72 protein-coding genes and 1 pseudogene (2 of these 73 running past the window's edge) are annotated in these 55,545 nt (G+C 40.0%); 19 read left to right on the forward strand and 54 right to left on the reverse strand.

Features of this window, described 5'->3' with window-relative positions; genetic code table 11:
• Window positions 1-114, reverse strand: the 5' end (the start) of a protein-coding gene (locus AB685_RS03165) for a YnfA family protein (protein WP_047969074.1). 213 nt of this gene lie to the left of the window's left edge; only the first 114 of its 327 coding nucleotides appear in the window; its start codon is at window positions 112-114; its stop codon lies beyond the left edge, outside the window.
• A gap of 163 nt (window positions 115-277) precedes the next feature.
• Here AB685_RS03165 and AB685_RS03170 point away from each other — a divergent pair, with 163 nt between their 5' ends.
• The gene (locus AB685_RS03170; protein ID WP_347230860.1) at window positions 278-475 is read left to right on the forward strand and encodes a hypothetical protein; all 198 of its coding nucleotides are present in this window, start codon (window positions 278-280) and stop codon (window positions 473-475) included.
• Between the two features lie 98 nt (window positions 476-573).
• On the opposite strand, the gene AB685_RS03175 is transcribed toward AB685_RS03170, so the two are convergent.
• The 3 genes from AB685_RS03175 to AB685_RS03185 form a co-directional block, all read right to left on the reverse strand.
• Entirely contained in the window at window positions 574-1,482 is a 909-nt protein-coding gene (locus AB685_RS03175; RefSeq protein WP_082153478.1) for a phosphotransferase, read from the reverse strand.
• 77 nt (window positions 1,483-1,559) lie between these two features.
• On the reverse strand, window positions 1,560-1,766 hold the full coding sequence (locus AB685_RS03180) for a DUF6366 family protein (protein ID WP_047969076.1): 207 nt from the start codon (window positions 1,764-1,766) through the stop codon (window positions 1,560-1,562).
• Window positions 1,767-1,964: 198 nt separating this feature from the next.
• Entirely contained in the window at window positions 1,965-2,516 is a 552-nt protein-coding gene (locus AB685_RS03185) for a hypothetical protein (protein ID WP_047969077.1), read from the reverse strand.
• 110 nt (window positions 2,517-2,626) lie between these two features.
• Here AB685_RS03185 and AB685_RS03190 point away from each other — a divergent pair, with 110 nt between their 5' ends.
• Window positions 2,627-3,004, forward strand: a complete 378-nt coding sequence (locus tag AB685_RS03190; RefSeq protein WP_198530445.1) for a hypothetical protein — start codon at window positions 2,627-2,629, stop codon at window positions 3,002-3,004.
• Between the two features lie 278 nt (window positions 3,005-3,282).
• Here AB685_RS03190 and AB685_RS03200 read toward each other — a convergent pair whose 3' ends face one another.
• Window positions 3,283-3,654: a VOC family protein gene (locus AB685_RS03200; protein ID WP_047969080.1), complete on the reverse strand. Its 372-nt coding sequence runs from the start codon at window positions 3,652-3,654 to the stop codon at window positions 3,283-3,285.
• Window positions 3,655-3,787: 133 nt separating this feature from the next.
• Here AB685_RS03200 and AB685_RS03205 point away from each other — a divergent pair, with 133 nt between their 5' ends.
• Complete coding sequence (locus AB685_RS03205) at window positions 3,788-4,327, forward strand: GNAT family N-acetyltransferase (RefSeq protein ID WP_047969081.1); 540 nt, start codon at window positions 3,788-3,790, stop codon at window positions 4,325-4,327.
• Window positions 4,328-4,439: 112 nt separating this feature from the next.
• Here AB685_RS03205 and AB685_RS03210 read toward each other — a convergent pair whose 3' ends face one another.
• Window positions 4,440-4,838: a VOC family protein gene (locus AB685_RS03210; RefSeq protein WP_047969082.1), complete on the reverse strand. Its 399-nt coding sequence runs from the start codon at window positions 4,836-4,838 to the stop codon at window positions 4,440-4,442.
• Window positions 4,839-4,897: 59 nt separating this feature from the next.
• Window positions 4,898-5,626, reverse strand: coding sequence for a nucleotidyltransferase domain-containing protein (locus tag AB685_RS03215; protein WP_047969083.1), 729 nt, complete (start codon window positions 5,624-5,626; stop codon window positions 4,898-4,900).
• 176 nt (window positions 5,627-5,802) lie between these two features.
• Between AB685_RS03215 and AB685_RS03220 the strand changes: the two genes are divergently transcribed.
• Window positions 5,803-6,699 carry an alpha/beta hydrolase gene (locus AB685_RS03220; protein ID WP_128755808.1) on the forward strand — a complete coding sequence of 299 codons (897 nt, stop codon included), beginning with the start codon at window positions 5,803-5,805 and terminating at the stop codon, window positions 6,697-6,699.
• A 107-nt stretch (window positions 6,700-6,806) separates the two neighbouring features.
• Complete coding sequence (locus AB685_RS03225; protein ID WP_053073708.1) at window positions 6,807-7,229, forward strand: ferritin-like domain-containing protein; 423 nt, start codon at window positions 6,807-6,809, stop codon at window positions 7,227-7,229.
• Between the two features lie 59 nt (window positions 7,230-7,288).
• Here AB685_RS03225 and AB685_RS03230 read toward each other — a convergent pair whose 3' ends face one another.
• Entirely contained in the window at window positions 7,289-7,822 is a 534-nt protein-coding gene (locus AB685_RS03230; RefSeq protein WP_047969086.1) for a histidine phosphatase family protein, read from the reverse strand.
• Window positions 7,823-7,955: 133 nt separating this feature from the next.
• On the opposite strand from AB685_RS03230, the gene AB685_RS03235 reads away from it, so the two are divergent.
• A complete protein-coding gene (locus AB685_RS03235) occupies window positions 7,956-8,726 on the forward strand; it encodes an alpha/beta hydrolase-fold protein (RefSeq protein WP_047969087.1) in 771 nt (256 codons plus the stop codon).
• Between the two features lie 52 nt (window positions 8,727-8,778).
• Here the strand turns inward: AB685_RS03235 and AB685_RS03240 are convergent, their stop codons facing one another.
• Window positions 8,779-9,405: a nitroreductase family protein gene (locus AB685_RS03240; RefSeq protein WP_047969088.1), complete on the reverse strand. Its 627-nt coding sequence runs from the start codon at window positions 9,403-9,405 to the stop codon at window positions 8,779-8,781.
• A gap of 199 nt (window positions 9,406-9,604) precedes the next feature.
• Between AB685_RS03240 and AB685_RS03245 the strand changes: the two genes are divergently transcribed.
• Window positions 9,605-9,943 (forward strand): hypothetical protein, encoded by a 339-nt coding sequence (locus AB685_RS03245; RefSeq protein ID WP_047969089.1) that lies wholly within the window; start codon window positions 9,605-9,607, stop codon window positions 9,941-9,943.
• 52 nt (window positions 9,944-9,995) lie between these two features.
• Here AB685_RS03245 and AB685_RS03250 read toward each other — a convergent pair whose 3' ends face one another.
• Window positions 9,996-11,066 carry a YqcI/YcgG family protein gene (locus AB685_RS03250; protein WP_082153479.1) on the reverse strand — a complete coding sequence of 357 codons (1,071 nt, stop codon included), beginning with the start codon at window positions 11,064-11,066 and terminating at the stop codon, window positions 9,996-9,998.
• Between the two features lie 128 nt (window positions 11,067-11,194).
• On the opposite strand from AB685_RS03250, the gene AB685_RS03255 reads away from it, so the two are divergent.
• Window positions 11,195-11,824 (forward strand): LysE family transporter, encoded by a 630-nt coding sequence (locus AB685_RS03255; protein WP_053073709.1) that lies wholly within the window; start codon window positions 11,195-11,197, stop codon window positions 11,822-11,824.
• A gap of 79 nt (window positions 11,825-11,903) precedes the next feature.
• Here AB685_RS03255 and AB685_RS29660 read toward each other — a convergent pair whose 3' ends face one another.
• From AB685_RS29660 to AB685_RS03280, 6 genes are all read right to left on the reverse strand, one after another.
• The gene (locus AB685_RS29660) at window positions 11,904-12,185 is read right to left on the reverse strand and encodes a hypothetical protein (protein ID WP_053073710.1); all 282 of its coding nucleotides are present in this window, start codon (window positions 12,183-12,185) and stop codon (window positions 11,904-11,906) included.
• A 108-nt stretch (window positions 12,186-12,293) separates the two neighbouring features.
• Complete coding sequence (locus AB685_RS31645) at window positions 12,294-12,446, reverse strand: hypothetical protein (RefSeq protein ID WP_198530469.1); 153 nt, start codon at window positions 12,444-12,446, stop codon at window positions 12,294-12,296.
• A 290-nt stretch (window positions 12,447-12,736) separates the two neighbouring features.
• The gene (locus AB685_RS03265; protein WP_128755793.1) at window positions 12,737-13,078 is read right to left on the reverse strand and encodes a hypothetical protein; all 342 of its coding nucleotides are present in this window, start codon (window positions 13,076-13,078) and stop codon (window positions 12,737-12,739) included.
• 263 nt (window positions 13,079-13,341) lie between these two features.
• Window positions 13,342-13,797: a GNAT family N-acetyltransferase gene (locus AB685_RS03270; RefSeq protein ID WP_047969091.1), complete on the reverse strand. Its 456-nt coding sequence runs from the start codon at window positions 13,795-13,797 to the stop codon at window positions 13,342-13,344.
• A 53-nt stretch (window positions 13,798-13,850) separates the two neighbouring features.
• Entirely contained in the window at window positions 13,851-14,033 is a 183-nt protein-coding gene (locus AB685_RS03275) for a hypothetical protein (RefSeq protein ID WP_047969092.1), read from the reverse strand.
• Window positions 14,034-14,139: 106 nt separating this feature from the next.
• Entirely contained in the window at window positions 14,140-14,475 is a 336-nt protein-coding gene (locus AB685_RS03280; protein ID WP_047969093.1) for a zinc ribbon domain-containing protein YjdM, read from the reverse strand.
• Between the two features lie 324 nt (window positions 14,476-14,799).
• Between AB685_RS03280 and AB685_RS03285 the strand changes: the two genes are divergently transcribed.
• From AB685_RS03285 to AB685_RS03295, 3 genes are all read left to right on the forward strand, one after another.
• The gene (locus AB685_RS03285; RefSeq protein ID WP_053073711.1) at window positions 14,800-15,264 is read left to right on the forward strand and encodes a hypothetical protein; all 465 of its coding nucleotides are present in this window, start codon (window positions 14,800-14,802) and stop codon (window positions 15,262-15,264) included.
• Between the two features lie 124 nt (window positions 15,265-15,388).
• Complete coding sequence (locus tag AB685_RS03290; protein WP_047969094.1) at window positions 15,389-15,595, forward strand: helix-turn-helix transcriptional regulator; 207 nt, start codon at window positions 15,389-15,391, stop codon at window positions 15,593-15,595.
• A gap of 1 nt (window position 15,596) precedes the next feature.
• A complete protein-coding gene (locus AB685_RS03295; RefSeq protein ID WP_047969095.1) occupies window positions 15,597-16,349 on the forward strand; it encodes a hypothetical protein in 753 nt (250 codons plus the stop codon).
• A 31-nt stretch (window positions 16,350-16,380) separates the two neighbouring features.
• Here AB685_RS03295 and AB685_RS03300 read toward each other — a convergent pair whose 3' ends face one another.
• Window positions 16,381-17,025: a hypothetical protein gene (locus AB685_RS03300; protein ID WP_198530446.1), complete on the reverse strand. Its 645-nt coding sequence runs from the start codon at window positions 17,023-17,025 to the stop codon at window positions 16,381-16,383.
• A gap of 88 nt (window positions 17,026-17,113) precedes the next feature.
• Window positions 17,114-17,506 carry a DUF2085 domain-containing protein gene (locus AB685_RS03305; protein ID WP_047969097.1) on the reverse strand — a complete coding sequence of 131 codons (393 nt, stop codon included), beginning with the start codon at window positions 17,504-17,506 and terminating at the stop codon, window positions 17,114-17,116.
• A gap of 561 nt (window positions 17,507-18,067) precedes the next feature.
• On the opposite strand from AB685_RS03305, the gene AB685_RS03315 reads away from it, so the two are divergent.
• Window positions 18,068-19,549, forward strand: a complete 1,482-nt coding sequence (locus AB685_RS03315; RefSeq protein WP_047969099.1) for an alpha/beta fold hydrolase — start codon at window positions 18,068-18,070, stop codon at window positions 19,547-19,549.
• A gap of 39 nt (window positions 19,550-19,588) precedes the next feature.
• Here the strand turns inward: AB685_RS03315 and AB685_RS03320 are convergent, their stop codons facing one another.
• Complete coding sequence (locus AB685_RS03320) at window positions 19,589-20,056, reverse strand: YjdJ family protein (protein ID WP_047969100.1); 468 nt, start codon at window positions 20,054-20,056, stop codon at window positions 19,589-19,591.
• 126 nt (window positions 20,057-20,182) lie between these two features.
• On the opposite strand from AB685_RS03320, the gene AB685_RS03325 reads away from it, so the two are divergent.
• On the forward strand, window positions 20,183-20,902 hold the full coding sequence (locus AB685_RS03325; RefSeq protein ID WP_047969101.1) for a GDSL-type esterase/lipase family protein: 720 nt from the start codon (window positions 20,183-20,185) through the stop codon (window positions 20,900-20,902).
• Window positions 20,903-20,931: 29 nt separating this feature from the next.
• On the opposite strand, the gene AB685_RS31990 is transcribed toward AB685_RS03325, so the two are convergent.
• The 7 genes and pseudogenes from AB685_RS31990 to AB685_RS03355 all read right to left on the reverse strand — a co-directional run bounded on the left by AB685_RS31990 (window position 20,932) and on the right by AB685_RS03355 (window position 27,785).
• The gene (locus AB685_RS31990; RefSeq protein WP_347230863.1) at window positions 20,932-21,738 is read right to left on the reverse strand and encodes a DUF5694 domain-containing protein; all 807 of its coding nucleotides are present in this window, start codon (window positions 21,736-21,738) and stop codon (window positions 20,932-20,934) included.
• A gap of 12 nt (window positions 21,739-21,750) precedes the next feature.
• Window positions 21,751-22,497, reverse strand: a pseudogene (locus AB685_RS31995) (Nif3-like dinuclear metal center hexameric protein); the annotation flags it as partial.
• Window positions 22,498-22,529: 32 nt separating this feature from the next.
• Window positions 22,530-23,099, reverse strand: coding sequence for a hypothetical protein (locus AB685_RS03335; RefSeq protein ID WP_047969102.1), 570 nt, complete (start codon window positions 23,097-23,099; stop codon window positions 22,530-22,532).
• 124 nt (window positions 23,100-23,223) lie between these two features.
• Window positions 23,224-25,209 (reverse strand): ABC transporter permease, encoded by a 1,986-nt coding sequence (locus AB685_RS03340; protein WP_047969103.1) that lies wholly within the window; start codon window positions 25,207-25,209, stop codon window positions 23,224-23,226.
• A complete protein-coding gene (locus AB685_RS03345) occupies window positions 25,199-25,969 on the reverse strand; it encodes an ABC transporter ATP-binding protein (protein ID WP_047969104.1) in 771 nt (256 codons plus the stop codon). The genes AB685_RS03340 and AB685_RS03345 overlap by 11 nt, the downstream gene beginning before the upstream one ends.
• 102 nt (window positions 25,970-26,071) lie before the next feature.
• Window positions 26,072-27,085, reverse strand: a complete 1,014-nt coding sequence (locus AB685_RS03350) for a sensor histidine kinase (protein WP_047969105.1) — start codon at window positions 27,083-27,085, stop codon at window positions 26,072-26,074.
• Window positions 27,078-27,785 carry a response regulator transcription factor gene (locus AB685_RS03355; RefSeq protein WP_047969106.1) on the reverse strand — a complete coding sequence of 236 codons (708 nt, stop codon included), beginning with the start codon at window positions 27,783-27,785 and terminating at the stop codon, window positions 27,078-27,080. Before AB685_RS03355 ends, AB685_RS03350 begins: the two co-directional genes overlap by 8 nt.
• A 239-nt stretch (window positions 27,786-28,024) precedes the next feature.
• On the opposite strand from AB685_RS03355, the gene AB685_RS03360 reads away from it, so the two are divergent.
• Window positions 28,025-29,956, forward strand: a complete 1,932-nt coding sequence (locus AB685_RS03360) for a S8 family serine peptidase (protein ID WP_053073712.1) — start codon at window positions 28,025-28,027, stop codon at window positions 29,954-29,956.
• Window positions 29,957-30,396: 440 nt separating this feature from the next.
• Here AB685_RS03360 and AB685_RS31180 read toward each other — a convergent pair whose 3' ends face one another.
• The 16 genes from AB685_RS31180 to AB685_RS03435 form a co-directional block, all read right to left on the reverse strand.
• Window positions 30,397-30,543, reverse strand: coding sequence for a hypothetical protein (locus tag AB685_RS31180; protein WP_157860692.1), 147 nt, complete (start codon window positions 30,541-30,543; stop codon window positions 30,397-30,399).
• A gap of 142 nt (window positions 30,544-30,685) precedes the next feature.
• Window positions 30,686-32,617 (reverse strand): DNA mismatch repair protein, encoded by a 1,932-nt coding sequence (locus tag AB685_RS03365; protein WP_047969107.1) that lies wholly within the window; start codon window positions 32,615-32,617, stop codon window positions 30,686-30,688.
• 412 nt (window positions 32,618-33,029) lie between these two features.
• Window positions 33,030-33,443: a DUF86 domain-containing protein gene (locus tag AB685_RS03370; RefSeq protein WP_047969108.1), complete on the reverse strand. Its 414-nt coding sequence runs from the start codon at window positions 33,441-33,443 to the stop codon at window positions 33,030-33,032.
• Window positions 33,436-33,840 carry a nucleotidyltransferase domain-containing protein gene (locus AB685_RS03375; protein WP_047969109.1) on the reverse strand — a complete coding sequence of 135 codons (405 nt, stop codon included), beginning with the start codon at window positions 33,838-33,840 and terminating at the stop codon, window positions 33,436-33,438. The genes AB685_RS03370 and AB685_RS03375 overlap by 8 nt, the downstream gene beginning before the upstream one ends.
• 177 nt (window positions 33,841-34,017) lie before the next feature.
• A complete protein-coding gene (locus AB685_RS03380) occupies window positions 34,018-34,482 on the reverse strand; it encodes an NUDIX hydrolase (RefSeq protein ID WP_047969110.1) in 465 nt (154 codons plus the stop codon).
• Window positions 34,483-34,502: 20 nt separating this feature from the next.
• Window positions 34,503-34,973: a GNAT family N-acetyltransferase gene (locus tag AB685_RS03385; protein ID WP_047969111.1), complete on the reverse strand. Its 471-nt coding sequence runs from the start codon at window positions 34,971-34,973 to the stop codon at window positions 34,503-34,505.
• Window positions 34,970-35,779, reverse strand: coding sequence for an aminoglycoside adenylyltransferase domain-containing protein (locus AB685_RS03390; protein ID WP_047969112.1), 810 nt, complete (start codon window positions 35,777-35,779; stop codon window positions 34,970-34,972). The genes AB685_RS03385 and AB685_RS03390 overlap by 4 nt, the downstream gene beginning before the upstream one ends.
• A 111-nt stretch (window positions 35,780-35,890) precedes the next feature.
• Window positions 35,891-36,511 carry a signal peptidase I gene (gene lepB, locus AB685_RS03395; protein ID WP_053073713.1) on the reverse strand — a complete coding sequence of 207 codons (621 nt, stop codon included), beginning with the start codon at window positions 36,509-36,511 and terminating at the stop codon, window positions 35,891-35,893.
• Window positions 36,512-36,658: 147 nt separating this feature from the next.
• The gene (locus AB685_RS03400; RefSeq protein ID WP_047969114.1) at window positions 36,659-37,324 is read right to left on the reverse strand and encodes an HAD hydrolase-like protein; all 666 of its coding nucleotides are present in this window, start codon (window positions 37,322-37,324) and stop codon (window positions 36,659-36,661) included.
• Between the two features lie 26 nt (window positions 37,325-37,350).
• Entirely contained in the window at window positions 37,351-37,704 is a 354-nt protein-coding gene (locus AB685_RS03405) for a cupin domain-containing protein (protein WP_047969115.1), read from the reverse strand.
• Between the two features lie 3 nt (window positions 37,705-37,707).
• Entirely contained in the window at window positions 37,708-37,950 is a 243-nt protein-coding gene (locus AB685_RS03410) for a hypothetical protein (protein ID WP_047969116.1), read from the reverse strand.
• A gap of 18 nt (window positions 37,951-37,968) precedes the next feature.
• Window positions 37,969-38,754, reverse strand: coding sequence for an ABC transporter permease (locus tag AB685_RS03415; RefSeq protein ID WP_047969117.1), 786 nt, complete (start codon window positions 38,752-38,754; stop codon window positions 37,969-37,971).
• Window positions 38,755-39,519, reverse strand: a complete 765-nt coding sequence (locus tag AB685_RS03420) for an ABC transporter permease (protein ID WP_047969118.1) — start codon at window positions 39,517-39,519, stop codon at window positions 38,755-38,757.
• A gap of 5 nt (window positions 39,520-39,524) precedes the next feature.
• Window positions 39,525-40,475 (reverse strand): ABC transporter ATP-binding protein, encoded by a 951-nt coding sequence (locus AB685_RS03425; RefSeq protein ID WP_047969119.1) that lies wholly within the window; start codon window positions 40,473-40,475, stop codon window positions 39,525-39,527.
• Between the two features lie 366 nt (window positions 40,476-40,841).
• The gene (locus AB685_RS03430; protein WP_047969120.1) at window positions 40,842-41,090 is read right to left on the reverse strand and encodes a DUF2552 family protein; all 249 of its coding nucleotides are present in this window, start codon (window positions 41,088-41,090) and stop codon (window positions 40,842-40,844) included.
• The gene (locus tag AB685_RS03435; RefSeq protein WP_047969121.1) at window positions 41,087-41,422 is read right to left on the reverse strand and encodes an iron-sulfur cluster biosynthesis family protein; all 336 of its coding nucleotides are present in this window, start codon (window positions 41,420-41,422) and stop codon (window positions 41,087-41,089) included. Before AB685_RS03435 ends, AB685_RS03430 begins: the two co-directional genes overlap by 4 nt.
• Window positions 41,423-41,588: 166 nt before the next feature.
• Here AB685_RS03435 and AB685_RS03440 point away from each other — a divergent pair, with 166 nt between their 5' ends.
• Entirely contained in the window at window positions 41,589-41,801 is a 213-nt protein-coding gene (locus AB685_RS03440; RefSeq protein ID WP_010194231.1) for a CDGSH iron-sulfur domain-containing protein, read from the forward strand.
• A gap of 51 nt (window positions 41,802-41,852) precedes the next feature.
• Here the strand turns inward: AB685_RS03440 and AB685_RS03445 are convergent, their stop codons facing one another.
• From AB685_RS03445 to AB685_RS03475, 7 genes are all read right to left on the reverse strand, one after another.
• A complete protein-coding gene (locus AB685_RS03445) occupies window positions 41,853-43,187 on the reverse strand; it encodes an MATE family efflux transporter (RefSeq protein WP_047969122.1) in 1,335 nt (444 codons plus the stop codon).
• A 25-nt stretch (window positions 43,188-43,212) separates the two neighbouring features.
• Entirely contained in the window at window positions 43,213-43,983 is a 771-nt protein-coding gene (locus AB685_RS03450; RefSeq protein ID WP_047969123.1) for a dipeptide/oligopeptide/nickel ABC transporter ATP-binding protein, read from the reverse strand.
• Window positions 43,980-44,804: an ABC transporter ATP-binding protein gene (locus AB685_RS03455; RefSeq protein ID WP_047969124.1), complete on the reverse strand. Its 825-nt coding sequence runs from the start codon at window positions 44,802-44,804 to the stop codon at window positions 43,980-43,982. The genes AB685_RS03450 and AB685_RS03455 overlap by 4 nt, the downstream gene beginning before the upstream one ends.
• Window positions 44,801-45,640 carry a nickel transporter permease gene (gene nikC / locus AB685_RS03460; protein ID WP_241773228.1) on the reverse strand — a complete coding sequence of 280 codons (840 nt, stop codon included), beginning with the start codon at window positions 45,638-45,640 and terminating at the stop codon, window positions 44,801-44,803. Before nikC ends, AB685_RS03455 begins: the two co-directional genes overlap by 4 nt.
• Before the next feature lie 14 nt (window positions 45,641-45,654).
• Window positions 45,655-46,626, reverse strand: coding sequence for a nickel ABC transporter permease (gene nikB, locus AB685_RS03465; protein WP_241773229.1), 972 nt, complete (start codon window positions 46,624-46,626; stop codon window positions 45,655-45,657).
• A gap of 43 nt (window positions 46,627-46,669) precedes the next feature.
• Window positions 46,670-48,202 (reverse strand): nickel ABC transporter substrate-binding protein, encoded by a 1,533-nt coding sequence (gene nikA, locus AB685_RS03470; protein ID WP_047969125.1) that lies wholly within the window; start codon window positions 48,200-48,202, stop codon window positions 46,670-46,672.
• 343 nt (window positions 48,203-48,545) lie between these two features.
• Window positions 48,546-49,163 (reverse strand): HAD family hydrolase, encoded by a 618-nt coding sequence (locus tag AB685_RS03475; protein WP_047969126.1) that lies wholly within the window; start codon window positions 49,161-49,163, stop codon window positions 48,546-48,548.
• Between the two features lie 290 nt (window positions 49,164-49,453).
• On the opposite strand from AB685_RS03475, the gene AB685_RS03480 reads away from it, so the two are divergent.
• Window positions 49,454-49,945, forward strand: coding sequence for a hypothetical protein (locus AB685_RS03480; protein WP_047969127.1), 492 nt, complete (start codon window positions 49,454-49,456; stop codon window positions 49,943-49,945).
• A gap of 98 nt (window positions 49,946-50,043) precedes the next feature.
• On the opposite strand, the gene AB685_RS03485 is transcribed toward AB685_RS03480, so the two are convergent.
• Window positions 50,044-50,871 carry a radical SAM protein gene (locus AB685_RS03485; RefSeq protein ID WP_047969128.1) on the reverse strand — a complete coding sequence of 276 codons (828 nt, stop codon included), beginning with the start codon at window positions 50,869-50,871 and terminating at the stop codon, window positions 50,044-50,046.
• Window positions 50,872-50,972: 101 nt separating this feature from the next.
• Between AB685_RS03485 and AB685_RS03490 the strand changes: the two genes are divergently transcribed.
• Complete coding sequence (locus AB685_RS03490) at window positions 50,973-51,212, forward strand: HPr family phosphocarrier protein (RefSeq protein WP_047969129.1); 240 nt, start codon at window positions 50,973-50,975, stop codon at window positions 51,210-51,212.
• Between the two features lie 50 nt (window positions 51,213-51,262).
• Here AB685_RS03490 and AB685_RS03495 read toward each other — a convergent pair whose 3' ends face one another.
• Window positions 51,263-51,697 carry a YolD-like family protein gene (locus tag AB685_RS03495; protein ID WP_347230861.1) on the reverse strand — a complete coding sequence of 145 codons (435 nt, stop codon included), beginning with the start codon at window positions 51,695-51,697 and terminating at the stop codon, window positions 51,263-51,265.
• Entirely contained in the window at window positions 51,645-52,901 is a 1,257-nt protein-coding gene (locus tag AB685_RS03500) for a UV damage repair protein UvrX (protein ID WP_047969725.1), read from the reverse strand. The genes AB685_RS03495 and AB685_RS03500 overlap by 53 nt, the downstream gene beginning before the upstream one ends.
• Window positions 52,902-53,301: 400 nt before the next feature.
• Here AB685_RS03500 and AB685_RS30110 point away from each other — a divergent pair, with 400 nt between their 5' ends.
• Both AB685_RS30110 and AB685_RS03505 read left to right on the forward strand, forming a co-directional pair.
• Window positions 53,302-53,472 carry a YqzH family protein gene (locus AB685_RS30110; protein ID WP_082153482.1) on the forward strand — a complete coding sequence of 57 codons (171 nt, stop codon included), beginning with the start codon at window positions 53,302-53,304 and terminating at the stop codon, window positions 53,470-53,472.
• A 148-nt stretch (window positions 53,473-53,620) separates the two neighbouring features.
• The gene (locus tag AB685_RS03505; RefSeq protein WP_053073714.1) at window positions 53,621-54,160 is read left to right on the forward strand and encodes a hypothetical protein; all 540 of its coding nucleotides are present in this window, start codon (window positions 53,621-53,623) and stop codon (window positions 54,158-54,160) included.
• Here AB685_RS03505 and AB685_RS03510 read toward each other — a convergent pair.
• On the reverse strand, window positions 54,136-54,810 hold the full coding sequence (locus AB685_RS03510; protein WP_241773230.1) for an ankyrin repeat domain-containing protein: 675 nt from the start codon (window positions 54,808-54,810) through the stop codon (window positions 54,136-54,138). The two genes, AB685_RS03505 and AB685_RS03510, sit on opposite strands and share 25 nt — an antisense overlap.
• A 519-nt stretch (window positions 54,811-55,329) precedes the next feature.
• Window positions 55,330-55,545 carry the 3' end of a DUF3221 domain-containing protein gene (locus AB685_RS03515; protein WP_047969132.1) on the reverse strand. The gene runs 390 nt beyond the window's last position, so 216 of the gene's 606 nt are visible here — the last part of the coding sequence; its start codon lies off the right edge, out of view — the gene reads right to left on this strand; it ends in the stop codon at window positions 55,330-55,332.

The raw sequence follows: 55,545 nt of genomic DNA on the forward strand, positions 1-55,545 counted from the left end.
ACCAGCCAATCCCAAGTAAGCTGATTTCCCTTCCCTTAGCCAAAGCCAAATTAAATAGCCACCCCCTATTTCAGCTATTCCAGCCATAATAAATAGAGCAAACGCATGAACCAAAATAAACACTCCCTAATAATAATTTCAATTCTACCAAACACAACTCCAAATGAGGTCTAAACCAATGTATCCAAACATATTTTGTAAAAAGCGTTATAAGAGCGAACTCCTATAACCCATTCTATATGAAACAGGTGAGATCTCTATGTATTTCGTTTATTTTATGGAAAACAAGAACGTTGTATTAAGTCAGTACCGGAAAGAGTTTCCGAATGTGGATGAGGAATTAAGGATAAAGGGAAGAAAAGGGAAAGTCTTAAGTGTGACTCATGTTGATGACCGACATATTAATGTTCATGTTGCCTTGGAGAAAGTAGTAAAAAAGGGATTTGTGGACTTATCAAAAAAGAAGAAGAACTAGTTAAGGGAAAGAGGTGCTCAATTGAAGAACCTCTTTTTTTTTCTATTTGACCGAAGCACCTCCCGAACCTAGCGTTCTGTCTAAAATAAAGTCTCTTTCTACCTCATCTCCCTATACCAACGGGGAATGACCTCCCTAAAATAATCATGATCCCTCAAAACATCCATGGCATATCGGGACAATAGTTCATACTGCTCTTCTCCCATTTTCTTTCCCCACACGAATGATGACACCACATGCATGGCACTATATAGAGCAAATAGCTCCCAAAACTCCTGACTAATTTTCTCTCCTCCATTATATCCATCAAGGGCACCAATGGAAAAAGGAACACATACCTTTATCCCAAAGAAGCCAAGTTTTTGTAAATCATGAAGGGGATCTCCCCAGTCCATCCTCTGAAAATCAATAAACCCGACGAATTCCTTCCCATCTACAATAAGATTGCATGGGTGAAAATCATCATGTTGGAATCTGTTAGGGCGGCCATCCATTAAATACTCATTTGACTTTATGTAACTTATAAGTTTACTGATTATCCCCTTATCTATATCTTCAAGCTGTTTTAATTCTTCTATGTATCTGTCACTTTTTCTTTTCTTATGTATGTTCCATGGTTCGGCTCCTTGAGGAGCAGGATAATCATGTAATTTTTTTAATTCCTTCCCCGCTTGAAACCCAACAAGATACTGCTCCCTTTCTGTCAAACTGCTTAACGCCTCTTCCCCATCTTTACCTGGAAGATATTTCAAAACCATATAAGCCAACCCTAAGGATTCCTGTACACCAAATACAATTGCTTCAGGTACAAAATCTGAGAGTGAGGATAACATAGTAATTGTTTCAAATTCTTTCCTTCTATGATTTGCATCTTCTAAAGGAAAAAGACGGATAAGGTACTTATCATCAATTACGAACTTCTGATCGTTGGAAAACCCCTTGGTAAGCTGCTGTACACTGTTTGCTTCTCTCATAAACGGAATTCCTTGCCTAATAACTTTAACCAATTAACCACATCCCCTTTACTAACGACGTATGGACATTATATTATCGCTCATAACTCTATTTCAGTCCATGAGATTTTTTAAAGTATTGCCACTACAATGAGGACAACAAACAAGATAATAATGAAAACTCCTGTAACCCTCCAACTCACAGCTCCTACAAGATCAACGAAGCTACCGACCATCCCCCGAGTCAAACCGTCGTTAAATGCTCCACCGGGATTCTTTTTCCACTCCTTTTGTCTCAATCTTTCCCTCTTCCGCTCAGCACTTTCTTTTTCTCCCACTTTGAAAACCTCCTTATAATGTCCAATAATCCTTTAATACTTATGTTATAATAAAATGAATGTTCTGAAATTAAAACCAGTTAAAAGAGGTGTTTAAACATTGGCTGCTCTACTTACTTTATTAGGTGATATTTTCGCTGCGATTGCTACTTCCTTTACACGCAACAAAGAAAAAGAAGGAGAAAAAATGATCCCCCTTTATTCCTTCTCCCATTCTAAATCCTGCTCCAACTCTTTAATCGTCTTTAGGTGATTCTTGTCGCTCACTATTTTATAATAATCATCAATATACTCTTTTCCTACTGTAATCTGGATGTTGCCTGTTTCAATCATATTATCCTTTGGCTGGGATACGAGCAAATTAAGCACATACTCCGCTCCACCCGGCTCCATGTTGAGTTCCCTTTTTAACTTAAGATCTGACAAGTCTTGCAATATCTCTCGAATCGTCTTCTCTTCTTCAATCAGAATTCTTTTCTTAAATGAATAGGTACTTCCCTCAAATTCAAGCTTCCTAATTTCCAAATGCCGTATCTCACTATCTTCATGAACTTCTTTAAGCAAGGCAGCATCTGATGTAGTGGAAATCATTTGGTTATACAGATAGTATCCTCCTACTAGGATAACCAAAGCTACAGATAATGGTCCGAATCGGCTATTGCGAAGTAACAGCTTAACAGCACCTACCAGTAATACTCCAAAGACAACTAAACTAATTAGAAACTTTATGGTTAGAACACTGTCAACCATCCAACCCCCCCTTGATATTTCATTTTCTATTAATCTATAACAATTTTAACATAAAATTACATACTTTATTTTCACTAATGCGTTTGTTCTGATATTGCCTTCTTGATTTTATGGGGGTAAAATTAGACCTAATTAACCTAACAAGGAAAGTGATTATGATGGGAAGACTTCTATACATAATAATAGCTATCTTATTTCTTTCCTTTCCTTCTTTGGGTTATGGAGAAGTTGCACACTCTTTTCCATTATCAAGGGATACCATATCAACTCATAATGACATGCAGATTGAACCGGCAGTACAGGCTTCTGGTACAAATGGCTGGCAGAAGAAGAAGGACTTTACTTTTCAATCGTCACCCTCCATTTCAATAGACATTCATCATTTTCCATACAAGCATTCTATAAGACAAGATATCATAGCAAGGGCCCACCTATTCCTTACCCCATATTTTTATCAAGGTGGCTATCTCTCCTCTACTGTGATTTAGAGACTAAGTTGACACTAAATCCCAGAAAAGAGGAAGAATGATGAACCAGAAAACCGAGCTCCAAAAATCCTTGGAAACTTACGGGTTTTTAATTGCTATGACAGGATTGTTTCTTACTTCGATTGTAATTGCATCCATAATAACCAACCAAAATATATTTTCGATGTTACCGGAATTTTCTTGGGACATGGTAAATAGATGGGACGAGATAATTAATCGGTAAAAATAAAGAAAGTCGACTCGTTTGAGGGATAAACTCCCCATACAAGTCGACTTTTTTATCTATGCTGATCAATTAAAATGGGATTGCCATCTGGGTCTTCTATTGTGAGGCTGGCCGGTCCCTTATTTGATTCATCTGCCTCTGTTATAATTTTGATTCCTTTTTCCTTAAGATTCTTTTGAAGAATCCTGACATCTGTAAATTCATCTAAGCTCTCTGCATTTTGATTCCATCCTGGATTAAATGTCAAAATATTATTCTCAAACATTCCTTGGAAAAGCCCGATAACACAACTTTCATTCTTCATAATCAACCAATTTTGGCTGATTTCTCCTCCAAATACTTCAAAACCAAGACACTCATAGAATTCTTTTGATTTATGGATGTCTTTAACCGTTAAACTGACTGAAAATGCGCCTAGTTTCATCGTTCCTCCTCCTGGATAGGATTTCCTAACCGTAGTAAAGTTTTCTCCCTCTAATTATACCAACAACTTAGAAAGAGAAAGTAGAGAATTTTCATTCTTTTTATTTTATACTATTTCATAGGGGGAGATATAAGTGAAGCTTACATATGAAATATTACCAATTGATAGGTTAGAAACTTGTAAAGAGATCTGCAATGAGTTAATGGTATATCAGAAATCAATGGCATATATTACGCCTGAACGCTTTGATAACATGACATATGAAACGCGGTTGATTCCTTCCGTAGAAAAAGCTCTACACAATTATATAGTGGTAGTTAAAGACGAGGAAAAGATTATTGGCTATGTCTATTCAAACATATCTCCAAAAGAGAGCTATTCGTCTGCATTTGCCACTTTTTTTGACATGAATACCGTTGAGAACACGCTTGTAGGATGCTTGTCTCAATTCTACATTAAAGATGATTATCGTCAATACGGAATTGGTTCAAAGTTGTTTTCGATGTCGATGGATTGGCTCCAGAGTTTCGATCAAGTGAAAGATTATTTTATATTCGTTTCAAACGGGAATGAACAGGCACTGGAGTTTTATAAACGAAAAGGCTTTTTTGTAAGTCATGATATCTTGGAAGGATTTATAACGGTTTTAAGAAACAAAAAGGTGGCAGTATGATGAATAGTAATTTCAGTGAAGAGACTGGAACAAAAGCATTAACCGCAAAAAGTACCCAAATGGTCTATGTTTGCTAAAAGAAATGAAAAAACAGGAGTAGCAACTAATCGGGCTACTCTTGTTCCTTAAAGTCCTTCTGATCTACATTAAATTCAATCAAATTATTGGAGGGATCCATACAAAAGATTTGCGCAAAACCGCTTTTGCTTTGAGGTTTTTGCACTATTTCAATACCTTTACTTTGAAGGAATTCCACTGTTTGATAATAGTCCTCTACTCTGATGGCAAAATGACCATCTCTACTGTCGATATTATTTTCACCTCTCAAGGTTTCTGCCTGTTTATTTTGAATTAAATGAAGCTGCGAATTTCCCACCTGATACCATGCTCCAGGAAAATCAAAGTCTGGTCTTTTTAACTCAGGAAACCCAAGAAGTGTTCCGTAGAAGTGTTTTGCTTCTTTCACATCATTTACTGCAAGGCTTATATGATGCAATTCCGAAATAATCATCTTGATTACACGCCCTTTCTAAAGTAATTTAGCACTAGTATATCATTAGTTTTCTGAGCTTACTTTCCCTTTCCTAAAGAGAACCCTTCAAACAGCCTACCACCATGTGGTTCCAATATATCCTCCACAAAATGTATAACTTTGCACTTATCATCGATTTTATAAAATATATCAAACGCTTCCGCAAATGCTATTGCGTAGCTTTCATCAAACTCTGCTATAGAGCGAATTAGCCATTTAGACGAGCCAATCCACCTCTTATTAGTTCTTAGGAAAAATTCCGCTGCAAGTTCACCAAGGTGCCCAGCAATAAATATTGCCTCAGATCGATTTGAAGTACCAATAAAATCGTCTAGCACATCGGTAAGAAAATATCGCTTCAACTTAATGGTAGCTGCGTCCCACTTTTCTGGACCAGCATTTAATAGGGCTACTGCTTCATGTTTTATTTCATCTAAAATACCCTTGTCCTTTAAAACGGTCCCTTCTGCAATCATTCTTGGCAAACATGGTCGTGCCCTTTCACAATCGTTTTTAAGAAAGGCTTGATAGGATTCTAGGTTATGGCAAAACAGTTCTACTGGCCAACCTAACTCGACGAAGGATTCCCTGTAAGAAACGGCTAAACTACTATCAAAGACCACAATATCCAAGTCTGACGTGGGACTCTCCTGCCCACGGACCACGCTTCCCGCAAGTATCGCCCCTTCACATTCCGGAAAATAGCGTTTAATAATTTTCTCTGCGGCCTCGATTGCAGGTAATCTCTGTAATTGATTAGCTTTCATAATATAAACACCTCTTTTCCCAAAAGCATATCATAATAAAACGTTCATATTTCAAAAAATTATGCTCATCCTCCCTTCTCCCATTTCCCTTCTGGCTTATCCAAATGATAAACTATGGTATATATATCCTTTTTGGAGGTTTTAAGGTGAGACTGCTAAAACGCATTTTAATTGTTATGGGTATTTTACTTTCCTATATTCTGTTCATTGGTATTTTTTTCACCAATAAAGTTATGTACATTCGTAAAAAAACAAACGATGAAATCCTGGAACGGGAGAAATTGCTCGGCCACTTTAAAGAAGATGTGTATTTGAAGTTGCCTAAACGAGAACTTACCATCCCTTCCCCACTTGCATACAATATTTACGGGGAAATGTTTGATGTACCGGGGTCAACTCGTTATATAATTTTCAGTCATGGTGTAACACAGAACACCTTCAATTCCATTAAATACATGAATATCTTTCTTGAAAGAGGCTGGAATGTCGTATTATATGATCATCGTAGACATGGGAAATCCGGTGGAAAGACAACAAGCTATGGCTTTTATGAAAAGCACGATTTAAAAGCGGTGGTAGATTGGGTTCGCGAACACGCCGGAAGTGAAGCAACAATCGGGATTCATGGGGAATCCATGGGTGCTGCAACATTGCTAATGTATGCTGGAGGAATAGAAGATGGTGCTGACTTCTATATCGCTGATTGTCCTTTTTCAGATCTTGAGGAGCAGCTAACATATCGTTTAAAGGCAGATTTTAAAATCCCAAAACAGCTTGTCATGCCGATTGCCAATACTTTTTTACGCATAAGAGATAAATACTCCATCCGGGATGTTTCACCAATCAATGTCATTGAAAACATTGATAATCCTGTTTTGTTTATTCACAGTGAACCCGACGACTTCATCCCCATTTTGATGACCCAGCAGCTTTTTGAAAAGAAGAAAGGTAAAAAGCAGCTCTATGTCGCTAGAAACGGAATGCATGCGATGAGCTATTCCGATAATCGAGAGGAATACGAAAAGGCGATTGATGAGTTTTTGGAGGATATTGGTTTGGGAGCAGAGAAATAACTACTGAAGGAGCAACCAAACTGTTGCTCCTATTTTTATTCCCTAGAATAATTTTCTAACTTGAATTGAATCATATAGATAGCGATATCTTGGAAGGAGTGAAAGGAATGGATGAACAGATCAAGGAATTGAACGCCTTTTTGGAAGGCGAGTTCATGGGCATTCACGCTTATGAGCATTACATAAAACACACACAGGATGAAGCAATAAAGAAGGACTTACAAACGATTCAGCAAAACCATAAATTGCATGCCATTTTTGTGGCGGAAAGAATTCAAAACCTTGGTGGCGAGGCGGTCGATGATGTTGGCCTTGTCGGAGCTTTCCAGGAGAGAGTTCAACAGGTAAAGGGCTATCCGAAAGATTCCCGTACCATTATTGAAGGGGCCATACACGGGGAGGAGTTCGGGTCTGATATGATGGCGAAGTTTGTAAAGGGTGACTTGGATACGGAGAGCAAGAATATGGTGCAGTCCATATTGAATGAGCATAAGCAGCATATTGAATTGTTGAAGAAGCATTTGCATTAGAAACACAGAGTGGACGGTTATTAGCCGTCCACTTTTTTTTAACACCTAAATTTCATTTCTTATCTTTCAAATACATAAAGCTCTCCATTGTTTGCAATTTTGAATTCTGGCCCGCGATACCCGCGCCTAATTAATTCTTTCCTTAAAAAAATCATAATGCCACCATGACTGACAATTAACACCTTTTCTTTAGATGAAAGAATGTTATCAAGTGTGTTACTTAAACTTCTTGTTAACTCTTTTCTGCTTACTGGCTGTGACTTATGATTAAACAGCCATGCCGCACGAATAAAAAGCAAGTGCATACGTAGAGGAAGTCGAGCATTGGAAGGAAGTACAGGAGCCAATTGAATTTCCCGCAATTCCTTGAGGAGATGAATATCCCCACTATAAACTGCTTTTGCAGTTGTTTGTGCTCGCGGAAGATCACTCGAATAGCATTTCGTCCATTCAACACTTCCCAAATCGACTTCATTTTTCACTACCTCTGAAACGTCATATTCCTCCATCCAGCTAAGAAGTTCCTGCGAAGAAACGATACTATTTGGATAACCTCTTGCCACTTTGAAATGCCGAATCAAGCCTACTTTCAAGTCATCACCTCTATTTATACAATCAGAAAGATATTTATCATAATACTAGCATAAATATCCTTTGTATCCTTCTACCTTAACCTCATAATTTTCACTATAATATAAGAAACATAGAAATGAAGGAGATTATGGCATGCTGGAATATTTCAACGTAAACATCACTCCCTTTCAATCGGAACGAAGAGTGAGTGTTCTCTTACCAAAAGTCTATGCAACAACAGACAAGCGTTACCCTGTGTTATATATGCATGATGGACAAAATTTGTTTATCGATAGCGAGGCTAGTTTTGGGGTGAGTTGGGGGATTAAAGATTATTTGGAAAAGCAGTCCGATCTTGAGATTATTGTGGTGGGCATTGATTGCAATCATGAAGGGTATGAGCGTTTCAATGAGTATGCCCCATGGGAGAACAGAGAGCTTGGCCAAAGGCTTTTCAACGATGAGAACCTGACAGGCGGGAAAGGCAAAGAATACATAGATTTCCTTACATTTGAGTTAAAACCATTGATTGATGATAAATACCGTACCCTACCTGAAGAGACTGCAATGGCCGGAAGTTCCATGGGTGGACTTATTTCCACGTATGCTGCTTGCAAATACCCTCATATTTACAAGCGAATTGCTTCTCTGTCCTCTGCCTATTGGATCAACCAGGCGGAAATGGAAGCATTTGTAGAAGAAAGCGACCTGAGTGCAGTCGAACGTATTTATTTGGATGTTGGGACAAAAGAGGATACTTCCTTTATCAACCATCAAATTTACATTGATTCTAGTCAGGCTGTGTACGAAATTTTGGTGGAGAAGGTGGACAGAGTGCGCTTTGATGTGGTGGAGGATGCCGTTCATAATGAAGCGGCGTGGCGTGAGAGGCTTCCGGTGATGTTTGCGTTTTTATACAAGTGATAACACTACTAAGGACTCACCCGAATGAGTGAGTCCTTTCGTTAATTACTCTTTAAAACGTCTCGTAGGTAACCACTTCATCAAGTGGGAAGCGTAACGTGCCATGTGCTTCTGTAGCTGCTTTACCAACAGAAATTAGCATTACTGGTACATAGCGCTCAGGAATGTTAAATTCTTTTTTGAATGCCGCTTTGTCAAATCCACCCATCGGGACCGTGTCATAGCCTTTTTCTTTTGCTGCAAGCATCAGTTGCATAGATGCAAGAGAGGCATTCATTACTGCTTCATCACGGGCAAACTGATCGTTTGTGTATGCTCCGTGAATCTGAGTTGTTAGAATTTCTTTTACCTCCGGAGTCATGAATCCCTTTTCCACCACTTCTCCGTACACTTTTTCCGCATGATGGTTTGCTTCAAGATCACCTAACACGGCAATTGTGACAGAGCTGTCTACTACTTGCTGTTGATTGTAGGCTATAGGTAAAAGCTTCTTTTTCTGACTTTCCGATTGAATCACAAGAAACTTCCAGTGCTGCAGGTTCCATGAAGATGGTGCAGTAATGGTTGCCTCTAAAATGTCTTGTAAATCCTTTTGAGGCATTTCATATTGAGTATATTTACGGACAGAATGCCGTTCTTTCATCGTTTGTATTGCTGATTTACTAGTTGTGTTTTTCATGAAGAAATCTCTCCTTCTTCTTATCCTTGTGAATTTAATTACTAGTTATTTTTAACACACGAATATCTCAATGTCAAAATGTATGCATTCAAGATTATTTACAGTTTTTACAAAGCTTTGAATATTTTTCATTCAGTTTATTTCTATATCTTTTGTTATAAGCACATACTAATTGAGAAAATTTAAAGGAGGTATTATAATGACAGATCATCAAGTACATGAAAACCATCCTCATAAACATAGCTTGTCCTGCGGGCACACAAAAATTAAGCATGATGAACACATAGATTATGTTCATAATGGTCATCTTCACCATGAGCATAATGGACATTGGGATGAATGTATCATTCCAATCAGTAATACAAATTCAGATACTTGTAAACCATTGAATTGTGGCTGTACGCATGATAAAGATTGCGGACATGAGATGGTTCCACACGGAGATCACCTGGACTATCTTGTTAATGGACGATTGCATCATGTCCACGGAGATCACTGTGACGACCATGGTCCTGTTGAATTGGTATTTGTAAACTAACTTCTGACATAAATTAGCCCCTCAGGAAAACAATTGGAGGGGCTACACTTAGTTAGGCTTTTAATACCGCAATCACATACATACAGCCATCCACTCCCGCCAACGAACCATGTACCGTTTCCTTCGGCAGATAGATTCTGTCACCCTCCTGGCAGGTAACGAGGTCCTCTCCCACTTCCATGGAAATGCTTCCGGCTAGAATATGTAAAATCTCATTAGTTGGGTGGGTGTGAGTGGGATGCGCTTTGAAGGGTTCATCTTTCTGAACTTCCACATAACCTGTACCCTTAACCGGCAAGAGATCCATTACCACTTCTTCCAGAGAACCTCCTACTCCTCGTTCGATTCGAAAATCGGTAAATTTAGAATTGACCTTATAAGTAACCTTCGTCACTTTTTTCTCTAAGGACGAGTGAAATGGACATTTTGCTGTTTCCACTTTGTTATCATCCATCAGGAAATATTGCCTCCATTCTCTGGTTTCCGTTTTGCCGTACCAGTTCAAAGCTGGGTGTGCAGAAACCTCATCATAGGCTTCCATCCGCTCTCTAACCGTTTGTTGAAAGAGCTTTCCGATTTGAGTGTCCCCGTTTATTCCGTCAAACACCCATCTTGGCTGAAAGGTAATCATAAATGTCGATGCTCTCCTGCTTGCTCTTTTATCATGAACAGGTGTATTGCATACAACAAAAATCGGTTCATTATGAAAGGAAAATTCCCAGAGATAGTGCTCGGGATCTGTAGGGATATTTTCCGGCCACTCCTTTTCGTCCAGCTGATGTAGCTTGGAGAGTATATTCCAAAACTGCTTTTCATACTCCACCAGTGTTTTTTCCACTTCAGGTCTGAAGAAGACGACAAAAGATGTGTTCCTCCCGAGTCCCCTCGCTTCCTCCAGGTATCCCTTCAAAGCTCCGGCGAGTTCCTCCATTGCCTTATGACGGATTGGATTTTCTATAAAAGCGAAGCGAAGGGAGCCCTGTTTGAACCCTTCCACTCCAAATACACATGGAAAAGGACGTGACTCCGATAACATATCCTTTGTGAATTTCGAGAAGACATGACGGCCCCATGGAGGAACATTTTCGAGTGTGTACAGTGCCCCAATATCTACTTTCTGCATCAATTCCCCCCCTTTAGATAAGCTAATACTAATAATAGATACGAACAAATACACGCATCTATGCATGAAATTGCTTCTCCACCTCATATAAATTTATGGACAAGTCTGTTGTGTTAGGGGTAAATCATGTGGAATTAATATGGACTATTCTTCACTTTATGGTGCTTGGTATAAGTTTGGCCGCTCCTGTGGGGCCGATTAATCTCGAGATGATCAAACGGGGAATCGCTTCCGGTTTTTATGCCTCCTGGCTGGTAGGGTTGGGAGGGATGAGTGCTGATATTCTATTTTTGCTGATCATTTTGATTGGAATGGCACCGTTACTCCAGATTGAGTGGGTACAGGTATGCATGTATGGATTGGGAAGTGTTTTGTTATTTTACCTTGGTACATTTACGATTCTTAGTACATTAAAAAAGCGTAGAATCCTGGATCTTGGACAACCCATCCAGAAAAGCTCTTTCTTTGTGGGGTTTGGCATTGCGGCTTTCAATCCCATTAATTTTGTATTCTGGTTCGGAATTTTCGGCTCCTCCATTCAATCGCTTTCTGCGAACGGTTGGTTTACTGCAGCAGTAGGTTGCTTAGCCTTGTTACTAGGAATCTTTTTATGGAATCTGAATATCGCCTTCACTGTTCACTTTGCGAGAGCGTTCATTAAAGAACGCATACTTAAAACCGTTAATCTTGCCGCAGGTATATTCTTGATTGCTTCCGCATTTCCATTCATAATTAAATTTCTAAACCTTGTTTTTTAGCATGGTTTCCTCTCTTTTGTAAAGGTGCGAAAACAATGAAAGGTGCTTCCATTTAACCGATGGATTAGCACCTTTTTCTTTACTGTTTGTTTCTGTTCATATGGCTTTGAATCAACCTGATTTGCCCTCTATGGTTCAATTCATCCTCAAATACATGGAACCAACGGAAATAGTTGTTTGCCATATGGTTAGGACTTAATGGAGTCACCTCATCCATCCAGCTGTCGTCTTTTTCCATTAGTTCTAATTTAGTATGCTCGCGAACTAAGGCCAGTTTTTCGGTGTAGAAGGAAGCAGAATTACCTCTTGTTTCATTGAATGCTTTCTCTCCAAGTGTCAACCCGGCCTCCAGCTTCTGCATCTCTCATCCTTAGGGTCTCTCTCTTCAAAGGTCATTATTTGATAGATCTCTCCCACACACGCGATATGTAGTAGCAGACTGCTTATGGAATTACCCTGCCCATCCATTCTATATTCCAGTTCGTGAACCGTTAAATGTTCCACCGCACCAATTGTTGTCTTTCTTGCGTATTCCATCATGGATAACAAACAAGCGGCCGATTTCTTGGGTAAAGCCTTCTGGAGATTTCAATATGTATGTTTTATCCTTGATTTCTATCATTTTATTGCCTCCTTTGTGCGGAAAATATATATTCTTGTAATAAATTCCATGAACTCAGTATTGTTTTGGTCATCATGGGCACTTTTTTGACCTTGAAAATGCACTTCAGTTCGTTTACTGTCCAAACCCACCTATTTACTGTCGGTCTACTACAAAATACTGTCCGAATTTTTTAAATACAATCCAAAGTGACCCATTTACTGTCCAAACTCACTGCAATACAAACGAACCGACAAAAAGCGACAAACCTTCCCTTTTTAACAAACGACATAATACACGACCTCTTTGGTCTAAATTCCTAGATATGCGTTCTCTTTGAATACGATTTCCCCTTCAAGAAGATCACACATCTTTAAAGCCCCTTTAAATCTGCGTTCTAATCCCGCTTTGAATTCCACAAACAGTTCTTCTGATATGGAAGACTGCCAGGCAAAACGGTAACTCAATACCTCATCAGATTCAAATTTTTCAAGCGGGTTCAATGCCATTGCCATCTTGGTAGAATCAGCGTTTGATTGTGCAGATAAGTTAAGCAGAAGTACTTCCAGAATCTTAGCTTCCCTGTCGCTAAAATCATGGTTGTTCATTTTTACTGTTACATCTACCATTGCAATACTAATAACGAATTCCACCTTACTTCTTATATTTTTCTTGCACTATCAAATTCACCAAAACACTACAATAACCTTCCTTAAATTCCTATTTTTTATAATTGGCTGTTTTCGTAAACTTTGTTGCTTTTTCGTATTTATAAATCAACCGTTATATACCTTGCTATCGTGCTCTTTTCCTGGCTATACGGGATAGACTGCATGTAAATTAGAGTATGTAAGCAATAAAAAGTCCAATTTCCGACTTTTTACTATGAATAGCAACAATCTTTGAGAAAAGAGCCTTATAATTTTTTCATCATAAATACACAATTTGGGTCCTCTATATAATTTGCAAATGGCTCACAATATTCAAAACCATAGCTTTCGTATAGCTTCTGTGCAGGAAGAAATGCATCCAATGAACCTGTCTCAAGATACAATCGCTGATACCCACGCTCTTTTGCTGCATTAATTATGTATTGAAGAATCTGTCTCCCTACTCCTTTTCTTAAATGTAGGGAGGACGTTCGCATGGATTTCACCTCTCCAGTCTGGGCATCCAACTCCTTCAGAGCTCCACAACCGACAATTTCTCCATCCTCCCATGCGCTCCAGAATGTGACATCCGGTTTTCTTAAGGCATCCAGGTCTAAATAATGGTTACTTTCTGGGGGAGATAAAAGGTTAAGATTTTTCATATGCTCCTCGACAAATGTAATAACGACCGGATCGGTAACATGATCAATTCTGATTTTCATTTCGTTTTCCTCCTATTTGCAATTCTTATTACATCTAGCAGTATCAAACTGTTTTATAATTCCTCAGAATTACGCCTTATTCTATTCAACTCTTCCTTCACCTTCTTCATTTGTACGACCATATAAATATTGAAAAACATGGATGCAAAAAGGAAGGTGTATAGCATTTCTTCCAAACCCGTATGTCGAAGAGTAAAAAGAACTACTAAAATAGCAAGGATTATTCCATTAAACAATACTATTCCCCTTCTATCATTGCGACCTCTTCCTTATTTTAGCATTAAATTCCAATATTGGACTATAAAAAAAGATGAACCCAAAAAGGATCCACCGTGTTCCATCTTATACCTTCTTAACAAACTCCGTCTTCAGCTGCATCGCACCGAAACCGTCGATTTTGCAATCAATGTCATGGTCTCCATCTACAAGTCGGATGTTTTTAACCTTTGTTCCTTGTTTTACGACGGACGAACTTCCCTTTACTTTCAGGTCTTTTATGACCGTCACCGTATCTCCATCGTTCAGGATGTTTCCATTTGCATCTTTGAATACTTTCTCTTCTTCGACTTTCTCAGAACCTGGATTCCATTCATAAGCGCATTCCGGGCAGACTAATAGATTTCCATCTTCATATGTATATTCCGAATTGCATTTAGGGCAGTTTGGCAATGTTGACATGTATTTGGTTCCTCCATTTACACTTCTATTATTAGACTATTATTAGGATAGCATAATTTACTGGCTTGACTCTCTATTTTTATAAAATCATTTATACATTTTTTACCTAAATTACTAAATTTCATGATATAATTCTTTAAAATTCATTTGGCGGTGAAAATATGATCGTAGATAATCAAAAGACCGAACGTAAAACATACCCTACTAATCTCATGACACAAAAAACCACAGCTACCAAGTTAGCCATTATTTTACCAGGAGCTGGCTACACCTCCCAAGGTCCTCTGTTGCACTTTTCTACGGGACATTATTTCAATCAAGGATTTGATTGCCCTTCAAGTTAATTACAAGTTTAGTGATGCCGAGCTGGACCACTTTGATGCAGACCGTTTTTCCAACAATGTACTGCATACGTTGGAAGAGATTCTGAAAGAGAAACACTATGACCAATTTATCATTGTGGCCAAATCAATCGGCACCATTGCACTATCGCATCTCACGAACCAGCCTTCCTTTAAAAAAGCCACTGCCATCTGGCTGACTCCTCTTCTACATCGGGATGATGTGTATCAGGTGATGTTACAGGGAGAGAAGAATGCTCTATGTATAATTGGTGATAAGGATTTTTGCTATAAGGAAGATCGATTTGCAAACCTGAAATCAAATTCTAATATGAAAACACTCCTTATCCCAAATGGTGATCATAGTCTAGAGAACAAAGAAGATGTCTTAGGTTCTTTAGACATGTTGAAGACCGTTATAACTGGCATCATTAAATTTCCATATTGATACATCAACGGTACAGAGTTTCCTCTCGTACCGTTTCTTACGCACAAAAAGTAAAGCATTATTGACACTATGTTAATAATACTTTACATTAAGTATATAAAAGCTAACATAAAGGAGAAACATAATGCTTTGTAATCGTGTGAAGGAATTAAGGGCTCGGCACGGTTTTTCTCAATCTTATTTGGGAAGCCTGGTCGGTGTTACCAGGCAAACAATCGGCTTTATTGAAAAAGGGGAATTTTCACCTTCCATTGCATTGTCCTTGAGACTTGCCAAACATTTGAGGGTAAAGGTGAATGAATTATTCTGGTTAGAAGGGGAGGATGAATAGAATGAATCAAGATTTAAGGGTTCAGCTACCATTATGGACGATAGTATTCTGCATACTTTTGATGCCGTTGACTTATAGTCTTGTACAATTGTTTGATTTGATGATTCATAATTTTGATGCTTTTTTTGTTGTAAACGGGACGGAAACTTCATTTAATTGGAGTTTAACACCTATTCATATATTGATAGTGAGTGTGGTGTTACTTCTGTTATTCTATATAGCATTTTTCAAAAGGTATCGAAAACATAATAAGGAGAACCCTGGGGGGAAACTCTATCTATTTGTGTTTCACCGCCCTGGTGAGTTATTGGAAGATGATGAAATGCTTCAACAGGTTTCGAAAAATGCCACGAGAAAAGTGTACATACTTTATGCCAACGCTCTCCCGCTTCTGGCTTTATTGATGGTAATTCCCATTCACAGGTTCTATTTCATCATGGGGATTTTGATAGTCATCATTGTTCAGAACTTTCTCTTTTATAGGGAGATTCGTCAATATTTTTCTGGCAACTACACCTTTACTGATTCCAACAATGGGACAGATCGCAAACTCTCCAGAATGAACAAAAACATTGTTCGAGGAATTATGCTTTTTTCCCTAGCTATTTTTGTATTAACTGCTGGCAGAATTGCTAAAATCCACTCCAACTCCCAGAGCATCCTGCCTCAAATGGAAGCATGTATGGACAAGGGTGGTACAGCTGTTGTAGAAAGTGGTAGTTTATGGAGCCTTACTAAATTCACATGCGAATAAAATGACATGAGGCATTGCTGCACGCAATGCTTCATTTTCTCTCCAATATGCTTTTGATTTTGTCTGTGTACATCTTATCTAAATCTTCCGCTATATAATGGAAATTCTTCATGCTGGATTCTTTGGTAATCCCCATTCCTACTAGGCGGTCGTCTAGCTGATTCAGAACAAAGGTTGGATGATCACCCTTTACGTCAAAACTACCGGCTTCATCATTCAGATCTATCTTTTTTCCATCAATGAATTCGATCTTGTAATAAAACTCCCCTTTTTTGTGTGTGAATGGAAGATAAAAATTGTCTCCACGAACGCCAGCATCTATTTTCACCACATCACGATAGTCATACTTCTTGCCTTGTGGATGCAGGAAAGAATGGTCAATGATTGTCTCCTCCGTTATTACCGTGACAGATGTAAAGATAATATAGAACCCGATTATATTGGTTACGATGAAACCGGCCCATAGAGCCTTTCGTTTTCCAGTGGGAGAAGGCTTCTCCCTATACTTCCTAAAGAAAAAATAGAAGAATAATAGAAAAAGATAAAGGACAATTATGATGATAAATCGAGAGTATGGATATTTAAATACCCAGATCAGATAGTCATCAGGTACAAAAATCATGTACTGAAGATATCCAATTAAAATAAATATGGCAAAACTTAAAATTAAGACCATCAAGAATCCCAATAAATAAATTAGAATTCTCCCTGCTATTTTCAAATTAATTTCCCCAATCAAAAAATAAAATGGTGTTATCACTGCTTCAGGTCAATAAAGAATCTATAAAACTAGCAAAACCCTCTATCCCGCGATGAAACTGAATGGAACCAGCCACGATGATACAAGACATACCAATGCCACTCATCAGCCCTGTAAATGATCGGAGGAAATTGTTACTCATTCTCCACCCCCGAAGCTGAGAGTAGCCATCCATAACCATCGGAATGTTCAAAAAAACACCGAACGCAACCATCTTAAAAAATGTAACGTCAGCTGCCATCCATAGCAATGGGACCACAGCAAGGTAACCTATCAATATGGACATACATCTGTAGCACATAGGGAATTGCTTGCCCCCTATGACAAGAGAGCGCTCTTTCTTTCTATGACAAGGAAAAAAGCGTAAAGTTAACACTGAATTAATATATTCATTCATTTACTGTGCCCCTTAATTGAATGGATTGCAGTCACAGTCTGTGCAATCTAACCCATTTGATTTCCCAGAAGATCTCTCTGAAGATCTCGGAAGTGGAATATGACAATAGAGACAATCCCATATCCCGCCACTTGTCTTTTTCTTTTTCTTATCCTGTCTTTTCATATAATAATGGATACTTGCAAATAGTCCAATCATACTAAGAGTTAGAAAAATAATGCTAGCCACAAGCTCTGACGTCGAACTAGAAACAGTAATGCCATAAATACTCCCTATTGAAGTTATACCTAATAAAGCCCATAAAATAAAAATCATTTGCAACCCTCTTTTTGTTGTAGTTAATTTATAGAATACTATACGCTTATACTCCACTCCATACAATTCTTTCCTTATCCTGAATATCCTGCTTCCTTTTGTCGAATATGTATCTTTCTTCCTATTAATTTAGTTAATACTCCAAGTCCTTACGCTCATTTTTTAAAAATCTATTCTGAAAGCGCTCCTTTTTCAGATAGAATAGATGGGGAGATATCTCCTAATTAATTCAAAAGGAGTGTTGAAATGAGAAGGTTGGTGGTCTTATTGTTAGTAGCATTGCTAGTTGTACCTGTTTCCGTTAATGCCGGTACTATTGGAGGGAAAGATAATCCCGGTGGTGTTCCTGGCCAGTGGTATGTGGGTGATACACCAAGCAACGTCGATCCGAACAAACCCGTCCTTGTTTTCATCCATGGAATAAACAGTTCCTCCCGTACATGGTGGGAAAGCAATAACATGTATCAGACAGCCCTGAATAACGGGTATGAAACGGCATTTATCGATGTGCATCCCGATAAGAACATGTGGGATAACGGGTCCATCATCAATAGCCGGATTCGTGATATATCCAACCATTTCAACCAAAAGAAGATTGTGATTGTCGCTCATAGTAAAGGTGGAATTGATGCACAAAACGCTCTTGTCCATTACGGAGCACATTCATATGTTTCCAACCTCATCACCCTATCCACCCCTCATTACGGCTCACAGCTCGCGGACCTTGCCTACAGTGGCTGGGCAAGCTGGCTTGCAAGTATTCTTGGAAGTAAAAATGACGCAACCTACTCCCTTCAAACCGGTTATATGAACAGCTACCGACCTCAAATGGATAACCATACAAACCGAAACCGCAATAAAATCTATACACTCGCCGGAACTAGCTGGGGAAGCTTCGGCTCATCACTTTACTGGGGTGGTCTATACTTAAGCTCATACGGATCAAACGATGGTGCGGTCACCGTCAATAACTCCCGCCTTTCCTATAGTACGCAGGTCAGAGTCAGTAACTGGAACCATACGACAGTCCGTGAAGGCGGTACATTCCAATACTTCCGTCCTTACTTAACAACTACTCAAACAGCCGGTTTCGCCCTTGGCGAGGCAGCTGCAACTGTTGAACCCATGGAACAAGAGCCAGTTAACATAAGTACACTTCACCGTGGCGGTCAGTTCCAGAAAGTAGTAAAACAAACCTTCACAGTTGAGGAAAATGTACAAAAAATTGATTTAGATTGGCTGAGCGACAAACAAACTAAAGATATCGAAATTATCAGTCCTTCTGGAAAGGTGTATTCGACCTTTGCCCATTCCATCGATCAGGAAATTTTCAAAGGTGGACACCACCACACCTTCCAAATTCAGTCACCTGAACAAGGGCAATGGACAGTAAAAGCGAAGAAAGATAAAGCTGCCTATCTAATGACGGTAGGCTTCCATACAGACCTTAATGAGGAAGTCGTATTGGAAGATGCCACATTTGAACTGAAGAATAAAGGACAAAAAGTGAAGAACATGAATGTGGATGTCAAAATCAATAAAGACGGAAAGGCAAAAGCTGACTTTGGGATGAAAGTTGCCAATAAAGGAAAGATTGACGTGGACTTTAGAGAAGAAGGCGTCTATACCATCACGCTTGATGTAAAAGGTACAACGAAAAACGGCAATCCTTTTGAACGGACAATCGTCAAATCTGTTTATGTAGATAAAAACGGCAATAGATATTGATTTAAGAGAGTGCTCTTCCGACTTGGAAGAGCACTTTTATTAATATTCGGTTTGTACTTGTCTAAAATGATGTAACGCTGCATATCCAAGAAGAAATGCACCAACGAGTATTTGAGAAATCATAAAAATCTTTGCACCAGAAGTTGGTGATCCTGCTATTAATCCCGATCCAATAAGTAAGAGTACTCCCAATAGACTTACAAACAAGTTGCGTTTTGTTCCAGACTTAAGAAATTTATTGCCTAATGCGAAGACCAAATAAATAAAACTAATCATCATGATGATTGGAAAGATCGGTTTGAATTTAATGGAATATATAAAGTAGTCCAGCTGAGATATACTCCCCCGCTCCACTTCCCCATTATGTAACCAAGACGTGATAACTGCTGAGTGCTTCCATTCGAAAGAATTATCAACAAGCTCGCTCCCCTCATACCACGAAGCGAAAGTCGCGATGATGAAAAACATAATTGCCAGACCGAACGGGATTGTTTTTTTCAAGCTCATTTGTATTAACCCCCTTTGTTATTTGCTTCTACTGAAATAAACGTTTTTGACAGCAGAAAGGTTTCATTAGGTCCGTTTAATTATTTTTGTAATAGGGAACTACTACATCATTGAGGAGGTTCACCTATGAAGAAAACAATCATCTATGCTGCCGCCTTAATTGTGGTTGCTCTTATCGGGGCAGGTTTTTATAGTGGCTATCAGAACAATAAGGAAACAACTAATTCAAATCAATCACCGAAAACGATGGTCACACTTGGTGACTCATTAACTTATGGGGTTGGTGACAAGTCCGGTGAAGGATACGTGGAAAACTTAGAAAAACTGATCCAGGATGAAAAAGGCGCGAATGTTAGAGTGAAGAACTACGGTATCCCTGGACAAGAATCTGACGGTGTCGTAAAGCAAGTGAAGCTTACCAACATTCAGAAGGACATCCGCAACGCTGATTATATTATTCTCTTTATTGGCACCAATGATTTAATTCAAAGCAATGGCGGCGACTTGAAAGGAATCAATGAAGAAAAAATCAAAGAAGGCGCTGTAGAATACGAAGAGAATATACAAGAAATTCTTAATAACATTCGTCAAGAAAATAAAGATGCTCCAGTATTATTTCTCGGGTTATACAATTCTTATCCAGATTCTGCTGAACTTGAAGATATTATTGTGCAATGGAATGAAAATAGTCAAAAGATAGTGGATGATTATGAACGCATTAAATTTATTTCCACCAATGATCTTTTCAAGGAAAAATCAAAGGAATATTTCAGTGACTCTCTTCACCCCAATGAAAAAGGGTATGAGTTGATGACTAAAAAGATTATTGATGAATATGATTTTTAAGATTGAAAACGCTCAGGATTTGAGCGTTTTTATTTTGGGATAAGAGATTTTAAGTATTCCCCAACATTTTCATTAGAGAAGTGGTCCCCTTCTTGAACAAATTTATTTATCAGGTGAACGTGTCCCACTCCATATATGACTAAAAGTCGGTCATTTTCGCTGGCTAGATTTTTTATGTTTTTGTAGATTAGTAAATTACGATAATACCAATAATTTGCCACCCACTTAGCACCAATAGGATCATCATCCTCCCCTATTAACGCAATATCCATATATAGTTGAAGATTCTTCCTCACTTGTTGTATATCATTCAAAAATATAAGAAATTCCCCAACTGTTGAGGTCTGGGACTTTTCATTGGCTTCGTCCACCATCTTTTCTAAATCCCTAAATACTTGCCTAGACCTCTCTGTCTCATTCCTTTGCATGTATTCGAATATATCTGGTACACCTTCTTCTTCGTTCCAATCTACTGCAAATATGTTGGAGTGACCCAATTCTTTTGCTAGTCGAAACCCGATTTGATGACGTTCATTAACTGAAAGCTTTTTTTCTCCAGAAAGGTATTCTTGATACTCATTAGTTAACTTCTGTTGATATTTATAAGGGTATTCCAATACTATTTTTGTTGGCGAGAATTTCTTCAGACAATCTATTATTTTACGTATTTCCTCTTGCTTTTGTTCATTTAAAATATCTATTTCTGTTGTTTTCGCATAATCTTGAACAGCCGATTTTTCAAAATGGTCTGTACCAAATATCAAAATAGATGGAGTATTGGACATAACTTTTTCCTTTTCAGATCTAGCTTCGAATTTTTTAAAGAGCTCTATCATTCTTGGATTCAATTCAAAGTGTTCTTCCTGCAATTCAATAAGTGAGATACTTTCGTTTAGCTCTTTTAACTTTACCGCTAAACTCTCCACTCCGAATATTTCCGTAAAGGTATGGCTTCCTACAAGTAGATTTACACCTGTAAACTTAGCATACTGAATCGTATATAAGCTTGCCTCTCCAGTTATATAAGTGTCGCAGCCCTGTTCCAAGGCAAATCTTATATGATCGGTCGAATTACCCGCACCAGTCAGCACTCCTACTTTTTTAACTGTATTCTCATTGTTTTTCCACGCTCTGACAGGCTCGTTCAACTCAGTTCTCATTTTATCTGCAAGAGCCTCAAAACTTTTCGCTTCGTTAAACTCGCCAAGACCTGGAATACTAGCGTTCTTGTACTCGGAAAAACGTATGATATTATCAATACCAATTCTGTTCATTAATGAAGTGCATGTTCCAAAATCAATATAATCAAGTGGCCCATGGATCCAGAAATGGCTAATATCATATGCTTTTAATCTCTTGATACATTCTTCTTTTAAACCATAAATAAAATCCCAAGCATCATGGTGAGTTAGAATCAAATCAACATGTGCAGCTCTTGCCTGTTCAATCACTTCAATGGAAAGGTTGGTTGAAAATCCAATCGTCTTTATTATCTTATTGGAAGTGTATGAAAACCCGTAATCATCATGGAATTCTTCCAGTAACTCTTTAGAAAATAGTTCGTTGATAATAGCGTTAAATTTTGCAATATCCATCATAGCCTCCCTGCAATATGTTTAGAAATCAATTAATCTATCTCTTTTATCAAAAGACTCAATTCCTCTTCAATTGAAGTCCCATTGTCTTTTTTAGTTAGTTCAAATGGTTTTTTATTGAGACAAGCGTGTTTCAATGCCAGAAAACTATCAATTGGGAACGTGTAATTTTGCCACACTTGGCGATAACCTAATATTCCACGTTGTTTAATTACTCTGTCTATTTCCTTCACTACACATAAAACAAAATCATCAAAATTACATACAGTTTTTAGTATTACTCTAGGAAAATTTTTGTTTTGAACTCTTTCGGCCATATAATTTTGTTTTTCCGTTAGAGTTATCTCTAACTCCTGAAAGTTACGATTAAACTCCCACCCTAATAAGATTGGCCCCATATGCCAATCAATTCCCCCATTTCTATGATGAAAAGCTCCTTCTTTCCAGCTTAATTTACATAGGGGATGTTTCGATGCAAGGTACGATAAAAAGTCTCCTAGTGCATCGGAATGAAAGGTAGGAGAAAATTCGAATTTCTTACCATTCACTTCAAAAATACATGTTGCATTTCCGCTTTTTATATCCACATATGAAAACTTCATTTATTGCACCCCATTAATAATTAAATATTTTGGTTTCTTGTCAATTATTTCAAACATTTGGCAATAACTCAATATAGTAAAAACAAAAGCAGGCTTGATTCTAATAGAATCAAGCCTTTTCCTATTAAAATTCCAACTCCCGTAGCAATTTCTTTCTAGAGTAAAAGTAGTAGATCAATTGAATCATTAAATAAACCCCTGAAACGCTTCCGAAATGCATGAGGAAATGATGATTTTCCATGATACCCCCTACATCCTGTGAAAAGGATAGAACATAGATAAATGCTAAGCTGCATCCGAGGATTGGTGCAAAAAAGAATAATACGCCCATTTCCTTCGATATAAGTGTCTGCATTTCCTTTTTGGTTATCCCAATTTTAAACAACTTTTTATACTTTGCCTTTTCCTCATCTAAATTGGAGAAAATAGTAAGGTAAAGCAGAATGAAAGAGCCAAAGAAAAATAGGATACTTATGAACGTAGATACCAAAAGCATGATTTTAGATGAAGTCTTAATGGCATTGAATGCCATGATTTTAGAGACTGGTTGAAAGATTTCTTGACTGTCTTCTTCATTAAATGTTAGACGTACACTTTCAAAAGGAGGCGTGTTTTGATTAAGTTCATCCATCGTGTTTTTCAAATTCTCCGTCACCACTTCTGTTTGCTTCCAATTCTTGAAATTCAACAAATGCAAGGTGACTTCATCGCCCACTAAATCGCTACTTAGCTCTTGGAACACCTTATCATGAACAACCAGTACCGAGTAAGGCGTGAATCTATGAGAATTCAATTTGTCGTTCATCACATATTTTTTACGCTCAAATTGATAAGGGTTGTTTCCATCCATGAGTTGAAGCCCATTTTCGTACATACCCTCATCGTTTACATACTCTGGATCCGAATTTATCCATTCAATCAATTCATCCTCTGACAATATTTCTTCTGTATCCATAATGCTATTATAGTCAGAGATTCCCATGAACGTAAAATCAAAATAGGCATCTTCCCAGTATGGATCATCTTGATAGAAAATGAACATGTTCACTTTCTCGTAATCTTCAACAGGGTTTTCCGGTTTATCAACAATCTTGACCAATTCTTCTTTTATTAGCGTATTCTTTGTTTCGGTCTCTGCGTAGAAAAGATCATATGGATTGGAGTTGATTGCCTGCCTTTCTCCTTCAGCACCGACGATTAACATCATGCTTGTGTAAAAGATCGTGACCATGCTCATGATGGTGATCAGGAGCATAATCGCCACCAACTGATTAAATTTATACTCAAGATTGCTTAAAGCCAGCATCCTTTTAAAATAGTAGGGTTTATGTTTCCGTGCCCTTTCTATCAAGAAACTCATCCCTTGAGAAAGGACAATATAAAGACTCATAAATACTCCCAGAGTACTTAGGAGCAGATATCCACCTGCATCACCTTGGGCGAAGGACGGTATGGCAAAAGTACAATACAACAATACAACACTGCCAATCAACAGGATTATCCCGAGCAACCCAAAAACAGGACTCCTACCTTTAATCATATCTGCCACTTTTTCACTTTTCAGATTGTGTGATACGCTTCTCCTCAAGGTCAAGTATAGAGTGATAAAAACTGAAACCAGGAAGATAGCAAGATATGTCACGATAGAATAAACGATCATTTCCTGAGAGAGATGGAATGGCACCTCTCCTAAGCCAGAGAATTTGATAAATAGTAAGAATAATAACCGTGAAAAAACCATCCCTGTCAAGATACCAGCTACCATGGAGGCAAATGCAATCAGCGCATTTTCCACTAATAAAAGTTTTGCGATATCTCTTTGGGACATTCCTAATGTCATCAAGAGTGCGAACTCCTTTTTCCTTCTCCTAGTAAAAATACGGTGGGCATATGTAATAAAGAAAACCGTGAAAAAGACTAGCGCAGCTCCGGGGATGGATAATGCATCCTTTATACTCTCGCTCTCTTTCACATTCACTACCGAATCATTGAAATAGATGGTGCTATACATAAAGAAGAAAAAGACGGCAAATACGTTGCATAGAAAATAAAATAAGTATTTCTCCTTGTTTCCTTTCGCCATTTTCCAAACAAGCTGATTAAAGGTCATGGCTCCTTCCTCCCAACACGGCAAGATTGTCCATGATCTGATTTAGGAATTCCTTTCGATCCCCTTTTCTGACAATATAAGAATCAATTTTCCCATCTTTTATAAAAACAACCTTCCGACAATAGCTTGCAGCAAATACGTCGTGCGTGACCACCACCACGGTCGTGTCGAGCTCTTCCCCAATTTTTTCGAAACACTCCATGATAATTGAGGATGATTTTGAATCCAGGTTTCCTGTCGGTTCATCTGCGAAAATAATAGAAGGACCGTTCACAAGTGCACGGCTGACCGCGGTCCTTTGCTGCTGCCCACCTGAAATGTTAAATGGGTGTTTATCCAATATGGATTCTATTCCAAACAGTTCGGAAAGCTCCTTCACTTTTCCATCCATTTCTGACACTGATTTTTTCTCCAACACCATCGGAACAAGCATATTTTCTTTCACTGTCAGACTATCGAGCAGGTTGAATTCCTGGAATACAAACCCCAGTTGTTTTCTCCGAAAGAGGGCTAGTTCGTTCCCGGTCATTTCACTGATCTCTTTCCCGCTTATATACACTTCTCCAGATGTTGGTGCATCAATTCCACTCATCATATGAAGCAGAGTCGTTTTTCCGCTTCCAGACGGGCCCATGATGGCGATGAATTCCCCTTTATTTATCGAAAGATCCACCCCATCTACCGCTGTAGTTGCTCCGTCCCCACTCGATTCTCCATATATCTTCACTAATTTATTGGCTTCTAAAATTGTTTCCCCCATCGTCTCGGCCTCCTATTTCAACTAGAGATGTTAATTCACCACTCATGTATGTATTTTACTAAGTAGCACTTTACTGAACCATGGAACAAGACGAAAAATACCTTACAGTTTTGTAAGGTATCGAATCGTGACGGTTGTCCCTTTTGATACTTCCGACTCTATTGTGATTTGGTGGTTCAGCCTGTCTGCAATTTTCTTGCAAAGATAAAGCCCAATACCTGAAGAATTCTGGTATGCCCGTCCGTTTTCTCCTGTGAAAAATGCTTCAAACACTCTTTCGATATCATACGATGGGATGCCGACCCCTTCATCCGTAATGGAGAGAACAATAGCCTCTTCTTTCTTTTCCACATGAAATCTTATCTTTTTGTTGCCTTCTTTTCCACTCGAGTATTTAATCGCATTGGAGATGATCTGATCCAGCATGGTTTCATTCCATTTCTGATCGGTAATGATGAATGCTGCTTGTTCCTCACTATTCAAAACCGGGAAAACAGATTGATAGATAAACTCACTTTTCCGGTTGTTTATCACTTTACGTAATGATGAGAGCAGGTCGATTGACTTGATATCCAAATCATTTTCAAAGCTATCCATTCTGACCATGGTCAAACCTTGTTCAATGGCGGAATGTAGCCGTTTATTTTCCACTTGTAACCTCTCCAAAGCTTCTGGACTGACAGGTGATTTTTTCTCGTTCTGAATGATTAAATCCATTACAGATACCGGGGTCTTCAGGTGGTGCATCCAGTGTGATAGGAAATACAGCCTTTCCTTATTCTTTGCGATCTGTTCATTTTTTTCACTGGAATGTTCTTGGTTTACCTTCTTAATCCAATGATAAAAAGCCTTTTGTTCTTCTGTATACACCTTCAAATCTGCATACTGATTATTGAACATTTTTCCCAACGCTTCGTTCACTTGATAATAACGGTATCCATCAATAAGGAGGTAGACAGAAAGAAGAAAAATCCCTACGGAAAAAGGATACAGAACCTCCGAGTTAGCGGGCTCACTCAGATGAAAAAATGTGATTACAGAGCCGATGTTAAAGATATAGAACGAAATTAGCAGGGCTCTATCCTTAAAGAATCTCCTCAGTATTCCCTTACCCATTTGTTTTGCCTAACGGAGTAGGAACACTCAGCATATAGCCCACTCCTCTTTTGCTTATAATGACATTTGAGAGTCCAAGCGAGGAGAGCTTTTGTTTGATTCGCGTCATGTTGACTGTCAACGTATTGTCATCAACAAAGGTTAACGAGTCCCATACTTCTTCTATTAGTGTTTCTCTTGGAATATAGGTTTCATGGTGTTCCATCAGTTTTTTTAATAATATGTATTCATTTTTACTAAGTTCTTCCCTGTTCCCACCATATTGAATTGCAAGGGTTTGACTGTCTAGTTTCAGAGCCTCCACAGATAATTCACCCTTGTCTTTTGTTGCGTATTCTCCGTACACCCGTCTTATCGTCGCTTTTATTTTTGTATGTAACAATTCAAAGGTAAAGGGCTTGGTTATGTAATCATCCGCACCAAGTTCCATCGCCATGATTTGATCCATCTCTGTACTTCTCGCGGAAATGATAATGATAGGAACCATTGATTGCTGTCGGATGCTCCTGCATAAAAAATATCCGTCATAGTATGGTAGATTAATATCTAATAAGACAAGGTCTGGTTGTATGTCTGAAAAGCTCTCCATAATATGTTGGAAATCCGTTGGCTGGTGAATTGTGTAGCCATATCGTTCCAAATGTCCTCCGACAAGCTCATTTAATTGCCTATCGTCTTCAATAAGCATGATCTTATGCATGGTTTGAAAACCCCTTTTGTTTTGCCTTGGCTGTTTTATGTATATTTTACCATAGAAATTGTCGGGGCTTCTCAGTGAACCAATTAATAAAATCACCCTACAAAACTTTCCATTGGGAAAGTGGATGATTTTTGTTCTTGTTATGCATCAATTTTATTCAGAATTTTCCCAATATAAATTCTTCCTTTAATATGCTAAATTATTCTTGTGTTATCAATTGAGAGGAGTTGAGCTTTAGGATGAAGAAAAAGGGACAATCAAAGAAAGTGTTTTTATCCGTTTTGTCAGCCGCAACGATTCTATCAACTGTTGCTTTAAGCAGTCCATCAACAGGGGGAGCAAACAGCTTTGAACTAGATTTCAAGGGAGTCAGCCAGATAACAGAGAAGAAGACAGTTTCTAAGAATGGAAAAACTGGTGAAGCTTCATTTCTAGCGGAAACAGAAAATAGTAAAATACCAAATGGCTTGAAGAAAAAGTTAGAAGTTGTACCGAAAGATAACAAGCTTCATATCGTTCAATTTGATGGTCCAATATTAGAAGAAACGAAAAAAGAGCTGGAGTCTACTGGTGCAACAATTGTAGATTACATACCGGACTATGCATACATTGTGGAATACAAAGGGGATATCGCAAAAGCCACGGATGGCATTGCTCACCTTGAATCAGTTGAGCCGTATCTGCCTCTCTATAAGGTAGATCCACTATTATTCACCAAAGGTGCTTCTGCTTTAGTGAAGGCCGTTGCACTTGACGCAAAACAAAACAATAAAGAAATCGATTTTAAAGGTATTGACGAAATTGTTCAATATGCTGCCAACAATGATGTTCTCTATATTTCTCCAAAGCCGGAATATAAGGTGATGAATGATGTAGCGAGAGGGATTGTCAAAGCCGACGTAGCCCAGAATAGCTATGGATTATACGGCCAAGGACAAGTAGTTGCAGTTGCTGATACAGGTCTTGATACCGGTCGCAACGACAGCTCCATGCATGAAGCTTTCCGTGGAAAAATTACAGCATTGTATGCGTTGGGACGATCCAATAATTCCAATGATCCGAACGGTCATGGTACCCACGTTGCCGGATCGGTGCTTGGAAACGGAGCAACCAATAAAGGAATGGCACCACAGGCAAACCTAGTGTTCCAATCCATCATGGATAGCAGCGGCGGATTGGGCGGTCTTCCTTCTAATCTGAGCACTCTATTCAGTCAGGCTTATAGTGCCGGGGCAAGAATCCACACGAATTCTTGGGGTGCTGCAGTGAATGGAGCGTACACGACAGATTCAAGAAACGTAGATGATTATGTTCGTAAAAATGACATGGCTGTTCTTTTCGCAGCTGGGAATGAAGGACCGAACAGCGGAACCATCAGTGCACCAGGTACTGCGAAAAATGCCATTACAGTTGGAGCGACGGAAAATTATCGTCCAAGCTTTGGATCTTATGCAGACAATATCAACCATGTTGCTCAGTTCTCTTCCCGCGGACCGACTCGTGATGGTCGTATCAAGCCGGACGTAATGGCGCCGGGAACATTTATCTTATCAGCACGTTCTTCCCTTGCACCAGACTCTTCCTTCTGGGCAAACCATGACAGCAAATATGCGTACATGGGCGGAACTTCCATGGCAACACCGATTGTCGCAGGAAACGTAGCACAATTACGCGAGCATTTTATCAAAAACAGAGGCATCACACCTAAGCCATCTTTATTGAAGGCGGCTCTAATCGCTGGTGCAACTGATGTGGGTCTTGGCTTCCCGAACGGCAACCAAGGTTGGGGCCGTGTAACATTGGATAAGTCTCTGAATACAGCGTTTGTAAACGAAACAAGTTCTTTGTCTACAAGTCAAAAGGCAACGTATTCCTTTACAGCAACAGCAGGCAAGCCACTTAAGATCTCCCTAGTTTGGTCTGATGCTCCTGCAAGCACATCCGCTTCTGTGACATTGGTGAATGACCTTGACTTGGTGATTACCGCTCCGAACGGAACACAGTATGTAGGGAACGACTTTACGGCTCCGTTTAATAATAACTGGGATGGCCGTAATAACGTAGAGAATGTGTTCATCAATGCACCACAAAGTGGAACATATACTGTTGAGGTTCAGGCTTACAATGTTCCTCAAGGGCCACAGGCGTTTGCATTGGCGATTGTGAATTAATAAGTTTTTGATCTGTAGAAACTGCTGTAATTGAGGGGAATAACTCTCGATTGCAGTGGTTTTTGTTGTTTTTTTGGAGTTGGGTTACTGCCTTAAGTGCAAGCTCATGTACTGAATGTCCGAAGATTTTTGATTCTTGACCGAAGATCTTGCATTCTTGACCGAACCAAAAATTCGAATGACCAAACCCCACATGAAACTTGACCGAACTACACCAGTTCTTGTCCGAAGAATCCATTAATCCTCTTTAAAATGTCCGAACAGCTAAGCAAATTGTCCTAACCATTTTTCACACACACTAAAAAGCACGTTTTGCATACTTTTTTGGCCATTTTTCCGATCTTACATCCACAACATAGTCCCCAAATAAAAAACGCACCCAGGAGTATGCCGACTCCTATTAAAGAGCCGTCAATTCCAGGTGCTTTCATTCACTCAAACTAATCTTCGTTCGTTTCCCCATTATTCGTTTCATTTTGTTCCATGTTCGTTTCGTTGTTGTTCATTTCTTCATTCTCAGCGGCGCATCCAGTTGCAAGAGCTAATAATAGTACGGAAGATGATAATGCTAAAAACCATTTTTTCATGATTATACTTCCTCCTTGAGCTATGCTTGTTTTATTGGACTACACGCTTAATCTTACAAGAAATCCGAACAAAAGAAAGCTATTTTACCAATAATTCACAACAATAAAACATTGTTTACGCTCGCTTTACATCTCCAAAATATCAGTCGTCCGACTCCTCCAGGATAATCTCCTCCACATGATGCTTCTTCATCTTATTTCGGAGCTTACGGTTTTCTTTTGATTCAAAAACAATATCCATGTCGTAGTCATTGGTGTATAAGTCTTCCGATTGGATATAAAGGGATAGTCGCTTATGGTTGAAGGTTTCCATCCGCCCTTTCACCAGAACCTCCACATCTCCCTTCTCATCTGCCGGTTTATAAACGATACCGAACTCACCAATGGATGGAATCTTTACATTGTCCCCCTTCTTAAAATTGATCTCCTGTTTTGTTTTTTCTTTTTCGGGATGCTTCATCTTTCTCACATACTTACGGTTCATGGCAAGTTGCCTTTCGAGCTCATGCTTCGGCCTATCCGATTTATCACTGTAATGTTTTGTTTCTTTGTACGTTATTTCATGTGCTCGTTCTATCAACTTAGGATGCATGCCTAGACGCAACGCAATAGCAAATGCTTGACTCTCCCCTCCTTTTCCAACGATAAGTCGATACGTCGGCTTTAGGGTTTCTACATCAAATTCCATTGAACCGTTACAAAATCCCTCATGTTCATTGGCGAACTCTTTGATTTCACTGTAGTGGGTCGTGGCAAGCATGGTAGTTCCTTTGTTATAAAGCTCCTCTAAAATGGAAGTTGCGAGCCCCATCCCTTCTGCCGGGTCTGTTCCGGAACCTAGCTCATCCAGTAGTACCAGCGTTTGCGGTGTGGACTCTGCCAAGATCTCAATGATATTTTTCACCCTGGAAGAGAATGTGCTCAAGGACTGCTCAATACTCTGACCGTCTCCAATGTCCACCAGCACTTTGTGAAAGATTGCGATCTCGCTCCCTTTTTCAGCAGGGATATGCATTCCACATTGAGCCATCAACGTCAGGAGCCCCACCGTTTTAATCGTGACCGTTTTCCCACCGGTGTTTGGACCTGTGATAACGAGCGCATCGTAGTCTTCACCAATAACCAAATCCAAAGGCACTGCGCTTTTTCCTAGTAACGGATGTCGGGCCCCTGCTAATCGTATTACATGATGTTCATTTATTTGCGGTGCCGTTCCCTCCAGTAATAAACTATGTTTCGCTTTGGCAAAAATAACGTCATAACTGACCATCAAATCCATCGCCAGTTTGATTTCCTTTTCATGCTCCTGGACCAGACCAGTCAGTGCAAAAAGAATTTGCTCCTCTTCTGCCTCCTCCTGAAACTTCAGCATACTGATGGAATCCTGTATGATGCTAATTTCCTCGGGCTCCATATAAACTGTGGATCCGGATGCGGAAACATCTAGGACTGCTCCCTTGATATTGTTTTTATATTCTTTTTTCACAGGGATGACATACCTGCCATTCCTGGTACTTACCAAGCTTTCCTGAAGGTATTTGCTGTACTTGGTCGACTTGACCAGCTGCTCGATACGGCTTTTAATCCGTTCTTCCAATGTGGATATCTGCTTTCTTACTTTCAGCAGCTCCTTGCTGGCATAGTCGTCCACCCTCCCATTACGAATGCAACGAATAATTTCTTCTGCTACATGAGAAAGCTCCACGACGGAATACATAAAGCTTGTGATGACAGGAGCTGCAGATTCTTTGTCTTTCATAAACCGCTTCAATTTTTCAATAGTATCTAGGAATTCATATAGTCCTATAAGTTGATCTGGCCTAAATGCAATCCCTTTATGGAGATTTTTAAGAATATATTCAATGCCCCAAAGGCCATGAATTGGCACGCTTGAACTAATTGCGAGAATTTTCTTTCCTTCTGTGACTTCATTTAACCATGCTTCAATCTGTCTTTTATTAAGGGATGGTTCCAATGCCAATACGGCTTTTTTTCCTGGTTCTGAGATAGCAAGGGCTGCCACGTCTTTCTTCAAATCTGTAAATTGTAAAGCTTTAATTGTTTCGTTATTCATTGTTTTTTCCTCCTAGTAATTAGTAAGCAGTTTGATGGATGCAATCACTAATTCCGTGCGAGGAAATGGAAAGAGCAGGGGCGGTAAATATATTTTGCAAATAAAAAAACACAAAGAACAACACTCGTCCTTTGCGTTTTGAATGGTAGTTTGAAATTTGAATGCAGGATAGGCAGAAAAATACCTATACTCATGCTATAACTATCATTTTATGGAGCAGGCGCAAACCCGTGTTCTTAACATTTCGCTATGAGAAAAAAAGCGTACTCAAACAGAGCTCGACTTTGTCGAACTTTTCTCTCATATCGCACGTATTTGATTACGTTTAGTTAAGAACTACCTTTTCCATAAAACAAACTCCTTCTGTTTGAAGATACTTCCATTATACTGGATGCGTTTTTGAAAGTCACGCCTAATTATTTTTTGCGTTTACTATTTGCTTTGTAAATTCTAAATAATCTTCAAGATGTTTCTCCACAATTACTTTTACAATTTCTAAGTTGATTTCTTGGTAATCATGAACTGCTATGTTACGAAATCCCACCATGGCCTTCAATCGTAAAGAAAGATTTTCGTTTATGATAGCGTTCGTTGATAAATACTCAAATGCATCTCGACTAGATTGCGGAATACCCAATTTCTTCTCGGATACAATATGCATGGCAATATCTATACTTGCTTCACATGCTCGTTGAATATTAAGTATGATAGAATCCTGCTTTGTAAAATTCTTTAAATTCAATGGATTCTCATCATACTCTTCTCTAATTCTTCTGATACATCGCTCTATAGTGCTTATTTTATTTAGGATTATATCACTATTCATAGACTCTCCCACTTTCTGTAACACGATCGAGAATTCTTTTTCTCTCTTCATTAAGGACAACATATTTTTTATATGTTAGCATTTCAAACAATGCCTGTTTCTTTTTGTCAGAACAATAGATAACTTTTCCTTTACTGATAATTTGCATTTGAAATACAGTTGACGCTTTAGAAAGGTCAATTAAATCTACGTCTTTGTTTAGAAGAGTGGCTAGTTGCTGGGCTAACATAAATCTATCGTAATGATCCTTTTCTTTGCTACTCAAATAGGCAATATCTACATCACTTCCTGGATGAGTCAACTCTGGTGAAGTTTGAGAACCGAATAGATAAATTATTTCTGGCGCTAATTCCTTGACCAGAAAGTTAACAATAATATTCTCATCAACCATCATCATCACTCCAAAACATCACAAATTTAAGTAAATCATACCATATCTCAACGGTCTTTCCACATCTATCCTCATTTAAATACAAAAACTTCCTGTTTGCCCAAGAAGTTCATAAGTTTGCTACCGTTTGTAGGGCGTATAATGTTTTGAAAATGGTAACGTGTTTTCTTACCTATGTAAAACTCAGTTACTTACCACATAGTGCTCCGTTTTCTCAGGTATATCCTTCAATGCCTTTTTCAGAAATTCAGGGTAAAGGATAACTTCTTCTAGCTCGGAAATCGGTACCCATTCATAGACCAATCTTTCGCCTTCTATGCCGTGAAATTGTCCAGTTGGGATAGGTTCTTCTATCTTGTTTGAAACTATATAGTAAAATCCTATTTCATGTACTTTTTTTCCACGATACTCAAAAAAGTTTTCAGCTACCCATACTAGCCTTTCAATAGTCATGGATATATCCAACTCTTCTTTAAATTCCCGTTGCAGGCTGACTGGTGAGGCTTCGTTCATCTCCACTCTCCCACCTGGAAGAGACCAGATATGATCATCACTCGCTCGATGTAATAAAATACGGTCGTCCTGTATCCAGATTCCCGCCACTCTATAATTAAAAACTGCGTGCTCTGTGTGAAAAACAATATCCATGGCTATGCCTCCTAAATCCATCATAATAACCTATTAAATACCACTCGATCTTGGCCCATTCCATCATAATTTTGATGAATTGGAATACCGTTCGTACTCATGTCTCCATCCTTCATGCTAAAGCCCATCTTTGTATGAAAATTGATAGAGGTCGTATTCACAGGGGAGGTCACGCAGCTCACTTCCTTGCAACCCTGGTTCTTTACTGTCTGAAAGAAATGTTCGTAAAGCCTTCTTCCAACACTTTTTTGGCGGATCCTCGGGTTTACGCCAACAAAATGTATGTATGCCTGCTGTGGGTGGGAAGGAGAAATGAAACCTATCACAAACCCGATGGTCGCTCCTTTTTCTTCTATAATGAAACTTGTGTCTTTAAAATGATGGATAAATAAACTTGGTAGCATATCGACCATATCCCGACCGCCCCACCAAGTATTCAAGTTGGTTGAAATACGAAGGAAATCGTCATCTTGGATATTTCTTATTTTCATGAAGTTAGCTCCTTTTCGTATTTTTCTATCTCACTTTTCATGTAGTTCCTTACTTTCCTTAACTCTTCTTTATGAAAATCACTAAGGTGCCTTCCCTGATAACTTTCCGTCACTTTCAAAAAAGTCCCCTTGAACTCTTTTGGGAATGAAGACAGCCCATACTCTCCTGCTTCTTGCTTAGAAGAAATAACCCCATCTTTTATAAACCAATACACCCTAACCAGATTCAGCACACAATAGATAGGATCTTTTTCTATGTTCTCCAAACAATCCCGATAATCTGCGAGAATGGAAGAAAGATAGTGGGCACGAGGAATGATAGGGAAAACATCTCTTATAGGAGGTCCTTCGATACATATCCCTCTATGATTCAAGATTGTTATATGAGCTGCCAAATCAGGGTCTTCCTTGTGACCTTTTTCGCTGAGTGCTTGGAAAAATCCGGTTGCCAGTTCCATTTGAAACCTTTCTCTCCACGCCTCACTGTAGTGAAATTCATATGGGCTTGGGTGGGTCCAGTTTTCAAGTTGATTCTGTGTTAAAAAGCTGATTTCTAAGGGGTATGGGTTATTGGAAAGAGCTAATAAGCACTCCGCCAGTTTTTGTTGTTTGAGTGAGTTCAGTGAATCTCTTACGACCACCAATACATCCACATCACTTCTTTCTGGATTGAAGCCCCCCATTGCCAAGGAACCATGTATATAAAGGCCACTGAAATTGTCTTTTGTGATATTTTTTATTTCTTTTAGTATTTTATTTATGTATTTTTCTATATCAGATTGTAATTTCTTAGAAGTATCAAACATTGATTTTCTCCTTTATATAGAATTGAACCCTTCCGCCATACGAATCAATCTCTTCTTAATAGGACGGCCAATCCTATGGGTTTTCTTTTAGGCATCCGTTTTCTCTCCTATTTATTCAAGTGTATTCAATCTATCGAATGGGTAATAACGAAGGACCACTTTCCCCATCACGTTTTCTTTCGGAATGGAACCTATCTCTCGACTGTCCCTACTGTCATTACGGTTATCACCCATCACAAAAACGTGGTCTTCCGGGACCGTCACTTCCTTAAATGGAAACAGCATTTCTTCTTGTATGTACTCTTCCGCCAGCTCTTCACCGTTTCGGTACACAATTCCTCCCCGGCATTCAAGCTTATCTCCCTCTACTCCTATCACTCTTTTAATCCAGTAATTGTTCCCCTGCTGTTCCTTTAACAACGTGCTTACGAGCGGACTTTCCTTAAAATTATCGGTAAGGCTCCTTTCACGCTCGACGCGACTATCAATGACGACAATATCATTGTATTTGGGCTCCACCCCCATCATATAGCCACTCTTAAAGATGAGTACTTTATCACCATCATCCTTTTGGGACCACAAGTCCTCCCCTTTCAATGTTGGTTCCATGGAGCTCCCTTTCACCGTAAAAGGCTGAACAATCAAAGCGCTCACAATGAATGCGAATAGGAGGCCGATTACACACGCCTTCCCCCAATTAACAATTTCATTTTTTAGTTTTTTTGTTTTCATATGCATCACCCTTGTTCTTTAGACGAATTGATAAGAAGTTTGGTTCGTTCTAGAAAGAAAAACGACCAGATGTTTCTGATCGTCACAAGCTTAGTTTACTCCAACGTTAATACGAATTTGGAAGGAAAAGGTTCCACTTTCCACTAGTTATTTTTGTGCTTTTTGTAAGACTAGTTCTTTCAACTCGTTTAAACAAGTAATCACCATATCCGCATGCGCCAGTTCTTCTTCCTGTGCAAAATCAAACCTGCACCCGATTGCCGTTAAACCATTTCCTTTCGCTGCGTTTATATCTGAGAGTCGATCCCCGACCACCGCCCCATGTTGGATGGAGTATTTTCTCACAATCTCCCCCACCAGCTCCGTTTTATCTAAGGATCCAATCTGGTCGATACTGAAAACCTCTGTCACCCAACGATTCAGGTCATATTGTTTCACTATCGCTTCAAGATACGGGGTTTGCCCATTGCTTGCTATGTACAGCTCAATATTTTGTTCCTTCAAGAAAGCAAGGACCTTTTGCACATCCGGATAAAGTGCCCCATTGCCATTTTTAATGTTGTTTATCAGCGTATCATGGAAAATTTCGTTTGCCATGACTCTCATTTCAAGTGAGTGTGATGGTAGTAGTGTTTCCCAGACCACAGGCAAAGGTACTCCCATGATTCGCCTATACGTTTCAATAGGAGTGGGGTCTTCTTTATTCCATGCATTCATTTTCACTAGTTGCATGAATGTATCATCCAATGCCAACTCCAGAATTCTATCCGTTTGAAAGAGCGTTCCGTCCATGTCAAAGATAATTGCTTGCATCGTTATGCACTCCTTTATCCTGCTGTCTATTTTTCTTGAAGAAGGGAGCAATCTATTGTTTCTGATTCAACTACCAAAGCGAGCATCCCGCTATCGCTTCCTGATTCATGCCATTCTCCCTTTTCCCACATGACCCCTTCCCCACTTTTAATGGAGATTCTTTCCCTGTCTGTTCCCGTTACCCACCCGTCCCCTTGGACAACGATGAACAACTGCTGTACGCTTGCCTGATGATATCCCACTACACCACCAGCATCCACTTGTATAAACCCAACACTAGTTTCCTGCTTGCCTCTCAATACTTTGATGAATTGAGCGGCTTGGGAATCGTATTGTTTTATTGGAAAACCTACTTCTTTATCAAATCGGAAAAATTTCATTGATTACACTTCCTTATCTACCTTTTTGAATTTCTCCGTCAGATAATCTTCATAAGCATCTCTGACAGGGTCCGGGTCTTTTGTAATCTGAGCCAGTCTTGTTTTTATGTCCAGTAAGAGAGTGAAGCATCTAATTAGAATACCTAATGCAATAGATATAAAAATAAAAACACCCAGTTCCGTGCCCATAGAAAAGCTGACATAACAGATAAATGCAGAAAATAATATCCAACCAACTAGTTTCATCGTTTCCCCCTCCGTTCCTTATACATTTTTAAACAACGCTCCCTGCCTTCTTGCCAGACGTTCCATCACATTAACCAATAATACAGCAATAATGAAATAAGTCGCTCCTACCATTAACTCATTTAACAATAACGGCTTTACCCCATTCATTTCAATTTGATAGATAGATCTCATCGCTTCTATGCTATTTGTAAGCGGCAGTACTCTTGACACCGCCTCCATCGGACCAGGAAGCAGGCTAACCGAAAAGTTCACTCCACAGAATACCTGGAACGAGGCAATCATGAAATTCAAGAAGAGGTTCACATTCGAAAATAGTAAGCTTACACATGCAAAAAGCAGCGAAAAGCTTAAAAGAGAGAACATGGTCACGACAAACAAAAGAAGCAAATTCCCAAGCTGCTCCATCGGAAGTGCAATTCCAAACATAAACCTTGCGATGATGAGTCCTACTATAAATACAAACAACCCATCCAGCAAAGGCACAATAGCTTTCCTTGAGATGATGACAAAAGTCGATGTAGGCGAAGCAATATTCAATTCCAATGTCCCATATTGTCTTTCCCCTTTGAACATGGACATGAAATTGATCATCATCGTCCTGCCTGTATAGAAAACGACGTTTCCAAGTACGACATAGGATAAATACTCCGGACCCGCAATCGCACTTACCAATGTTGCAAAAAATAAGTAGTGCATAAATGGATCCAGAATCCTGAAGAGAATAAACAACCTTAGTGTCTGAAAAGAATAGAGGGCTTTATAGGATAAATAGGTGAAACCAAATTTATTGAGAAGTATCATTTATATTGCCCCCAGACTTCCGCGGTTTCTTAGCACCATTTCCATTCGCTTGATGATGAGAATGGAAAGGAGGAAGTAAACACCACTTACCAATAATGTAATCATCATGGTAGTGAACATTTGCGGCGACAGCGCAAGCGTCTCATAAACTCCCTGAATCCCCCACGTCATGGGAATTACATGGGCAATCGCCTTAAAAATCCACGGCAAACTGTCCACTGGCACAAACACTCCACACACTAAAAGGACCGGAATCAAAATCAAGTTCTGATAATCAAATACATTTTGAAACGCAACAAAAACGATAGCTAATATCATGCCGACGACACTCAAGGAGAATAACAGAACCAGAACGGAAAGAAAGAAGAGCCAATAATTCTGGATCCCAACCGGCAATTGAAATATGAACCTTGCATATACAAAGCTTAGAATCATAGATAAAAGTGCGATAAATGCATTACTGATTGCCTTTGTCAGAATCACTTGAAATAAGGATACAGGAGCTGCAATCAAAAGCTTCAATGTGTCGCTCCACTTTTGTGAAATCAACGCCGATCCTGAAGAATACAGCACATAGCTCCACATGCTTATTAATGCAGAGGCCACCACAAATTTTTCAACATTTACATCCCCGCGCATCTGTTGCAGAAAATAGACGATAGCCAAAAACATCAACGGCTGGAAAAACAATAGAAACTGATACATTTTGTTTTGAAAGTTGGTAAAATACTTAAGCTCTCTCACTAATAAAAAGAAAAAGTTCATCCAGCTCACCCCACATCCTTCATGTGATGAACGTACGCATCCTCTAACGATATCTCTCGTCGTTCTAGCTTTATGACATCACCATACTTTGCGAGATATTCTTTAAGTTGATCCAAATGGGCTTCTTCCTCTCCCACCTGAAACATAACAGAGTAATAAGGCGCTTTAATCTCTGTCACTTCCACCTGTTGCAGGAACGTATCCTCTTTTAGTTTGCCAGTATCATAGACTTGCATCGTTGCTTCAAACAGTTTAAGGTGGTTACAACTCTCTTTGATATGTGTTGGATCCCCGATCATACTAATCTCTCCATTTTTAATAAAGGCAATTCGATCACACAGTTCATCCGCTTCCTGCATGTAATGTGTCGTTAAAATGATGGTGATCCCTTTTTTGGCGAGTTCTTTTACGATGTCGCGGAGAAGTCTTGCTCCAATGGGATCCAAACCAATTGTCGGTTCGTCGAGAAAGATGATTTTCGGATCGTTAATTAAGCATCGTGCAATATGTAGGCGTTGTACCATCCCTTTAGAGTATGTATGTATTTTCTGGTTTTCTGCCTCTGTCAATCCCACTAGCTCTAGTAACTGGTAAATCAGTTGGGGTTGGTCTTTGTTGGGGATTTTATATAGGGTGCAAAAATAATGCATATACTCTGTTGCTGTGAGACGCCCGTAGACTCCCCGCTCTCCTCCGTAGACAAAGTTTATTTTATCTCTGATTTTATTGCTTTCTTTTACGACATCATATCCGAGCACTTTTACGTTTCCAGCAGACGGTAGCAGCAAAGTTGTCAAAATTTTGATGGTTGTTGTTTTCCCTGCGCCATTCGGTCCAAGAAGTCCAAACACTTCCCCTTCCATAACCTCAAAGTTCACATGATTAAGTGCAGTCTTTTTATCACCCTTCATTTTGTATGTTCTAGATAGATTCTCTACTTCAATTACTTTTTTCATATTTTTTGCTCCATTCTGAAAATTATAACTGTTATTATAGAGAAGATTGGATGAAGTGTAAATAATTGGTTCTATATTTGCCGGAAAAATAGGGGATTTCCTTTCATTAATATTACTTTATCCTCCTCAATCCATTTTACTGTCCAAAACTCACTGTTTACTGTCGGTTTGAAGTGAAATACTGTCCAAGATTTAAAAATACGATCCAAAGTGAACCATTTACTACAATACTTGCCAAACGACACAGTACGACAATTATCAACAAATAGCCACCTTCACCAATCGAGAAGCCAAACTAAACCTCTGCTCTTAAAGGTTCTGAGTTCCTAGCCAACAAAAAAAAGCCGAAGAACAAAGTTCCCCGACTTACCCTAGCACATCTGTTATGCCATCCATATTTTCCGAAATCCATTCCACTGCAAGATCAAGATTTTCAAACTCCTGCACTTCAAATGTCACTTCGTCCTGAAGCAACCACACATCTTTGTCTTCATGATTGATGCCACCGATGGACCAGTGCAACAGGCTGTAAGGATGATTATGATTTAAAAACGATGCCCATGTTTTGGACTCCGCCACATTTTTCAATGAGTTGATTTTGCCCCCGTTGCTCATTTTGCTCCCTCCACCACTAATAGGCTCATACGCGGATTCAAAATCTGGCTTGGGCATTTAAGCATATAGCAATTTGCACTTTCTACAAAATCGACTGTCATGTCTTCATCAAAAAAGAGAAGCTTTGACTTTTCCATTAATAAAGGGCCAATGTTTGTTTCTAGCTCTATATCATCATCGTCCTTTTCCGGTGTGATCCATAGTGCGGAAACTCCGCTCACGACACATCCGCATCCTTCTGTATCATATTTAAGCTTCAACCATTTACCTTCCTGGTTTTCAAGCTTTGCCTTTACTCTTTTTGCTGCTTTCTCTGTAAACGTTACTTTCACGTTTCATGCCTCCAACTGTTTCATTGTTAGCCTGATTGTACCATATATTGCTCGTTAGTATAACTAGAAGGCATTTGGAAAGGATGGTAGTGGATAAGTTCTTGTTGTCAAAATGGATAATTGTAGGTACGATACTAATATCTGAATGGGAAGGAGTGTTTTACCAATGTCAAAAGTGACGATTAAAGTGATGGATAACGGAGGATTCCGTGTAACCGGTGATGTGGAACTAGTTGATGCAGAAGGAAATAAGTTTGAGGACAAGCCAGCCTTTACTCTTTGCCGCTGCGGGCTTTCTAAAAAGCTTCCTTATTGTGATGCTTCACATAAAGGCAATTTCGAGTCCTGTGTGCGGGCTGCCCAAGTATTGAACGACTGATTTGGCGCGGCCGGAAAATGGGAGGGTGGGAGTTTCCCACTCTCCTTTAGCTTATGAAAAATTGACCCGATGCAGTTTTGGTATATATAGGGATAGAAAAATGGAACGTCCCAAACTAAACACCACAAACGCCAGCCAAATTCCCTGGTTTTGATACAAGGGTACCAAAAACCATATTGCTACTAAAAATACCAATAATGCAAAGAAGATGGAGTCTCTGATTGACTTGGCATCTGTCGCCCCTGAAAATATTCCATCTAACTGCAAACCCCAAAAGCCCACAAAAGGAAAAATCACCATCCATATCAAGTGTTCCGTGGCCATTGCCCTTACCATTTCTATGCTGGTAAAAAAGGTGACAATATTATCTCCTGCCAATAACATGAGAGCTGCCAGAGATACTGCCGTCCCAAAACCCCAGATAGCGGAAAGATTAATAGCCCTTTTAAATAGTACTAAGTCCTTCCCGCCTACTGCCCTCCCCGTCAAAATGCTGGACGCATTGGCAAATCCTCCAATTAAATAAGCCATTATATAATGAATTTGAAGCAGAATGGCGTTTGCAGCTAGTGTCACTTCTCCCATACCGGCACCCTTAGATGTAAAAATTCCGGTCATAATCAACAAACATACGGTTCTTAAAAAGAGGTCCCTATTAACTTTTACCATTTTCATCAAAGGTTCTGGATCTAGAATCATCCGAAGCTTTACGCTGGAGAACCCTATCCAGTTATGTCTGGCAATGATGAACCCACCAAAAAGAACAGCGCTGACTTCTGAAATTAGCGTAGCATAAGCTACACCAGCTACCCCCATGCCTAATCCCAATACAAATACCATGCTAAGGATGATATTCATCAAATTCATGACCAATTGAGTGGCAAGCGATAGTCGTACCTTGCCCATCCCTATTAACCATCCAACAAATACATAACTTAATAGAATGAATGGCGCACCCCAAACGCGAATGGAAAAATAGGTCGTGGCAAAAGATGATACCGCATCACTCCCTCCAATCACATTCAATGCGACTTGTAGAATCGGTTTTTGAAAGATAATGAACAGTAAGCCGAATACTAAAGCGATTATCATCGGTCTAAGTAAAGTTAACATGGTCTCATTGGTCTTATTTGAACCTTGTGCCTGTGCAGTAAACCCGCTAGTACTTACTCTTAAAAACCCAAGAAGCCAGTACATGGTATTGAAAATGACAGCACCAATCGCCACCCCACCTATGGAGGATGGGTCAGGTAGCCTTCCCACAACAGCAGTATCAACTGCACCAATAAGAGGAGTGGTTATTCCTGCAATGATCAAGGGGAGTGCTAGCCCTAAATATTGCCGGTTACTAAAGACAGTTTTTTCTCTCGATACTACTATATTCATACTCTACTATCCTTTCCGTCTCACACTAAAACGAAGCAGCCTTGATCAGCGCTTTCGTATATGGATGTCGATTATCGTCGTAGAGCTCTTCCAACGGAAATCGGTCCACCACTACCCCATCTTTCAAGACGATTATCTGGTTGCATAAAAAGGTGACAGCCCTTATGTCATGCGAAATGAAAAGTACTGTCATTTGTGTTTTTGCTTGAAGGTCCTTCAGTAATTGCAGGATTTGCTTTTGAACGGTAACATCAAGACTTGCGGTCGGTTCATCACAAATTAGGAGGGATGGCTCCAGACTTAATGCTCTGGCAATACTGACACGTTGTTTTTGTCCACCACTCAACTCGCTTGGGAAGCGATTCATCATACGCCCGTCCAGACCAACCATCTCAAGGAGTGACACCGCTATTTCCTTGCGTGATAGCTCTCCTCTATTTAGAAAAGGTGGCTGAACCTCCTTGAAATTATCCAGCGGTTCCAACATGCTTTTCCAGATTGGAAGCTTGGGATTGAGAGTTCTGTTGGCATCCTGAAACACCATCTGAACTTGTCTGCGGTAATCTCTCAATGCTCCTTTCTTTTTAGGCACAATCTGATTTCCATCAAATGTCACGTGGCCTTCCTTATAAGTCTGAAGACCTAATAGCACCTTTGCTAGCGTACTTTTTCCGCTTCCGCTTTCTCCTACAATCCCAACGCTTTCCCCTTTATTCACAGCAAGCGATACGTTATCCAAGGCTTTTACGTTTTTGGAATAATGGATGGAAAGATTATCTACAATCAGTTGGCTCATAGGGATATCACCTTTCTTCCAGTCGCCACACCTGTTTCTTCTCCCGGAAGAGCCATTACACAAGAGCACAATTTTTTCGTATAGGGGTGCTGATGGTCACATCGGATCACATCAGGAGTTCCAGATTCTACAATCTCACCTTTTTCCATCACATATATCCTATCCGTTCGCTTGTAAGCCTGTGTGAGGTCATGTGTGATCATCAGAACGGCACATCCCGTCTCTTTCCTCATTTTTTCGATATAATCCAGTACCTTACCTCCACTCATAACATCAAGGGCAGTCGTCACCTCATCACAGATCAGCAACGACGGCTTCAATGCAAGGGATATCGCTATCGCAGCCCGTTGCACCTGCCCTCCACTTAATTGAAACGGATAACTTTTATAGACTCTGTCCGCTTCTAGTCCCATTTCGGCAAGTACATCCAATGCCACTTTTTTCGCTTCCTTCTTTGAGAGGGGGTTGTGTGTCTGTATCGTTTCCACCATTTGTTTTCCTATACGGATAAAAGGCGTGAAGCTTCCTCTGTAATCCTGAAAAATAATACCTATCTCTTTCCCAAGAAGCTTACGATGTTCCTTATGCGACAGACTTAATAGATTTTTGTTTTTATAGAGTATGTTTCCTTCCGCTTTCATCTGTCCTGGCAGCAAATTCAAGATTGCTCTAACAGTCATGCTTTTCCCGCAACCACTTTCCCCAATCAATCCAATCATTTCCCCTCTCGCAATCTGGAGATTCACTTGGCTAATGACTGCCTTTGTCTCATTCTGTTTTTTCACGACTAACTCTTCTATAGTAAGCAAGAGATCACTCATCGTTTATCACTACCCTTCCTGATGTCAAAATGATTTTTCAACCCATCGCCCAATAAATTGCAGCTTAAGACAGTCATCATAATGGCAAGACCAGGGTAAATCATTAGGGAAGGTACTACTTGAAAATACCCTCGACCTTCATTTAACATTGCCCCCCATTCCGGAATAGGCGGTTGGGCCCCAAGTCCGATATAGGATAAGGCAGAGATCATGAGTATCACCTTACCTATATCAATCGCTGCCATCGCAATGATTTCCGGTAACACTTGTGGCAATAGGTGCATACGAATTGTTTTCCACGTACTAGAGTGGGAAATCTTTGACACAAGAATATACTCTTTTTCCTTCTCTGCCAGAACCAAGCTTCGGACCACTCTCGCATACATGATCCACCTGACCAAGATGATGGCTAGCACAATGTTGGTCAGGTTCGGTCCCAAGATGCCGGCGATGGCTATTGCCAGGATAAAGTCCGGAAATGCCAGGATTCCATCTATTATTCTCATGAAGAACGCATCTATTTTTCCTCCTATGTAACCGGAGAGGAGGCCTATTGGAACACCAATTACAATTGCCAGGAAAATCGCAAGCAATCCAAGCCCGATGGTTAACTTGGCCCCATACAAAATTCTTGAGAAGACATCTCTGCCCAGTTGATCTGTCCCAAGCCAATGGATGGAAGTAGCCTGTTTCAGCCTATTTCCCATATCAATTTGAAAAGGGTCATGGGGAGCCATTGCACTTCCAAACAAAATGACACCAGCTAGTAAGCCTGCAAAAATGGAACCAATCACTAGATTAGGATTGCTAAGAAGACGCGTACTTTTCCATTTCATCGTCATGCTCTCCATCAACTTATCTCCCTTCCATGCTTTATCTGTGGATCAATGATTAAATATAATAAATCCACCAACAGATTGGTCATCACTACTATGAGACCTACCACCAAAATGTATCCTTGTATCACTGGATAATCTCGTTGCATCACTGCTTGCACAATCAGTTCCCCCATTCCCGGCCACGAAAAGAGTATCTCAATTACTGTGACCCCTCCAAGGAGGCTGCCAATACTCAAGCCAAACATTGTCACAAGCGGAATGAGACTACCGCGGAAAGCATGAAACAGAATAACCCTACCTTTTCCCAACCCCCGTGCATAGGCTGATTCGATATATGTACTTTGCAAGGTAGAAACGAGTCGCTCCCGCAATATTTTGATATATAAAGGTGCCATTGCAATCCCTAAAGTGATAGAGGGCAAGACAAAGTGGGCAAGCGTTCCTTTTCCCATAACAGGCAGCATGTTCCACTTTAATGAAAAAAAGTAGATAAGTAGTAACCCGAGCCAAAAACTAGGAATGGATGCACCTAGCATCGCAAACCATCTGCTAATATAATCCGGCCACCGTCCCTCATATACTGCCCCTAGCACGCCGAGTGGTACGGCTATAACGAAAAGGGCAATCAAGCCTCCTATGGATAAGGCAATGGTTGCCGGGAGTTTATCGAGAATAATATCCACTACCGGACGCTTTGAAATAATGGATTCACCCAAATCAAATTGCGCTACATTCCATAGCCATTGGACATATTGGACTAAAATCGGTTTATCAAATCCATATTCCTTCGCAACCCTTTCCTTATCCTCTGTGGTGGAAATAACGTCATCCACTTTGAGTAAAGCCCTCACTGGGTCCCCCGGGGTTATTTTCATCAGTACAAATGTTGCGAAGGAGAGAACAAGAATCATAATAATCAATTGAATCAGCCTTGAGCCGATAATAGAAACAGCTTGTCGCATATTTTCACCTACTTTTTTCATGAAGAAAAGTGAAAGCATCCTATGATACTTTCACTTCATCATTTTATTTTACATCCATCTTGTTTGTTATAAGATAATACTCCTCTGATCCTGGCTCCCAATCTTTTACTCTATCATTTACGCCTACGATAATGTGCGGGTGCAAAATGAAAGAATGAGGAACCTCTTTCTGAATAACATTCACCACTTCTTTTTGTAGCTCCATTCTCTTTTCTGGATCTGCTGTAGTATTTAATTGTTCGGTTAGTTTGTTTAACTCTGGTATATTGATCTGACCTGGATTCAACGCTCCCTCCGGCAGATAGGCAACATTAAGGAAATAACCTCCATCTCCACGCGGAGCAGTCAGGTTGGAGTATGTCACCATATCCCATTCACCCTGTTGTTCCCATAGATAACTATCAATGTTTTCAATGGTGACAATTTCTATATTAACTCCGACAGACGCAGCTTCACCTTGCAGGTATTGGGCAAGCAATGGAAGCTCCGGTCTTCCTGGATACGTTGCTAGTTTAAGCGTAAGCACCTCTCCGTCCTTTTCCATCTTCCCTTCCGCGTTCTTCTGATAGCCTGCCTCTTTTAATAGCTCCTGGGCCTTTTCGGGATCATAATCGGTCGGTTCCGCTTCACCTGCAAATGCAAAGTTAGGATTAAACGGGCCTACCGCCTCCGTTGCGTGACCATTCATGATTTCTTCCACTGCCACCGGTCGGTTCACCAATAGGTCCAATGCTTTTCTGACATTTACATCCTGCAATGCAGGGTTAGCGTTGTTATAAAGTAAAAAATGGACACGAAGACTTGGTACCGATTCAACACGTAGGTTGTCGCTGCTTTCAATTGGATCCAACGACTCAGGAGGCAGGTGATAGGCAATATCAGCTTCGCCTGATTGAAGGGCGAGTGCCCTAACATTTCCATCTGAATTAAATTTGATTTTCACTTGATCCAATTTTGCTTCGCCATCCCAATAATCTTCATACTTCACCAAGTTCACTTCCGTTTCAGGGGCAAAGCTTGCCACCTTAAACGGGCCCGTTGCAATCGGATTCTCTCCCATGTTCTCTGCATCTGCTTTAACGACGGATGCATTCGTATGTACCAGTTCGGAAAGGAATGCCGGGTATTCTTCTGTATTGACGAACGTTATCTCCTGACCTTCCGCTTCCATAGATTCGATTTTCAAGCTAGATCCAATAGCTTCATTCGTTTCTAGCACCCTTTCAAACGAAGATTTCACTGCTTCCCCGTCGACTGGTGTCCCATCATGAAAGGTGACACCCTTCCTAATCTTAAATGTCCAGGTTTTTTCATCTTTCCTCTCCCATGCTTCTGCCAGCCATGGCTGAATCTCCAGGTTTTCATCAATTCGAACCAATGTTTCTGCCACTCCAGCACGCACTCCCATCCAATCCTGATGCGGATCCATTGTTTTGGAAGCGAAACTGAATAACATCGTTACAGACTTTTCTCCTTTTTCCTCAGAAGTTGTCTCTTCATTTGCATTACTGCAACCTGCGATGAGCAGTAGAAATATGATAAAAATAGGAAATATGAGTGATTTTTTAAATTTCATTTTTTTCTCTCCTTGTAATTATTCGGCCTTAGCAAGATTTGGTTTTATCTTAGCTTCAGGCATCTGTTGTCTGGAAAGCGCATTGGATGCGCCAATGATTAACGTACCTCCAACTTGCGAGAGTACTCCTTTAGAATAGAATGATTACGATTTAAACACCATGCTGATGTCAGGTTCATTTGGAAATACGCCCTCAAAACGTAATAGTTACTATTTGCAAGATTTACTATACACCTCCCTTTTTAAACCGTCAATAACAAAAATGAAAAGGCACCTACTATGGCATAATAAAAACCTTGAAAGAATGAACATCCCTTCAAGGTTTTGGCTGAGTAAATTAAAGTTAAAATATTGATTGAAGATCACTGACTGAATGAATGATATAATCATATTCTTCCACTTCTCCAAAGCCATAGCTAGCGTAGACAAAAGGAATACCTGCTACCCTTGCTGCTTGTTGATCTCCAAGCGTATCCCCTACATAAACAGGGCTTTCAAGTTGATTGCGCTCCATGATTAATTTTATATTTTCACCTTTTGATAATCCTGTTCTGCCCGGATTCTCATAGTCAATAAAATACGTTTCCAATTGATGGTATTTATAAAAGGCTTCTATGTATCCAACTTGGCAGTTACTTACGATAAAAAGCTTGTATTTTTGGGATAAGCTCTCTAACACTTCTTCTAACTGTTCGTAGAGCTGACCTCCTTTTTGCTCTAGAAGCACTCTCTCCGCTTCGCAACATTTGTTCGACAATTGAGTACGATACGTTTCTTCCATATCTGGAAAGAGAATCTTTTCTATTTCATGCATTTGCAACCCCATGGTAGCTTTGAAATCATCACTTGTTAACTCTTTCTCTATTTGATCATCATTTTCCAGAACTTTATTCCATGCCATCCTTACTGTTTCCACAGAATCCCACAACGTACCATCTAAATCAAAAATAATGCTGTCCATTGTTGACCACCTTCCAGTTAATTTATTCTTCTTTCCAAGTCTTCTATTCTTGCTTCCAAGCTTTGTATCCGCTCTTTCTTCTTATTAGAAGAACGCACCAGTAGTATTATTCCAACAAGGAAGGTTAATGGGATAAAAAAAGCAAAAGATTACATCTCCAAGGGTTATCATCATATCATTCACCTCAATAGGAAAATTATTTTTCTATTGTATCGTATTTTCGCTTTTTTCTGTGAATAACAGTAACTTTATTACATTTTTTTCGTCTGTGATGTAGAGGTGATCAATATATGAAGTTATTATCTTTTATTTTTTTACCAATTTTATTCTTCATTTCTGCATGCAGTCATGACAAAGATGTTAGTACTCCAGTCATGCCTGCTGATTTTGAATTTAGCCTTACATATGGTACCTATGGCAAACAAGAAGTGGATACTTTTAATGACATGATAATTAAAGATCTTGTGATAGACGGCACCTTAGAAGCTAAGATACCATTAACAGTTGAGGAAAAAGATCTCATCTATAATGAAATGTTAAAAATAAACATAATGGGAGATTTGGACATTGATAGAGAGGTTCAGTGTGCAACTGAACCTCCTTCATTTACCTCCTGGCACATCCAAATGAACGGGGAGACGAAGGAGTTTTCTTATAGTGATTTTTGCGAGTATCCTGAAGACGTGAGAAATTTGATTGATTTGGAGAACTATATACATAAATTAGTTGCAGCCAAGGAGGAGTACCAGAAGTTACCTGATTCAAATGGCTGGTATGAATAACTTAACCTTTCACGAATAACGGTGGTTTAAGAGACAAAATTCGTTCTTATTTACAATCAAAAGCTTAGTAGCCTTGTCACCTAAGCTTTTGATTGCCCCTATACTTTAGGCGGAAAGAACCCCTCTGGACTTCGGACAACTTGTTCTTCAGGAAATACCTCTCGCATTTTCTCAAAAACTTTCTGTTGCACATTTCCTTCTAACCAGTTTGTCATCTCTTCTGTCTCATACTTATCATAAACATCTAGACGGGCCGTTCGCTTGCCTCCACTTCCATCACCGGTAAAATCGTCTACACATACCCTATCCACAATTCCCTTCAGCTTTTGCGCGAAATCCCTTGAAAATGGAAGAGCCGGAGCAATGGCCACCTGTGTTGGTACGCCTTCTTCATGTAAGGTTCTTAATGCTTTAATCCTTGCAGGTATTGGTGGTGCTGCTGGTGAAAATCTCTTACGGACCTCTTCTAAGTCTGTTTCTACTGTGATACTTACCATCATCCGTTCTCCCAATTTCTTAAGAAGATCGATATCCCTTGTCACCAATGGGCTTCTTGTTTGGACAAAAAGAAAATCAGGTGGATCCTCTACCAGTACTTCCAAAAGAGTTCGGGTAACCTCCTCTTTTTGTTCCACCGGTTGATAAGGGTCGGTACTAGATGACATGAAAATACTGATGGGTTGTTCCTTTTTCCTCAATAGCCGTATTTCTTTCGCAAGCTTTTCTTTTACATCCTTCTTTACATCCACCCATGTGCCCCATTCCTGTTTTCGGAACAGACCCACCGGGCTTTGTCTGACATAGCAATATGAGCAACCAAAGGCACAACCAATATAAGGGTTAAGTGTGTGGGTATAGCCTTTTAGGAAGCCACTCGCTTTGGTCAAAAGTTTTTGTGGTGTCTTCTCCGTTACTTCCACTCTCATCCTTTGGCTCCTTTCTTCCATTAATATCAATATTTTTCTCTTGTTGTTTCCATCATTTTCTTTATACTTAAAGTATCATATTACAAAAGGGGTAGATACATATGGTACTCACGGTGTTAAAACCTATCTTTGCCGAATCTGCAAGCAATCTAGTCAATACCATCAGTTCTTATTCTGGGACGGTTTTATTTAAGAAGGAGCATTGGGTAGTCGATGCAAAAAGCTTGCTTGGTGTCTTGGCGCTTGCGCTTCAACCCGGCCAGGAAGTGGAAGTTACTTCCGAGGAAGGCGAAGAAGTATTTGAAGCCATTTTGGCTCTTGGATATTTTGAAAAGAAATAATAATGGAGCATCCTTCCTCATTCGTGGGGAAGGATGTTTTTGTTTTTATATCAGGAAATATCCAAAATATCATCTACACATAAACAACCTGCTTCGCCAAATTTATCCACCACATGCAAGCGCCTTTGATAGCCATCAAGATGGTGCACAGCTCCTACAAACAGATGGTATCTTCTTTTTTCATAATAGGTGATGGTTACTTCCTTACCCGTTTCCATCGCTTCGCAAAACAGCTCATTCATTTCTTCGAGCCGCTGTTCGTCGAGTTCTGGTTTGGTTTGGTATAAATCCTCTTTGGTCCAATCACGCAGCATTTTGACATGCTCCGGCAGCATCATGGACGTCCATTTAATGGTTCCGCGATCTCGTATCATCTTCAACAATCCTTTCTTTAACTTTAATACAAATTCGCTTGAAGATGTCTGAAGTTCACTAAGCCTTATGCCCGCCAACCAGCCTGCTTCTGTGCACGGCCGTTCCGGCATTGGTATAGGACACAGCACGCAATAGCGCATTGGTTCCGTATTTTCCGCGAATGGTGTCCATTACATAGCCGAGTTCGCGCTTTTTAGGCTGTTCCAGTTCAAACAGGCTCAATTGCATTTCGCTGTCCTCCACAATATTGGAGATGGACACTGCAATTTTCCGTACCGTTTTCGGTTCATAATTTTCCTCGAACAACTCAAGGCAGGTACGATATAGGTCCATCGTGACATTGGTGGCACGTTCCATCGTCCGGGAGCGGTAGAAGCCTCCGCCGAGCTCATCGCGGCTGTAGCCGATTCCCAGACTGATGGTGCGTCCCGCTTTACGGTGATGGCGTGTTCTTCTTGCGACTTCCTCACAGATCTCCAGAATGACCTGTTTGACCTCTTTCGGGTCTGTGTAGTCGCGCATTAGAATCTGGCTTTTCCCGAAGCTGATCTGGCCCTGGATAATCGGGGCGCCAAGCTCTGATAGATCAATCCCCCAGGCGTGATAGTACAGTTGGTTGCCCATCACACCAAATTTTTTCTCTAGCAGCTCGAGAGGGTAATTTGCGAGCTGTCCAACATTGAAAATTCCCATTCGATTTAATGTTTTTTGAACTCTGGATCCGATTCCCCACATTTCGCTGAGTGGAGAGAGCGTCCAGAGCTTTTTTTTCACATCTTCATAGGTCCACTCGGCAATGCCTTTTTTCTTTGCTTCAATATCCAGGCAAAGCTTTGACATGAGCATGTTCGGACCGATTCCGATGGCGCATGGCAACTGGAATTCGCGCTCCATGTCCTCTTTGATTTTTTCGGCAATCGTGGTGGCGTCTCCCCAAAGGGCCTCCACTCCGTCGACCTGCAAAAAGCTTTCGTCGACACTGTAAGTATGGATGGCGTCCTTTGGGACATATCGGTTGAAAAGCCGGGTGATTTCTGTGGAGATGCGCAGATAGGTTGCCATCTTGGGGTTTACAATATGGATGCGTTCGTCATTTGGAATCTCAAATCGGCGTGAGCCCGTCTTGATTCCGAATTCTTTTTTCAGCATGGGAGAGGCCGCAAGCACGACGCTTCCCTGACGCTCCATATCCCCGACTACCGCCAAGTAGCAGGTGAGCGGATCGAGCCCCATCATCACTGCAGAACAGCTGGCATAAAAACTTTTCATATCTACACATAAAATCTTGTTGTTTGGCATCTTGCTGTAATCCATGTCCACGAACCTTCACACCTCACTAAAACAGAAAGTATGTTCGTATTAGTAGTATATACCCAATAATAAGCGAATATACGTTCGGTTTCAATGGTAAATTCCACTACATATTTCGACAAATTACAATTCCACTTTCTAGTTACCACTTTAAAACCTTTATAATAAGGGATGGATGAGGTGACAGACGTGGAAAGAAATTTATTAAAAAGGCTCTTTTCTCAAAGATTGTTGCTATTCGCTTGTAAAAAGTCGGCAATTGGACTTTTTACCGTGTATCTACTTTCAAAATATCATGCAATCTCTCCGAATAATCAGGAAAAGAGCACGACAGCAACAATATAACGGTCGTTGTAAAAATACGAAATAGCAACAAAGTTTACGAAAACAGCCATTAAAAAAGATGATACGAAATTGTTTTGTTCAATATCAGCATGATTTTCAGTCCATTCCACTTAGTGAAGAGGAATATGAAAAAATGGTAGAAGAAGTCAACAGTATTGTTGCCGAAGGTCCTGAATCGGATGTGTTTGAAGTGGTCAATGACGTGGTGTATGAATATTTGAGTAAGTAAAAAAGGAAAGCACTGTTCCAATGAGGATAGTGCTTTCCTTAGTTAAATGCAGCTCTCTACTTTTCAGGGCATGTTGTATATTAATTCATAAATCCTACACAATTACACAAGATAAATAAAGAAATTCAACAGCAAAAGGAGGAGCATCATGAAGAAACGGCCTGTGTTGGTATTATGGATTATGGTATTCATCTCTTTTATGACGCTCCCTTTTCTGGGATGGAAGCACTTTAAAAGATATTTACCTGGCACATTGTTCATGTCCATATTAATTGCGTTGGAAAGTATCATTGCGGAAAAATATAAATGGTGGGCCATCTACAAAAAAATCCCGCCATACTTTATAAATGAATTTGCCTTTATTGTCGGGCCGTTCTTTGCTGGCTCACTTTGGATATTACGTCTTACATATGGACGGTTTTACTTGTACTTCCTATTGAATGCATTCGTGGACGCCATATTTGTGTATCCTATATACGTATTATTTAAGAACATAGGCGTATTCGAAATGAAAAAAATGAACCGTCATCAGTTGTATGGGTTATTTTTGATAAAGTCTTTGTTGATGTACGGATTTCAGATGATTTGGGAGAAGAGTTTCGGAAAAAGCTCCCAAAAGTCGTTAACGAAAATGTCTGCAAAAGAAACCGGAAAAGAAAGACCTTACTCCATTTCCTCGGCAGAATGAGCACCATTGCTACGCAGCCACTCGATCAGTTTGTTGTCAGCCTTGCTGCGAATTGCTGCGTCGAGCGGAGTACGCCCATCATAGCCGATCCAATTGAGATCAGCCCCGTGATCTAGAAGGTATTCTGCTGCACTAAGCTGGCCACCGTGACATGCCAGCCAGAAAGCTTGAGTGATTTCGAATGGGGTAGGACGTTGCCTGCCTTCAAAGTATTCTTTCACCTCGGCCATCATCCCCAGTCCCGCTGTATTCCACAGATTGGTCTGAGCACCGCGCTCCACTAGCCGATGAGCTGCATTCCACTGGCCGAATGCCACCGCATCGTCCAACGGGGTCCCTCCTGCGATTACTGCTCCCGTGGCATCTATATTCGCACCAGCATCAAGAAGCGTATTGAGCGTTTCCATATCATCACTGCTAGCAGCCCAATGTAAGGGTGTCTCTGTGTGATGACCAGTGAACCTAGCGTTCACCTCTGCTCCCGCCTCAACCAAAGTGCCCACCGTTGTCGCTCCATTAGGGAAGTGACCAGGCCAGTCGGTTGCCACATGAAGCAGTGTACGCGAGACTCCGTAGCTACCAGACTTTTCATCATGGTAACCCCTTGCAATGATTCTTGACGTGACAAGACCGGGATTGTCAGCTAGCAAACGCTTCAGCGATGGAACATCACCGGTTTGAATTGCTTGGACGGCGGCGACGGCTAAGTCTTCATCTTCAAAAATAAAGTTCATATGTATGACTCCTTTCTTAAAAAGGTGGGTTATTCTATTAATTATTCCATAATAAGCTAGACTTTCATAGCGTTCTTCTCTCCAAATCTATTTAGATGCCCCCATACTATGAAAGTCTCTTGACCTCCCCCATCAACCTTCGTTCAGCCACATTTACTGTCCAAAACTACACATTTACTGGCGGGGCTGCGTAGAATACTGTCCAAACTTTTAAAATACGAGCCAAAGTGATCCATTTACTGTCTAAACTCACTGCAATACATGCCAAACGGCAAAGAGCGCCAAATATCGACAATCCTACAACCCTTCCACACTGATATGATTCCACCGCATCAGCTTTCAAAAGCAGTCCTCAAACAAAAAACGCCCTGTGTCAATCACAAGACGTTTCATGGTTTATTTAAAAAGATTAAAGGTAGAGGTAGCAAGTGCAACTTACCCCTCTTCCAGTTCCACCTCAATCTCCACCGGTTCACTGTCATCCAGCAGATTCTTCAGCGTCACCTTATATTGATGGTCACCCTCTTCTGACACATCCTCGACATGCCACGGGTTACCTGCTTCCACTTCTTCCAATGCCTTGGCAACTGCCTGTTGTTCATGCTCATCCTGGTCCGCATCGATCACCACTTTTATGGCGCCAGACTGGGC

Source organism: Bacillus sp. LL01 (assembly GCF_001037965.1).

Coding starts and splice junctions, on each gene's coding strand:
- AB685_RS03170 (WP_347230860.1), top strand. CDS start 278: ATGGAAAACAAGAACGTTGTATTAAGTCAGTACCGGAAAGAGTTTCCG.
- AB685_RS03185 (WP_047969077.1), bottom strand. CDS start 2,516: ATGGTTGACAGTGTTCTAACCATAAAGTTTCTAATTAGTTTAGTTGTC.
- AB685_RS03190 (WP_198530445.1), top strand. CDS start 2,627: ATGGGGGTAAAATTAGACCTAATTAACCTAACAAGGAAAGTGATTATG.
- AB685_RS03200 (WP_047969080.1), bottom strand. CDS start 3,654: ATGAAACTAGGCGCATTTTCAGTCAGTTTAACGGTTAAAGACATCCAT.
- AB685_RS03210 (WP_047969082.1), bottom strand. CDS start 4,838: ATGATTATTTCGGAATTGCATCATATAAGCCTTGCAGTAAATGATGTG.
- AB685_RS03215 (WP_047969083.1), bottom strand. CDS start 5,626: ATGAAAGCTAATCAATTACAGAGATTACCTGCAATCGAGGCCGCAGAG.
- AB685_RS03220 (WP_128755808.1), top strand. CDS start 5,803: ATGGGTATTTTACTTTCCTATATTCTGTTCATTGGTATTTTTTTCACC.
- AB685_RS03225 (WP_053073708.1), top strand. CDS start 6,807: ATGGATGAACAGATCAAGGAATTGAACGCCTTTTTGGAAGGCGAGTTC.
- AB685_RS03235 (WP_047969087.1), top strand. CDS start 7,956: ATGCTGGAATATTTCAACGTAAACATCACTCCCTTTCAATCGGAACGA.
- AB685_RS03240 (WP_047969088.1), bottom strand. CDS start 9,405: ATGAAAAACACAACTAGTAAATCAGCAATACAAACGATGAAAGAACGG.
- AB685_RS03245 (WP_047969089.1), top strand. CDS start 9,605: ATGACAGATCATCAAGTACATGAAAACCATCCTCATAAACATAGCTTG.
- AB685_RS03250 (WP_082153479.1), bottom strand. CDS start 11,066: ATGCAGAAAGTAGATATTGGGGCACTGTACACACTCGAAAATGTTCCT.
- AB685_RS29660 (WP_053073710.1), bottom strand. CDS start 12,185: ATGCAGAAGCTGGAGGCCGGGTTGACACTTGGAGAGAAAGCATTCAAT.
- AB685_RS31645 (WP_198530469.1), bottom strand. CDS start 12,446: ATGATAGAAATCAAGGATAAAACATACATATTGAAATCTCCAGAAGGC.
- AB685_RS03270 (WP_047969091.1), bottom strand. CDS start 13,797: ATGAAAATCAGAATTGATCATGTTACCGATCCGGTCGTTATTACATTT.
- AB685_RS03280 (WP_047969093.1), bottom strand. CDS start 14,475: ATGTCAACATTGCCAAACTGCCCTAAATGCAATTCGGAATATACATAT.
- AB685_RS03290 (WP_047969094.1), top strand. CDS start 15,389: ATGCTTTGTAATCGTGTGAAGGAATTAAGGGCTCGGCACGGTTTTTCT.
- AB685_RS03295 (WP_047969095.1), top strand. CDS start 15,597: ATGAATCAAGATTTAAGGGTTCAGCTACCATTATGGACGATAGTATTC.
- AB685_RS03300 (WP_198530446.1), bottom strand. CDS start 17,025: ATGGTCTTAATTTTAAGTTTTGCCATATTTATTTTAATTGGATATCTT.
- AB685_RS03305 (WP_047969097.1), bottom strand. CDS start 17,506: ATGAATGAATATATTAATTCAGTGTTAACTTTACGCTTTTTTCCTTGT.
- AB685_RS03315 (WP_047969099.1), top strand. CDS start 18,068: ATGAGAAGGTTGGTGGTCTTATTGTTAGTAGCATTGCTAGTTGTACCT.
- AB685_RS03320 (WP_047969100.1), bottom strand. CDS start 20,056: ATGAGCTTGAAAAAAACAATCCCGTTCGGTCTGGCAATTATGTTTTTC.
- AB685_RS03325 (WP_047969101.1), top strand. CDS start 20,183: ATGAAGAAAACAATCATCTATGCTGCCGCCTTAATTGTGGTTGCTCTT.
- AB685_RS31990 (WP_347230863.1), bottom strand. CDS start 21,738: ATGATAGAGCTCTTTAAAAAATTCGAAGCTAGATCTGAAAAGGAAAAA.
- AB685_RS03335 (WP_047969102.1), bottom strand. CDS start 23,099: ATGAAGTTTTCATATGTGGATATAAAAAGCGGAAATGCAACATGTATT.
- AB685_RS03340 (WP_047969103.1), bottom strand. CDS start 25,209: ATGACCTTTAATCAGCTTGTTTGGAAAATGGCGAAAGGAAACAAGGAG.
- AB685_RS03345 (WP_047969104.1), bottom strand. CDS start 25,969: ATGGGGGAAACAATTTTAGAAGCCAATAAATTAGTGAAGATATATGGA.
- AB685_RS03350 (WP_047969105.1), bottom strand. CDS start 27,085: ATGGGTAAGGGAATACTGAGGAGATTCTTTAAGGATAGAGCCCTGCTA.
- AB685_RS03355 (WP_047969106.1), bottom strand. CDS start 27,785: ATGCATAAGATCATGCTTATTGAAGACGATAGGCAATTAAATGAGCTT.
- AB685_RS03360 (WP_053073712.1), top strand. CDS start 28,025: ATGAAGAAAAAGGGACAATCAAAGAAAGTGTTTTTATCCGTTTTGTCA.
- AB685_RS31180 (WP_157860692.1), bottom strand. CDS start 30,543: ATGAAAAAATGGTTTTTAGCATTATCATCTTCCGTACTATTATTAGCT.
- AB685_RS03365 (WP_047969107.1), bottom strand. CDS start 32,617: ATGAATAACGAAACAATTAAAGCTTTACAATTTACAGATTTGAAGAAA.
- AB685_RS03370 (WP_047969108.1), bottom strand. CDS start 33,443: ATGAATAGTGATATAATCCTAAATAAAATAAGCACTATAGAGCGATGT.
- AB685_RS03375 (WP_047969109.1), bottom strand. CDS start 33,840: ATGATGATGGTTGATGAGAATATTATTGTTAACTTTCTGGTCAAGGAA.
- AB685_RS03380 (WP_047969110.1), bottom strand. CDS start 34,482: ATGGATATTGTTTTTCACACAGAGCACGCAGTTTTTAATTATAGAGTG.
- AB685_RS03385 (WP_047969111.1), bottom strand. CDS start 34,973: ATGAAAATAAGAAATATCCAAGATGACGATTTCCTTCGTATTTCAACC.
- AB685_RS03390 (WP_047969112.1), bottom strand. CDS start 35,779: ATGTTTGATACTTCTAAGAAATTACAATCTGATATAGAAAAATACATA.
- lepB (WP_053073713.1), bottom strand. CDS start 36,511: ATGAAAACAAAAAAACTAAAAAATGAAATTGTTAATTGGGGGAAGGCG.
- AB685_RS03400 (WP_047969114.1), bottom strand. CDS start 37,324: ATGCAAGCAATTATCTTTGACATGGACGGAACGCTCTTTCAAACGGAT.
- AB685_RS03405 (WP_047969115.1), bottom strand. CDS start 37,704: ATGAAATTTTTCCGATTTGATAAAGAAGTAGGTTTTCCAATAAAACAA.
- AB685_RS03410 (WP_047969116.1), bottom strand. CDS start 37,950: ATGAAACTAGTTGGTTGGATATTATTTTCTGCATTTATCTGTTATGTC.
- AB685_RS03415 (WP_047969117.1), bottom strand. CDS start 38,754: ATGATACTTCTCAATAAATTTGGTTTCACCTATTTATCCTATAAAGCC.
- AB685_RS03420 (WP_047969118.1), bottom strand. CDS start 39,519: ATGAACTTTTTCTTTTTATTAGTGAGAGAGCTTAAGTATTTTACCAAC.
- AB685_RS03425 (WP_047969119.1), bottom strand. CDS start 40,475: ATGAAAAAAGTAATTGAAGTAGAGAATCTATCTAGAACATACAAAATG.
- AB685_RS03430 (WP_047969120.1), bottom strand. CDS start 41,090: ATGAGCAACGGGGGCAAAATCAACTCATTGAAAAATGTGGCGGAGTCC.
- AB685_RS03440 (WP_010194231.1), top strand. CDS start 41,589: ATGTCAAAAGTGACGATTAAAGTGATGGATAACGGAGGATTCCGTGTA.
- AB685_RS03445 (WP_047969122.1), bottom strand. CDS start 43,187: ATGAATATAGTAGTATCGAGAGAAAAAACTGTCTTTAGTAACCGGCAA.
- AB685_RS03450 (WP_047969123.1), bottom strand. CDS start 43,983: ATGAGCCAACTGATTGTAGATAATCTTTCCATCCATTATTCCAAAAAC.
- AB685_RS03455 (WP_047969124.1), bottom strand. CDS start 44,804: ATGAGTGATCTCTTGCTTACTATAGAAGAGTTAGTCGTGAAAAAACAG.
- nikC (WP_241773228.1), bottom strand. CDS start 45,640: ATGAAATGGAAAAGTACGCGTCTTCTTAGCAATCCTAATCTAGTGATT.
- nikB (WP_241773229.1), bottom strand. CDS start 46,626: ATGAAAAAAGTAGGTGAAAATATGCGACAAGCTGTTTCTATTATCGGC.
- nikA (WP_047969125.1), bottom strand. CDS start 48,202: ATGAAATTTAAAAAATCACTCATATTTCCTATTTTTATCATATTTCTA.
- AB685_RS03475 (WP_047969126.1), bottom strand. CDS start 49,163: ATGGACAGCATTATTTTTGATTTAGATGGTACGTTGTGGGATTCTGTG.
- AB685_RS03480 (WP_047969127.1), top strand. CDS start 49,454: ATGAAGTTATTATCTTTTATTTTTTTACCAATTTTATTCTTCATTTCT.
- AB685_RS03485 (WP_047969128.1), bottom strand. CDS start 50,871: ATGAGAGTGGAAGTAACGGAGAAGACACCACAAAAACTTTTGACCAAA.
- AB685_RS03490 (WP_047969129.1), top strand. CDS start 50,973: ATGGTACTCACGGTGTTAAAACCTATCTTTGCCGAATCTGCAAGCAAT.
- AB685_RS03495 (WP_347230861.1), bottom strand. CDS start 51,697: ATGCCGGAACGGCCGTGCACAGAAGCAGGCTGGTTGGCGGGCATAAGG.
- AB685_RS03500 (WP_047969725.1), bottom strand. CDS start 52,901: ATGGATTACAGCAAGATGCCAAACAACAAGATTTTATGTGTAGATATG.
- AB685_RS30110 (WP_082153482.1), top strand. CDS start 53,302: ATGATACGAAATTGTTTTGTTCAATATCAGCATGATTTTCAGTCCATT.
- AB685_RS03505 (WP_053073714.1), top strand. CDS start 53,621: ATGAAGAAACGGCCTGTGTTGGTATTATGGATTATGGTATTCATCTCT.